This is a genomic window from Cryobacterium sp. PH31-L1, from assembly GCF_030063145.1.
GTDB lineage: Bacteria > Actinomycetota > Actinomycetes > Actinomycetales > Microbacteriaceae > Cryobacterium.
The window spans coordinates 1-48736 of the sequence record NZ_JASISM010000011.1; the positions used below are offsets into that span (position 1 = coordinate 1).

The 48736-nt window shown below is 62.7% G+C and carries 46 protein-coding genes and 6 pseudogenes; 16 read left to right on the plus strand and 36 right to left on the minus strand.

From position 1 onward, the window contains the following. Window positions 1-558 precede the first annotated feature (558 nt). Window positions 559-2991: an HAD-IC family P-type ATPase gene (locus tag QMF22_RS16050; protein ID WP_283455484.1), complete on the minus strand. Its 2433-nt coding sequence runs from the start codon at window positions 2989-2991 to the stop codon at window positions 559-561. 20 nt (window positions 2992-3011) lie between these two features. Continuing rightward, window positions 3012-3875: a sensor histidine kinase gene (locus tag QMF22_RS16055; protein ID WP_283455486.1), complete on the minus strand. Its 864-nt coding sequence runs from the start codon at window positions 3873-3875 to the stop codon at window positions 3012-3014. 244 nt (window positions 3876-4119) lie between these two features. Between QMF22_RS16055 and QMF22_RS16060 the strand changes: the two genes are divergently transcribed. Then, window positions 4120-4398, plus strand: a complete 279-nt coding sequence (locus QMF22_RS16060) for a hypothetical protein (protein ID WP_283455488.1) — start codon at window positions 4120-4122, stop codon at window positions 4396-4398. 30 nt (window positions 4399-4428) lie between these two features. Here QMF22_RS16060 and QMF22_RS16065 read toward each other — a convergent pair whose 3' ends face one another. After that, entirely contained in the window at window positions 4429-6087 is a 1659-nt protein-coding gene (locus QMF22_RS16065) for a DHA2 family efflux MFS transporter permease subunit (RefSeq protein ID WP_283455490.1), read from the minus strand. Beyond that, window positions 6084-6893 (minus strand): TspO/MBR family protein, encoded by an 810-nt coding sequence (locus QMF22_RS16070; RefSeq protein WP_283455492.1) that lies wholly within the window; start codon window positions 6891-6893, stop codon window positions 6084-6086. The genes QMF22_RS16065 and QMF22_RS16070 overlap by 4 nt, the downstream gene beginning before the upstream one ends. Window positions 6894-6950: 57 nt before the next feature. Here QMF22_RS16070 and QMF22_RS16075 point away from each other — a divergent pair, with 57 nt between their 5' ends. Then, window positions 6951-7424, plus strand: coding sequence for a MarR family winged helix-turn-helix transcriptional regulator (locus QMF22_RS16075; protein ID WP_283455494.1), 474 nt, complete (start codon window positions 6951-6953; stop codon window positions 7422-7424). Window positions 7425-7889: 465 nt separating this feature from the next. On the opposite strand, the gene QMF22_RS16080 is transcribed toward QMF22_RS16075, so the two are convergent. The 10 genes from QMF22_RS16080 to QMF22_RS16125 form a co-directional block, all read right to left on the minus strand. Next, window positions 7890-8393, minus strand: a complete 504-nt coding sequence (locus QMF22_RS16080) for an SRPBCC family protein (RefSeq protein WP_283455497.1) — start codon at window positions 8391-8393, stop codon at window positions 7890-7892. Window positions 8394-8415: 22 nt separating this feature from the next. Next, on the minus strand, window positions 8416-9153 hold the full coding sequence (locus QMF22_RS16085) for a mycothiol-dependent nitroreductase Rv2466c family protein (protein ID WP_283455498.1): 738 nt from the start codon (window positions 9151-9153) through the stop codon (window positions 8416-8418). 104 nt (window positions 9154-9257) lie between these two features. After that, on the minus strand, window positions 9258-9434 hold the full coding sequence (locus QMF22_RS16090) for a hypothetical protein (protein ID WP_283455500.1): 177 nt from the start codon (window positions 9432-9434) through the stop codon (window positions 9258-9260). Between the two features lie 10 nt (window positions 9435-9444). Next, complete coding sequence (locus QMF22_RS16095; protein ID WP_283455502.1) at window positions 9445-9837, minus strand: Rv1678 family membrane protein; 393 nt, start codon at window positions 9835-9837, stop codon at window positions 9445-9447. Then, window positions 9834-10382, minus strand: coding sequence for a DoxX family protein (locus tag QMF22_RS16100; RefSeq protein WP_283455504.1), 549 nt, complete (start codon window positions 10380-10382; stop codon window positions 9834-9836). Before QMF22_RS16100 ends, QMF22_RS16095 begins: the two co-directional genes overlap by 4 nt. 17 nt (window positions 10383-10399) lie before the next feature. Next, window positions 10400-11362, minus strand: coding sequence for an Rv1681 family radical SAM protein (locus QMF22_RS16105; protein WP_283455507.1), 963 nt, complete (start codon window positions 11360-11362; stop codon window positions 10400-10402). Between the two features lie 29 nt (window positions 11363-11391). After that, a complete protein-coding gene (locus tag QMF22_RS16110; protein ID WP_283455509.1) occupies window positions 11392-12216 on the minus strand; it encodes an Rv1680 family SBP-like protein in 825 nt (274 codons plus the stop codon). Window positions 12217-12223: 7 nt separating this feature from the next. After that, complete coding sequence (gene fadE16 / locus QMF22_RS16115) at window positions 12224-13489, minus strand: Rv1679 family acyl-CoA dehydrogenase (protein ID WP_349357109.1); 1266 nt, start codon at window positions 13487-13489, stop codon at window positions 12224-12226. Window positions 13490-13852: 363 nt separating this feature from the next. Continuing rightward, a complete protein-coding gene (locus QMF22_RS16120) occupies window positions 13853-14257 on the minus strand; it encodes a VOC family protein (RefSeq protein WP_349357107.1) in 405 nt (134 codons plus the stop codon). Window positions 14258-14332: 75 nt separating this feature from the next. Then, window positions 14333-14914: a helix-turn-helix domain-containing protein gene (locus QMF22_RS16125; RefSeq protein WP_283455513.1), complete on the minus strand. Its 582-nt coding sequence runs from the start codon at window positions 14912-14914 to the stop codon at window positions 14333-14335. Between the two features lie 48 nt (window positions 14915-14962). On the opposite strand from QMF22_RS16125, the gene QMF22_RS16130 reads away from it, so the two are divergent. Continuing rightward, window positions 14963-15913 carry a class I SAM-dependent methyltransferase gene (locus QMF22_RS16130; protein WP_283455516.1) on the plus strand — a complete coding sequence of 317 codons (951 nt, stop codon included), beginning with the start codon at window positions 14963-14965 and terminating at the stop codon, window positions 15911-15913. Next, window positions 15910-16968: an NAD(P)/FAD-dependent oxidoreductase gene (locus QMF22_RS16135; RefSeq protein WP_283455517.1), complete on the plus strand. Its 1059-nt coding sequence runs from the start codon at window positions 15910-15912 to the stop codon at window positions 16966-16968. The genes QMF22_RS16130 and QMF22_RS16135 overlap by 4 nt, the downstream gene beginning before the upstream one ends. 7 nt (window positions 16969-16975) lie before the next feature. Here QMF22_RS16135 and QMF22_RS16140 read toward each other — a convergent pair whose 3' ends face one another. The 4 genes from QMF22_RS16140 to QMF22_RS16155 form a co-directional block, all read right to left on the minus strand. Then, the gene (locus QMF22_RS16140) at window positions 16976-17878 is read right to left on the minus strand and encodes an SCO6745 family protein (RefSeq protein ID WP_502846974.1); all 903 of its coding nucleotides are present in this window, start codon (window positions 17876-17878) and stop codon (window positions 16976-16978) included. A gap of 596 nt (window positions 17879-18474) precedes the next feature. After that, on the minus strand, window positions 18475-19698 hold the full coding sequence (locus QMF22_RS16145) for an MFS transporter (protein ID WP_283455521.1): 1224 nt from the start codon (window positions 19696-19698) through the stop codon (window positions 18475-18477). Further along, on the minus strand, window positions 19698-20480 hold the full coding sequence (locus QMF22_RS16150) for a phosphatase PAP2 family protein (RefSeq protein WP_283455523.1): 783 nt from the start codon (window positions 20478-20480) through the stop codon (window positions 19698-19700). The genes QMF22_RS16145 and QMF22_RS16150 overlap by 1 nt, the downstream gene beginning before the upstream one ends. Further along, complete coding sequence (locus QMF22_RS16155; protein WP_349357108.1) at window positions 20477-21064, minus strand: Chromate resistance protein ChrB; 588 nt, start codon at window positions 21062-21064, stop codon at window positions 20477-20479. Before QMF22_RS16155 ends, QMF22_RS16150 begins: the two co-directional genes overlap by 4 nt. Before the next feature lie 39 nt (window positions 21065-21103). Here QMF22_RS16155 and QMF22_RS16160 point away from each other — a divergent pair, with 39 nt between their 5' ends. Next, complete coding sequence (locus QMF22_RS16160) at window positions 21104-21616, plus strand: DUF2127 domain-containing protein (protein WP_283455525.1); 513 nt, start codon at window positions 21104-21106, stop codon at window positions 21614-21616. A 151-nt stretch (window positions 21617-21767) separates the two neighbouring features. Here QMF22_RS16160 and QMF22_RS16165 read toward each other — a convergent pair whose 3' ends face one another. Further along, the gene (locus tag QMF22_RS16165) at window positions 21768-22916 is read right to left on the minus strand and encodes a glycosyltransferase (RefSeq protein ID WP_283455526.1); all 1149 of its coding nucleotides are present in this window, start codon (window positions 22914-22916) and stop codon (window positions 21768-21770) included. Window positions 22917-23034: 118 nt separating this feature from the next. After that, the gene (locus QMF22_RS16170) at window positions 23035-24552 is read right to left on the minus strand and encodes a glycosyltransferase family 39 protein (RefSeq protein ID WP_283455528.1); all 1518 of its coding nucleotides are present in this window, start codon (window positions 24550-24552) and stop codon (window positions 23035-23037) included. A gap of 197 nt (window positions 24553-24749) precedes the next feature. Between QMF22_RS16170 and QMF22_RS16175 the strand changes: the two genes are divergently transcribed. The 3 genes from QMF22_RS16175 to QMF22_RS16185 all read left to right on the plus strand — a co-directional run bounded on the left by QMF22_RS16175 (window position 24750) and on the right by QMF22_RS16185 (window position 27620). Beyond that, window positions 24750-25427, plus strand: a complete 678-nt coding sequence (locus tag QMF22_RS16175) for a response regulator transcription factor (RefSeq protein WP_283455530.1) — start codon at window positions 24750-24752, stop codon at window positions 25425-25427. A 101-nt stretch (window positions 25428-25528) separates the two neighbouring features. After that, complete coding sequence (locus QMF22_RS16180; protein ID WP_283455531.1) at window positions 25529-26815, plus strand: sensor histidine kinase; 1287 nt, start codon at window positions 25529-25531, stop codon at window positions 26813-26815. A 211-nt stretch (window positions 26816-27026) separates the two neighbouring features. Then, window positions 27027-27620, plus strand: coding sequence for a GNAT family N-acetyltransferase (locus QMF22_RS16185; RefSeq protein WP_283455532.1), 594 nt, complete (start codon window positions 27027-27029; stop codon window positions 27618-27620). A gap of 553 nt (window positions 27621-28173) precedes the next feature. Here the strand turns inward: QMF22_RS16185 and QMF22_RS16190 are convergent. Beyond that, window positions 28174-28665, minus strand: a pseudogene (locus tag QMF22_RS16190) (ZIP family metal transporter); the annotation flags it as partial. Window positions 28666-29065: 400 nt separating this feature from the next. Between QMF22_RS16190 and QMF22_RS16195 the strand changes: the two are divergent. Beyond that, window positions 29066-29740: a TY-Chap2 family putative peptide chaperone gene (locus QMF22_RS16195; RefSeq protein WP_283455534.1), complete on the plus strand. Its 675-nt coding sequence runs from the start codon at window positions 29066-29068 to the stop codon at window positions 29738-29740. Window positions 29741-29888: 148 nt separating this feature from the next. Then, window positions 29889-30146, plus strand: a complete 258-nt coding sequence (locus QMF22_RS16200) for a hypothetical protein (RefSeq protein ID WP_283455537.1) — start codon at window positions 29889-29891, stop codon at window positions 30144-30146. Window positions 30147-30354: 208 nt separating this feature from the next. Here QMF22_RS16200 and QMF22_RS16205 read toward each other — a convergent pair whose 3' ends face one another. The 6 genes and pseudogenes from QMF22_RS16205 to QMF22_RS16230 form a co-directional block, all read right to left on the minus strand. Beyond that, on the minus strand, window positions 30355-30744 hold the full coding sequence (locus tag QMF22_RS16205) for a hypothetical protein (protein WP_283455538.1): 390 nt from the start codon (window positions 30742-30744) through the stop codon (window positions 30355-30357). Between the two features lie 379 nt (window positions 30745-31123). Then, window positions 31124-31276, minus strand: coding sequence for a hypothetical protein (locus QMF22_RS16210; protein WP_283455540.1), 153 nt, complete (start codon window positions 31274-31276; stop codon window positions 31124-31126). A gap of 342 nt (window positions 31277-31618) precedes the next feature. Beyond that, window positions 31619-31708 (minus strand): annotated as a pseudogene (locus QMF22_RS17555) (hypothetical protein); the annotation flags it as partial. Between the two features lie 61 nt (window positions 31709-31769). Beyond that, on the minus strand, window positions 31770-32147 hold the full coding sequence (locus tag QMF22_RS16220; protein ID WP_283455545.1) for a sulfate permease: 378 nt from the start codon (window positions 32145-32147) through the stop codon (window positions 31770-31772). A gap of 251 nt (window positions 32148-32398) precedes the next feature. Beyond that, the gene (locus QMF22_RS16225; protein WP_283455547.1) at window positions 32399-32545 is read right to left on the minus strand and encodes a hypothetical protein; all 147 of its coding nucleotides are present in this window, start codon (window positions 32543-32545) and stop codon (window positions 32399-32401) included. A gap of 193 nt (window positions 32546-32738) precedes the next feature. After that, window positions 32739-33140 carry a VOC family protein gene (locus QMF22_RS16230; RefSeq protein WP_283455549.1) on the minus strand — a complete coding sequence of 134 codons (402 nt, stop codon included), beginning with the start codon at window positions 33138-33140 and terminating at the stop codon, window positions 32739-32741. A gap of 293 nt (window positions 33141-33433) precedes the next feature. Between QMF22_RS16230 and QMF22_RS16235 the strand changes: the two are divergent. Together QMF22_RS16235 and QMF22_RS16240 are read left to right on the plus strand one after the other, a co-directional pair. Then, a pseudogene (locus QMF22_RS16235) lies at window positions 33434-34563 on the plus strand (IS30 family transposase). A 33-nt stretch (window positions 34564-34596) separates the two neighbouring features. After that, a pseudogene (locus tag QMF22_RS16240) lies at window positions 34597-34980 on the plus strand (TraM recognition domain-containing protein); the annotation flags it as partial. 108 nt (window positions 34981-35088) lie between these two features. On the opposite strand, the gene QMF22_RS16245 reads toward QMF22_RS16240, so the two are convergent. The 8 genes from QMF22_RS16245 to QMF22_RS16280 form a co-directional block, all read right to left on the minus strand. Next, window positions 35089-35823 (minus strand): VOC family protein, encoded by a 735-nt coding sequence (locus QMF22_RS16245; protein ID WP_283455551.1) that lies wholly within the window; start codon window positions 35821-35823, stop codon window positions 35089-35091. A gap of 427 nt (window positions 35824-36250) precedes the next feature. After that, the gene (locus QMF22_RS16250) at window positions 36251-37141 is read right to left on the minus strand and encodes an NAD(P)-dependent oxidoreductase (RefSeq protein ID WP_283455553.1); all 891 of its coding nucleotides are present in this window, start codon (window positions 37139-37141) and stop codon (window positions 36251-36253) included. Further along, window positions 37138-37788, minus strand: a complete 651-nt coding sequence (locus QMF22_RS16255) for a DAK2 domain-containing protein (protein ID WP_283455555.1) — start codon at window positions 37786-37788, stop codon at window positions 37138-37140. The genes QMF22_RS16250 and QMF22_RS16255 overlap by 4 nt, the downstream gene beginning before the upstream one ends. 7 nt (window positions 37789-37795) lie before the next feature. After that, window positions 37796-38797, minus strand: a complete 1002-nt coding sequence (locus QMF22_RS16260) for a dihydroxyacetone kinase subunit DhaK (protein WP_283455556.1) — start codon at window positions 38795-38797, stop codon at window positions 37796-37798. Between the two features lie 20 nt (window positions 38798-38817). Continuing rightward, window positions 38818-39954, minus strand: a complete 1137-nt coding sequence (locus QMF22_RS16265; protein WP_283455558.1) for an ABC transporter permease — start codon at window positions 39952-39954, stop codon at window positions 38818-38820. Beyond that, complete coding sequence (locus QMF22_RS16270) at window positions 39954-40997, minus strand: ABC transporter permease (RefSeq protein ID WP_283455560.1); 1044 nt, start codon at window positions 40995-40997, stop codon at window positions 39954-39956. The genes QMF22_RS16265 and QMF22_RS16270 overlap by 1 nt, the downstream gene beginning before the upstream one ends. Then, a complete protein-coding gene (locus tag QMF22_RS16275) occupies window positions 40997-42511 on the minus strand; it encodes a sugar ABC transporter ATP-binding protein (RefSeq protein WP_283455562.1) in 1515 nt (504 codons plus the stop codon). Before QMF22_RS16275 ends, QMF22_RS16270 begins: the two co-directional genes overlap by 1 nt. Window positions 42512-42581: 70 nt before the next feature. After that, window positions 42582-43619 (minus strand): autoinducer 2 ABC transporter substrate-binding protein, encoded by a 1038-nt coding sequence (locus QMF22_RS16280; RefSeq protein WP_283455564.1) that lies wholly within the window; start codon window positions 43617-43619, stop codon window positions 42582-42584. A 68-nt stretch (window positions 43620-43687) separates the two neighbouring features. On the opposite strand from QMF22_RS16280, the gene QMF22_RS16285 reads away from it, so the two are divergent. The 3 genes and pseudogenes from QMF22_RS16285 to QMF22_RS16295 all read left to right on the plus strand — a co-directional run bounded on the left by QMF22_RS16285 (window position 43688) and on the right by QMF22_RS16295 (window position 46316). Further along, a complete protein-coding gene (locus QMF22_RS16285) occupies window positions 43688-44668 on the plus strand; it encodes a DeoR/GlpR family DNA-binding transcription regulator (protein ID WP_283455567.1) in 981 nt (326 codons plus the stop codon). Between the two features lie 655 nt (window positions 44669-45323). Further along, on the plus strand, window positions 45324-45746 hold the full coding sequence (locus QMF22_RS16290) for a single-stranded DNA-binding protein (RefSeq protein WP_283455569.1): 423 nt from the start codon (window positions 45324-45326) through the stop codon (window positions 45744-45746). Between the two features lie 7 nt (window positions 45747-45753). Then, window positions 45754-46316, plus strand: a pseudogene (locus QMF22_RS16295) (hypothetical protein). A gap of 103 nt (window positions 46317-46419) precedes the next feature. On the opposite strand, the gene QMF22_RS16300 reads toward QMF22_RS16295, so the two are convergent. Continuing rightward, window positions 46420-47361: an endonuclease/exonuclease/phosphatase family protein gene (locus QMF22_RS16300; RefSeq protein WP_283455571.1), complete on the minus strand. Its 942-nt coding sequence runs from the start codon at window positions 47359-47361 to the stop codon at window positions 46420-46422. 558 nt (window positions 47362-47919) lie between these two features. Between QMF22_RS16300 and QMF22_RS16305 the strand changes: the two are divergent. Beyond that, a pseudogene (locus QMF22_RS16305) lies at window positions 47920-48442 on the plus strand (hypothetical protein). Window positions 48443-48736: the final 294 nt, after the last annotated feature.

Genomic DNA, 48736 nt, shown 5'->3' on the forward strand with positions numbered 1-48736 from the left:
AGTGCTGGCCCGTTGAAAACAGCTGGCGTATCTTCGCCCAATCATCCATATTGATCACCCTCCATAGTGGCTGGTGGCCCTGTTTTCAATCGGCGATACTGGCCCTATTTTCGGTCGGCGTTAACACAAGATTGATCAACACGTCGGATAGTGGGAAACGAACGATAATGACTGGTTCACGCCGGTATTGCATCGACCCAAACTTGAAATCGCACTAAGGAGTTGTTCGTGCTTTCCGGTACGTTTTCCGGCAGCGAACACGATGCTATCGACCGATCCGTCCTCTTCCAGTCTACGAAAGTCTCGCCCGCGCCCTGGAACTGATCCCCTGAGGGGTGGGACTCACCGCCGGGAATTCTTCCCGTGCCTCATGGTTGTCTCTCAGACGCAACGTCTCCAGCGGGATAGCTCTCGTCGCGGTCACTCGCCGTGATCCTGTAGCTCGGTTTAGCCCGCGGTCGAAATGGCTAAGAGTCCGACAACACTCAGGGCGTATACGATGACGCAATGTTGTGGCCGTGAAGCGCGAATCGACTGCGGCCAAGTCGACGCCGGTACCTAGTTTGACGCCCGATTGCGTCGTTTTTGGATGCGATAAGTGATTTCAATTCCCACGCAACCGGGGATCGCTGTTCCAATGGCCACGGCGAGTAGGTCACCGGTCGGCAGCTGCAAGTCGAAGAAGTCGCGAAGGAACGGCACGATGAGGCAGCCGAGCAATCCGATGTACATGCTCGCCAAGATAAGCGCCCGCGATCGATTAAGTGGTCGGATCAGTACCGCCAACACCCAGAGACCAACCACAGACACCGCGAGGACGGATGCTGTCTGCGCGGAATCCTGCGTATTTCCAACGGTGACTCGTGAGTACGTGTTCACCGTCAAGATCACCAAGCTGATCGCGATACCTGCTGGAATAGAAAACGCCAACGATCGTCGCAGGAATCCTGGGAGGTACCGGCACTGATTAGGCAGTAGCGCGAGGAAAAACGCCGGAATACCGATCGTCAAACCGTCGGCGGCCGACAATTGGCGGGGCAGGAAGGGAAATTCCCACAGGAGCAGGCCAAAGGCGAGCGCGAGTAGCACGGCATACACAGTTTTCGTGAGGAAGAGTTTCGAGACGAGTTCAATGTTCGCGATCACGCGGCGTCCTTCGGCGACCACGATGGGTAGGTGGGAAAACTGTCCATCGAGGAGTACCAGCCTGGACACCGCCTTGGTGGCGTCGGCTCCGGATCCCATGGCGATTCCGATATCCGCTCGCTTGAGCGCGAGGACATCGTTCACTCCGTCACCCGTCATCGCGACGACATGTCCACGATTCTGTAAGGCGATGACCATGTCGCGTTTCTGGGTCGGCGTGACCCGCCCGAAAACATGGTGGTCCTCCAGCACGTCCCCCATCAGCGAAAGGTCACCAGGCAAATCTCGGGCGTCGTAGCCATCGCCCTCGAATTGCAGACCGACTGTGCGTGCCACGGCAGCGACCGTACGCGGATTGTCGCCAGAGATAATTCGAAGCGCCACCCCTTGCTCTCGAAAGTAGTCGAGAGTCTCCTTCGCGTCCGATCGAATCCTCTCCCGAAAAGTGATGATCGCGACCGTGCGCAGTGCACGAGGGAGCCCTTGCGGTGCTAACTCCGATTCGCGCAGCAAGTGATGCGAATGGGCGAGCACCAGCGTGCGCAGGCCCGCGCCGGCTAGTTCTGCCGTCGCATTCAAGACCGCGCTGTCGTCGGGGACAGACGTGTTCAGCACTGTCTCCGGGGCCCCCAACACCCATGATCCTGGGGCAATCCCGGAGTCGAACGCGACCGATCCCCATTTTCGCGTGGACGAGAACGGAATGACGGTGACAGGGCTGAGCCCTTCAGCACCGGCGAACTCAACGACTAGGCCGCGAGCCGTGGCGTTGGCATTCGCATCGGTGCCGAACCATCCGAGGACCTCACGCCATCCGAGAGCTGACGGTGTATCGACCTCCCGCACAGAATCCAGAACGAGGGTTCCGTCGGTGAGCGTACCCGTCTTATCCAGGCAGACCATATCGACCCTGGCGAGACCTTCCACGGCCGGCAGCTCCTGCACGAGGACCTGATTTCGGGCCAGTTTCACGGCTGCCAGCGCGAAGGCGATGCTCGTGATCAGAACCAGGCCCTGCGGAATCATGCTGATGGTGCTGGCCGCGGCGCTGACCGCTCCCTGCCGCCAGCTTCCCGACTCGATCGCTTGAGCCCACCCTCCCAGAGCCTTCATCTGACCATTGACGACGAGGGCGATCAGCGGGATGAGTGCCCAACTGATCCACCGCACAATGCGATTCAACGCATTGCGTAGTTCTGAGTTGACCAGTGAAAACCGCTTCGCCTCTTGAGTCAGCGCGTTGGCGAAGGATTCGGTGCCGACTCGCACCACTCGGGCACGGCCCTGACCGGCGATCACGGCCGAACCAGACAAAACCTCGCCCTGTTCCGTCATGGACGCGGGGTCGGCTTCCCCGGTCAGAAGAGATTGATCAAGTTCGAGGAAATCCGCTTGCAAGACTTTGGCATCGGCGGCGACTTGATCTCCAGCTCGCAGCACAAGAATATCGTCCAGTACGACGTCTGCCACGGCAACCTCGATAACGCTTCCCGCTCGCAAGACGCGTGCCTTCGGCGCGTGCACGACGGCGAGTTTATCTAGGGAGCGTTTTGCACGATATTCCTGAACCACGCCGATGAGCACGTTGGCAATGACGGCTAGCCCAAAGAGTGAGTCCTGCCATTGGCCCAGCGCGAGAAGGAGCACGAACGATCCCCCGACGATCGCGTTGAACAGGGTGAAGAGGTTGCCTCGAAGGATGTGCCAGAGGCTCCGGCTCGAATCCGACGCGATTCGGTTGTGCAGGCCGGCTTCCATCCGACGTCTCACGTCGTTCGCACTCAGGCCGTTCTGGGCAAGCATTTCCTCGTCGATGACAGGGAGCGCCAGCGCCGTCCGTACCATTCGCCGTGGCAGTGGAGCTGTCATCCGGTGTGCACATCTCCAGCCGTGGACCGAGGAATGGTCACCGTGACGGTGAAACGTCCATGGTGCAGATTTTCTAGCCGAACGGTGCCCTGCGCCAGGGAACTGATTGTTGACACGATCGAGAGGCCCAGGCCGCTCTCGCCAGAGCTGCCTCGTTGTGCGTCGGTGCGGGTGACCCGATCAAGAGCCATGCCGATGAACTCGTCCGGCGTTCCGAGGCCGGTGTCCTCAACTGAGAGCTGGAGGCCGTTCTGGTCGTATTTCAGCCGTGCTCGTACGTCGCCCGATACCGGACTGGCCCGAAGCGCGTTGCTGATCAGGTTGTCGATGACCTGGGCTAAGTGCGTGGTGGAGATCTGAAACGAGAGCGGATCGTCCTTGTCGTCGACAACGAAGTCGACCGTGATCGTTTTGTCCACCGCGAGGCGCTGGGCCCGGTCCGAGGCTGCGCCGAATTCTGCCACGAGCGATGACCCTGGAGTGGTTGGAGGTGCGTGGCCAACCTCAAGTGTCGAAAGTGTGAGGGGGTTCGTCGCCAGACGCGAGTGGCGATAAACGGAGCGTTCAGCCTCGTGCAGGTCCCGGCTGAGTGCACTCGCGTTGCCTTCGCTCAAGTGGGCGAGTTCGAGCTGAATTTTGGGCCGGGCGGTCGGTGTGCGCTGCTCATGGCTGGCATCGGAGACTGTCTGCTTTTCTCGCATGGCGGTCTCTAGGACGCTGGCGATGAAGTGGTTGAGAGTTTGGGCGAGCGCGGCCACACCGTTATTCACGAGCACCGTCTCATACCCGTCGGCGCGCAAACCGCGCTCGAGTGCGAACCCCGTCTGGGCATCGTCTTCGACGATGAGGATCGATTTCACGGGTGATGCTTCCTAACTGGGGCGCGGAGCAGAAAGCGGATCATGCCGTCTCGCATCACAAACTATCGACACATCCCTACGGTGCCCCGCTGCACAAAGTACGCCTTTTCTGTGCGGAGTTTCAACCAATGTCCTGCGATCTATCGGTTTGGCGTGATCTCGGCCGCCCAGGATGACCCTATGACCGTCACTATCACCCGCGTATCCGATGCAATCGAGCCACCCGGAATGGCCAAAGATCCCGATGACGACAAAGCTGACCACCATGGACGTTTCAGTACTCGGGCCCACGTTCAATGCGGCTCCCAACGTTCGCGAACTCGTCCTCGAGATCGGCGACGCCGGCGCTCCACTGCTCGTGGGCGCACTGGGAAGCGCCGTCATTTCGGCCATTGGGCTGGGCGCGCTCGCAATTCTCATCTTCGGCGTAGCCGATCTCGGCGCCACTGCGCGTCGCACCCGTCCATCGGACGATTCAGAGTTAGACAACACGGCAATACGAGGCAGGTGCCAATTCTGCTGAAAACCCTTACCAGGCTTTAGGAGGGACGCCCTAGACCGGCTCTTCCGAGGTCCGGGCCGCGATGACGTTCTCGTCGGCCGCTTCCTCTTCGCGCTGCTCGTTGTGCGGCGCCGTTCCGGAGAGCCGCAGCGTCGCTAGGAAGCCGAGCACGAGGAACCCGGCTGCGGCGAAGGCCGAGTACCGGGTGCCGTCGCTGAAGGCCTCCCGCGCGGCATCCGCTACAGCCGGGCTGTTCGCCTCGAGAGCCGGGATCGCGGACCCGGCACTGTTGACGACCGCGTCGACGATTTGGGTTTGGGTCTGGGCCGGCAGGCCCGGCACGGAGGATAACTTCGCGTCGAGCGATGCGCCGACCGCGGTGAACAGCACGGTGCCGAGTATTGCGATTCCGAGTGCGGACCCGATCTGCCGGGCGGTGCTGGAGGTGCCGGAGCCTTGGCCGCTCTGCGCCACAGGGATGTCTTTCAGCACCACGCCGGTCAACTGAGCGGTGGCCAGACCGACGCCGATCCCGTAGACGAACAGGAACGGCACGACCTCCAGCCAGGTGGCTTCCGCGGTGATCATGATGCCGAGCCCGGTGACTCCGATGATCTCCGCGATGATGCCCACGCGCACGATCGTCTCCGGCGAGGTCTTGTTACCGAACGCGCCCGACAGCCCGCTGGCCACGAAGGAGCCCAGCGCGAGGGCGAGCAGCACGAAGCCGGTCTGCAGGGCGTCGTAGCCGAGCACGTTCTGCAGCCAGAGCGGCAGCGAGAGGATGATGCCGAATTCGCCGAGCGACACGATCATGGCCGCGATGTTGCCGTTGCGAAACGACGGGATCGCGAACAGGGAGAAAGCGAGCAGGGTGGTCTTGCCGGCCCGTTGGCGGTGGAGACCCCAGTAGACGAAGGCGACCCCGGAGAGGATGGTGATCAGGAACACGAACGGGATGACCGACAGCTCGTACGGCCAGGTCCAGTCGCCGATCGTCGGGGCGTTGTTGGTGAGCCACCAGCCGTAGCTGCGGCCCTCGATCAGTCCGAAGACGAGCGAGGCGCTGGCGATGACCGACAGGATGGCGCCGACCACGTCGACGCGGCGGGGCTCCCCCGCGTCCCGGGATTCGGCCACGAGGACCAGCACGCCGAGGATGATGACGATCCCGAGGGGTACGTTGATGCCGAACGCCCAGCGCCACGAGTAGTACGTGGTGAGCCAGCCGCCGAGTAGCGGGCCGACTGCGACCATGCCGCCGATCGTCGAGCCCCAGATCGCGAATGCGATGCCGCGGTCCCGGCCGCGGAAGGTGGCGTTGATGATCGACAGTGAGGTGGGCAGCACCATGGCCCCGCCGACGCCCTGGATCAGTCGGGCCAGGATGAGCAGGTCGCCGGACTGGGAGAACGCGGCGAAGACGGATGCCGTGGCGAAGACGATCACGCCGAGCAGCAGGATGCGGCGGCGCCCGAAGCGGTCCGCGAGGGTTCCGAATACCAGCAGCAGTGCGGCGAAGACGAGCGTGTAGCTTTCCTGCACCCACTGCACCTGGGTAGAGGTGATGCCCAGGTCGTCCACGATCGAGGGGATGGCGACGTTGATGATCGTGGAGTCGACGATGATCAGGGCGACCGCGACGCTGATGAAGACCAGGCCGGCCCAGCGACGGCGGGCCGAGGGGGCGGTGGGGGCGGTGTCGGTCATGCGGGTACCAATCCTCGCGTTGACGTGGAGGAGGATCTGCGGATGCGGATCGTGACGGTGACCGTGAGAATGACGACCATCGCGACGAGGGCCGCGATCGCGGTCGGGGTAGAGAGGAGGGTGCCTGTGAGCCGGGCGACGGCGACCCAGGCAAGACCCCAGCAGAGAGATGCGGACGGGGCGAGCCGACCACGCCCGGAGAGGGCGATCAGCACGCCAACCAGACCGGCCACCGCGATCACCCCGACTGCCCAGACGTCCGCACTGATGCCGAAACCGCCGAAGCCGGCGGCGACGAGCACGGCCGTCACGTTCGCCGCGGTGGCGATGCTGACCCAGCCCAGGTACAGGCCGATCGTGCCGTCGACCACAATCGTTTCGACCATGTTCTTCGGTCGAGAGGCGACGGTGAGCTGGAACGCCCGGATAAGCACGGCCAGAAGCAGCACGATCACGGGGACGCTGAGTGCGAGTAGGTCGAACTGGATGCTGAGGATCCAGGCCGCGTTCAAAACCAGCGACGCGGCGACCAGGTAGCCGAGGGTGCGCTGCCGGGCATCTGCTGTCTGCGCTGGCAGGAACTGCCAGATGGCGTAGGCGATTAACCCGAGGTAGATCGGCGTCCAGATGCCGAATGCCGGGCCGTCGGGAGCGATTGGGGTCGCGTCGGCGGCCAGAGCCCCACCCGATGCGTTCTGGATCGGGGTTCCTCCGGCGGCGCCCGAACCGATGAACGATCCCACGATGGCTAGAATCGCGCTGACCAGCACCACGGTTTGGCGCAGACGATCCCGGCCCTGTTTCATCTCAGTCTCCTATTAGTCAGCTAGCTGATTAGTTGACGCTAGCACTAGATTAGGGGCATGACCATACCTGATCCGGAACCCACGGCGGAGCAGGAGCAGAGACCGAACCCAGTGCAGGAGTCCATGGCTTTCTGGCCGACCGGACGCCTGCTCTCGACCGCCGCGCGGCTGGTCGAACACGCCTGGGTGGAGGCGTTGGACCAGCTGGGACTTACCCACGCCGGCATGATCGCACTGCACCTGCTCGGATCGGGGCCGCTCAGCCAGACCGAACTCGCACGCGCCGCCCGCGTGCAGACGCAGACCATGTCCCGCACCCTCAAACGACTCGAGCGCGAGGGCTACGTGGTGCGCACCCGGGACGAGCACGACGCCCGGCGACACTCCGTGGTCAGAACGGATGCCGGCACCGCCGTCTGGGAAAAGTCCCGCACGTTAGAGGCCGACCTCTTTCCCGAGCTCGCGAACGCGGACGCGATGCGTGACGCGCTTCTCACGATCATCTCCGCCTCCTCAGCCCGTCGCTGGTGACCCGGCCGTACGACACCTGGCAACCGGGGCACCCCACCGGTGTGTCTCCTAACAGCTACAACCAGATCGTGATGGCCCGGAGGACAACTCCGCCGCGGTGGATGACGGTGCGCTTGTCATGCCCGGTCGCGATAACGCACATCGCTGCTCACTGCCTGGGCTGATCTTGCCCACTACCCGTGCATTTGCCGGCCGGCCGCGCGACTGTCGCACTCGTCTGGTGCCTGATGGTCGCGTACACGGTGTTTACCGTGGTCTGATGTTCCCTCTGGCGTCATGCAACGCAAGGATTCGATTTCGCAAGCCGAACGGCGATCGGGACATCTTTGAATCATTGTCGTCTACTCGGTTGCCGGCGGTGCCGAGACGGAACTTGTCAAGGTCGATGAGGTCAGTGGGAGTTTAGGCGACTCGGAGAAGTGCTGGAAACACTGCTGCAGAGACAGCCCTCCCCGGGCGGCCCGGTCATGATTGGGTCTGTGCCCCGGCGTCGCTGGAGACCTCGGCGATCCGTTTGATCGCCGCGAGGGTTTTCGGGATGCCATCGAGGGCTTGCTGGGTGCGGTCGATGATTTGAGCGTGGGCGTCTTCGCCGAACTTGTCCTCGAACATGGCGATCCCGCCCGGCAGGAACTCCCAAGACTCGGTCAGTATCGTCCCGGTCTCCGCGGCGGTGAAGCTGAAGCCCCAGCGGACGAAACTGCCGCCCACAACCCAGGCGAACTCGCGACCGTGCTCTGCCGTCACGACCTCAGACCGGGTCTCCCAGGTCCGATGCGGGAGCTCGTTGTGCCCGGTGAACCAGGCACCGACTCGACCGGCTTCGGAATCGTCGTCCCACCAGCATGACGTACAGACCGGGCTCCACTCGCCGGTGCGGGTGATGTCGGAGAGCAAGTCGTAGAGAAACGCGGCCGACGCCTCGACGATGACGGACTCCTGGTAGCTGAGGATGCGTGTCCCACTCATGCGTTGACCCTATCGGAGGGGGTCACTTCTTCTGCCGTCGGCTGCCGCCGTGCCAGTCTTCTTGCTTTCCGACCGTGCCCGCGTCGACTCCAAACGCGGCTAGCTGTGGCTGCTCGCGCAAGCTGCGCTTGAGCTCGGCAAAACCTGAGAAACGGGCCAGACCGACGACGTGGTCCCACAACTCGACTGCCAAGTCCTCGTGTGGCAACCGGCTGATCACCGGTCCGAAGAAGGCCACACCAGTGGGTGGCGCGAAGTGAATGATGGGCGTGCCCACGTCTTTTCCTGTGAGGGAGAGCGCTTCGTCCGTCTCCTGCTGGATCTCGATGTCCCATGATTCGTCGTCGAGAGCGTCCGCCAGCTCGAGCGGGAGGCCCGCCTCGGCGAGGATCGGCTCCGCGAACCCACGCGTCCCGCGGAGCTCACGCATCTCGACCTCGCTCCGATGGTTGTCCGAACGGGGGGCGGTGTCGAAGATGTGAGTCCCGAAGGCGGCGTACAGCGGCGCCATCGCTTCGCGGCCGTACTCCGCTCTCGCTCGGGCGGCCACCCGCAGGAGCCGGAGCCCGGCGGTGTGGCCAGCTTCGTACTCGGGAGGGAACTGCGCGTCGTAGTCGACCTGAGCATTGACCAGCCGCAACGAGATGAACCGCCAGTCCACCGTGTAGTCGCGCTGCGCCTGCACCTGCCGCACCCACTTGCTGGTCATCCAGGCGAACGGGCAGACCGGGTCGAAGTAAAAGTTGATGTCGGCGTCCATACCTCCACCCTAGGTCAGTGCCGCAAACACGACCGAGATCCACCCCGCGATGTGTGCTTGACTCCGGAGATGGCAGACCGGTTCAGGACTGTGACGAACGCCGGTCACGGCCCACAATAAATCTGAACGGCGCCCGCGACGTCCCGGTCGAATTGGGTCAGGAGCGCGATGACGTCGTCACTGGACACCCTGATCTCGACCGAGAGTGTCGAGCGCGTTGCCCCGGGCAGGAACTCAGCGAAGAAGTCGTGCCGATGCAACGCCCCGCTGCGGTTGCTCATCAAGACGTTGTTAGCTCGTCTCTGGCATCGGCCGCGAGGTAGTCCACAGCGAGATGAGAGCGACGCCCAGTCCGACCATGAGGGCGGCAGCGTTGACAGAGCCGGAAATGATACCGATCGTTGCATCGTAGGTGACGAGGCGCACCAGCCCGGCGACGATCAGGATTGCTCCGGTTGCAAGCAGGAGCACAGGCATCCTCAGTAGACAGCCGAGCGCGGCGATGGCACCGAGTACGACCAGCACGAGTGCCTGTATCAGGTTCACCGAGACGAACTGCAGCGGCGTGTAGTGGAGCAGCGAGAACAACGAACTGAGGGCCGTGAGACCGGCGACTATCAGACCGCGGGTACGCCAGCCCGTAGAGGTGGCAGGTGTGACACCGGTGCCTCCGGTGGCGTTCATGACAGCACCATCGCAATCCGAGCCGGTCGACCGTGCGTGAGCGACCACCGGGGTCTCAGCAGTCCATCGACGCCGGCGATCCGTCCGGCGGCCGTTGCCAGAATCACGAATTGTGCGGCGAACATGAGGTAATAACTCCAATGCCACTCTCCGGGGGTGTTGAGCACGGAGAGGGTGATGGCGATGGTCTGCAGGATACCGATGGCCGCAAAGAAGCGGGTCAGGAAGCCCACGAGCAGGAAAGCGCCCAGGCAGAATTCCGCGATCAGCACACCCCAGCCGAAGAGCGCGAAGTTGGGAAAAATGACGTTTTCGACCAGCCAACTGAACGCTCCGAGCACCGGATGCTTCACCGCATCCGCCGTGTACTGGTAGAGGCCGTTGTCGGCAGCCTGCCCGAAGTCCGGCGGGCGTTTCCAATTCACATTCTGTAGCCACATCAACCCAACTGCAATCCGGACGGCGGCCAGCACCGCTCGAGTGGGACGCCCGGTCTCGATCTGGTTGATGACTGGCAGTGCGGTCGTGCGGGTGGTCTTGGTCATGGCCCTCTCTTTTCGTGTCAGGCGCAGGCGAACATCGACGTGGCGGAGGTTACCGAGGACCATTGTTCGGTGAAGAGTTCACTCACCCGGTCGAGTGCGGGAGCGAGGGGCAGTATCTGGCGACTCACCAGTGCCTGATCGTCAAGGGCTGCAACCGGGTGCCAGTAGATTCCTTCCGCCGTGACCGTCACCTCGGGGATCATCGATTCTCGCGTGATTGCGACCCCCTCTTCGGCGACGCCTTGAAGCGCGATGGGACGGATGACCTGGTCGGCTCGCGGGATTCCGAGCCCGTCGAACAGCGTATGCAGGTCGTCGAGGGCCGGATCATCATGCGCCGAGATTGTCGCGGCCACCCTCACGGTGAATCCCTCATCGAGCGCTACTCGAATGCCGGCAAGGGCCCGTTTCCAACTTCCGGCGCCACGGTGCGAGTCGTGTACCTCGGCGGTCGGCGAGTCCACACTGATTTGCAGTGCGAAGCCCTGCCGCGGCATCGCCTGCAGTTTCCGCAGCCCCTGGCCGCGGAACAGCATCCCGTTGGTCAGCAATGTGGTCGGCAGCCGGTCGACGCAGGCGCGCACGATAACGTCGATGTCGGGGAGCAGGAACGGTTCGCCGCCGGTGAGGTACAGCTCCTGCACGCCCCAGTCGGCGGCCTCAGTGACGAGCGCCTGGATGTTGTCTATGCCGAGCAGTCGCGGATCGGTTTTCGGCGACGACGCGACGCAGCAATAGTCGCAGGCCAGGTTGCAGTGGAAGTTCGTGTACAGCCACAGCCGCGCTCCCGGCATCCGGTTGGGGGGAATCATGCTGCCGGGGTTTCGCGGGCGGCCGCGGCCGACGGTCACGTGGCCGGTGTCCTGTTCGACCATCAGGGTGCTCACGAGGGTGTTGCCCGTTTTATCGCACCATCGGCGCACAAGTTCCAGTTCACTCGCCGAAGACACCGCAAACTCGGCCGTGTCACCCTCGGTCATTTGCTCGAGAGTGCGCATCAGCGCCATGATTACCATCGGGAGTCGACCCCCTGTTCTTTGATCGCTTGAAATAGCCCCTCGTAGCCCTCGAGGTGCGGCCCGACCCATCGGGTGAGTCCCTCCAGCTCGAGGATTCGTCGGTGCGCCGGCACGTTCCAGTCCATGGCGAGCAGTTTCGCCACCCACGGTGCGTAGACCGCCTCAGGCAGAGTGTCGAGGGCGGTGAACATGCAGTGCGAGTAGGTCTCGGTCTGCCAGACCGGCTCGAGCATCCCCGGCATCAGGTCGCCACGGCCGATGTTCTCCCACACCGTGATGCCGATTGCGGCGACGTCAGCATCGCCAGCAAGCACCGCATCGATCGCGTCCAGCTCGCTGCGACCGGTGTCACCGTGTTTGCCGATGTCACTGTTGAAGCGCTGGAGATGGAGTTGATCGACATCCACCCCGGCCGCGCGCAGATAATGCAGAGGCAGGATCGCGGCGTGAGCCGAGTCCGCCGACCCGAGGGCCAATCGCCGGGTCGCGATGTCCTCGGGACCGGACCAGCCGCTTCCCGCCGCCCCGACAAATACCGTCGAAAAGTTGGCGTCCGTGTCGCGCATGGCCAGCGCCCGCACGTGCCCATCGGTCTGCAGCACTGACCGCGCATACGCAAGATTCGTATTCCAAGCGATGTCGATCATCCCGGCCTGAAGAGCGTCGACGAGACGTCCGTAGTTCGAGAACAACACGAAGTCCATCGCGGTGTCCGGTTCGTCGAAGTATTCGCGGATGCCTTCCCAAATGGGAACGACATTAGGGGTATACGCGACCGCTCCGATGAGCAAGGGGGCTCCGATGAGTTTCGACATTCGAAACTCAGAACAGCGGAAGGCCGGTTAGGGCCTTACCGTAGAAGTCGTAGAGCACGTCTGCGGTCGGCGCCATGACCGACCCCGCGCGCGCATCCCGGAACGCCCGCTCGATGGGCAAATGTTTCGAGAACGCCGCACCGCCACACACCCGCATGGCCGATTCGGTGATTATGAGCGCGGCATCGTTTGTCGAGGCCTTCACCCCGAGCACGAACAGCGCAGTGTCTTCGGCCGGGGTCGCCACTTTCGCGGCCGCCTGAGCGAGATAGGACGTCTGCGCCGCCAAGGCGATGCTCATCTTCGCAATCTGCGCCCGGATGGTCGGCAATGCGGAAAGCGCCTGATCCAGATGCTCCAGACGGGCACCGGTCACGTGCGCGACGGCGGCATCCACGGCTGCGGTGGAGAGCCCCAGGGATACGGCCGAATTGCCCAGGTTGAACCACGGCAGCACCGTGGCCATCATTGTGCCGAACCCACTGCCCGGTTCACCGATGCGATGGCTCGCCGGAATGGTCACCGCAACTGCCATCGGGCTCGATGCATTACCCCGAAGCCCCAGTCCGCTCCAGGGACCGGCGATATCCAAGCCTACGGTACCGGCAGGGATCGCATATAGGTCGACCGTCTCCGGGTCGACCGCACTCTTCGAAGACATCACGTAAACATCGGCGTAGCCAGCCGAGGTCACCCAGCTTTTATAGGCAGAGAAGCGAACGTCGTCCCCGTCCGCCACCGACTCCGACACAGGAGCCCAAAAGTGCGACCGCGACCCTTTCTCACTGAACGCGAGTGTGCCGAGCACTTCGCCGGAAGCCATCCGCGAAAGAAGGTGCGGCATCGCGGCGGGCGGGGCGGATGCCACCGTAACGGCAGCCGCGACGTGCATCAGGTAAATCATTGCGGTCGATCCGCACGCTGCCGCAATGGAGCCCAGCACCTCCGTGAACTCGACGGGACCGGCCCCCATACCGCCAGCTTCCTCGCTGATCACCAGACCGAGCAACCCGCTCGACCGGAGAGCCGCGACTGAATGGACGGGGTACGTGCCCTCGGCATCCACTTGTTGGGCGTGAGCGGAAGCTACCGCGGTTACCTGCGCTACCGCTTCTTCGAGGGTCGAGTGCGTCCTGGTCATCCGGTCTCCTGGCATCGTTGCTGAAGCTTTTCGACACCGTAGTCGCGGCGCCGACCCGCCCATTATCCCCCTCACGGAGGTCGGAGCGGTAAAGAACTTCTTCGGGGTGTCCAACGCCGGCCGGTGGCGCATCACTGACCACCGCCGCCTCGGCGAACGCAGAAGGGAATAGGGCGACTATCGGCTTCTACTCGAGCGGATCTGCGCAAGCACTATCTTGATACCGAGTACAGCCTGAATTGCTGCGGCTGGGCGAAGCTAACGGGATCCTGGTATGTCCCTCACCACTCCACTTCTGCGTATTGAGGCTGGGTCCGACGACCTCCAGCTCGCGTCCGAGCGGAGCAGCGAGCGAATCTCAATGACCCGACGCTGCTCTGGGCAGACCCGACCAACCAAACCCGATTCCGCACCTGTTCAAGGTAGGACCGGAATCGAGCAGTTCTTTTGAATGCGCGGTCAATATGCGGCTTTCCTGACGTAAACGCGCGCGCTTCAAATCTCTCGCAGACGGGCGAAATCGTCAGTCATTTCCTGCAGGGTCCAGTCCATGGCCGCGTTCCAGAACCGTGCCCTCACTTGCGGGTCAGCGCAGCTGACCACCACTGCCGCGGTCGGCCCCGTATTCGCAGACATCGCTCGGGGCTCGAGTACGCAGAACATGTTGCCCTCCGGGTCAGCCAGAACCGTCCACGGCACCTCGCTCTGCCCAATATCAGCGGATGTTGCGCCCAGCGTTTTCAATCGCGCGACCAGTTCCGCTTGATGAGCCAAGGACGAGGTGGCAAGGTCGTGGTGTGCGCGGTACTTCACCGTCTTGGGATCTGGAACTGTGACGACGTCGACGCAGACGGCGGCCGGATCGGGCAGGACTAAGCCTGAGGGCTCAACGTTGGTCACACCCGGACCCAAGGCCGGCGTCGGCCGGGACGGCGTCTTCCGCGGCGGTGGGATCGCTGAGCCCGGCGGCTGCCTTTACGCTGGCCCTGAATGGCGATGGCCGGGCATGTGCGCCCGTTCCCCATCGTGATCGAAGATGGTGAGCAACTCCACGGCGCCTTCGTACGCCTCGACGGCGTGGGGGGTCATCGTGGAGAACTCCGCGGCCTCGCCCTCGTGTACGAGGATCGTCCGCTCCCCCAGTCGCAGTTTCACGGTGCCGTTGAGCACCGTGAACCACTCATAGCCCGGGTGCACTTGCTGTTCGCACACCGCGCGGTCGGACGTATAGCGCATCTTGGCGATCGTGACGCCGCGGCGGTCCCGTTCGCGTGAGAGGAGCCAGACTGTCGAGCCGATGCTGGTTTCAGGCTCGGGCCGAATAACGACGTCGTCGTCACCTTCTGGCTCAACGAGCTGGTCAAGCGTCGTACCCAAGGCTTGAGCGATCGGTACGAGCTGGTCCAAGGCCATCCGTCGGTGACCGGTCTCAATGCGGCTCAATGTCGATGGTGACAAGTAACAGCGGGTAGCAAGGGTGTCGAGCGTCCAGCCACGCGCGAGACGCAGGCTCCGAATGCGTTGCCGAACCAGGTCACCAATCATTTCTTGCGTCATACGCAAGAGCCTATGCCATAAGCGCGTTGTGCCAATAGTCTTGGGACTATGACGCACACTCACAGCTCCCACGATCTCTCCAACCACGAACGGCTCGGTCACGGCATTTTGCCAGAACACGATTCCGTCCTGCCAGAGTTACTCGCCCTGGACGCGGCGCTCGGCGCTCCGATGTTGGCAACCGCGCTCGACGCGGCAGGTGCGCTGCTCGAGGCCGAACCACTCCGTGTCATCGACCTGGGTGCAGGAACGGGAACGGGAACGATCGCATTGGCAACCCGCTTCCCGAACGCACGGATTCACAGCCTCGATGCCTCCTTCCAGATGCTGGAACGACTCATCGCCACGGCGGAAGCAGCAGGTGTCGCTGACCAGGTGGGGACGCATCTTGTTGACCTCGACGGAGACTGGTCCGACATCGTGCCCCCCGGCGTCGATCTCGCCTGGGCGGCCCTATCCCTGCACCACATGACGGATCCAGAGGAGGTCCTGCGGCAGGTGTTCGAGGTTCTCCGCCCCGGCGGAGTCCTCGTCGTCACCGAATTTACCGATGTCACGACCTACGACCCGGCCGACCTCGGCACTGGGCGCAACGGCCTCGGCGCCCGCGTTGTCAACGAACTCGCCGCCCACGGTTACCCCGCCACGGCTGAGTGGACGACCGTACTGGAGACTGCTGGTTTCGCCGCAGTGGAGCGGACCGCCAGCGCACTCACAGCGTCCGCGCTGACGCCAGACGGTGCCCGCTACCTAGAAGTACTCCTCGCCAGGCACCGAGCCCTGATCAGCGAAAATCTGAGCCGCGAAGACCTGGCGGCCCTCGACGACGCAATTGCAACTCTGTGCGTAGGGACATCGCGCCTTCAAATGACATCGGGTCGCGCCTTCTGGACGGCCATCCGGCCCACTAATGACGACCCCAACGTCAGTGCCGCGCGAGACGGCGCCAACCCGATCGCACGTGCGAAAGACACCCCGGCCGATGAGGCTCGGCGATGACAGCCTCACTGCAGACCGACGTCGTCATCGTCGGAGGTGGCCCCGCCGGCTTGGCCGCCGCGGTCGCGCTCGGGCGCTCCCGACGTGAGGTCATCGTCGTGGACGCCGGCGCACCCCGCAACGCCCTCGCGGAAGGCGCTCACAACCTACTCGGTCAGGAAGGTGTCTCGCCGATGGAATTGCTCGCTCGCGGGCGTTCGGAGGCAGAGTCATATGGAGTTCGGATCCTGTCGGAAGTGGCCACAGGTGCCTCCGGCGTGCTCGACGACTTCACCATCGAGGTGGACGACGTTCGAATACACGCGCGGCGCGTCGTCCTTGCTACCGGGCTCGTGGACGATTTACCAGCTGTTCCCGGCGTTGCCGAAGCGTGGGGCCACACCGTGCTGCACTGCCCGTATTGCCACGGCTGGGAGGTACGCGACCAGCGCATCGCCGTTCTCGGCCGCAACGAAAACGCCCTGCACCAGGTCATGCTGTTTCGACAGCTCAGCGAGCACGTCACCTTCTTCCTCCATGACGCGCCAGAACCGACCGAGGAGCAATGGGAACAGCTCGCCGCTCTGGGAGTATGCGTCGTGACTCCCCGGGTTGAGCGACTCGTCGTCGAGGGCACGCAGGTGCGCGCCGTCGAGATCGAGAGCGGTCGACAGTTCGCCGCGGATGCCGTCGTCGTCGCGCCACGACTCATCGCGCGCACCGTGCTCTACGAATCACTCGGAGGCGAGCGCACCACGACACCATACGGCGAGCAGATCACAGCGGATGCGCGAGGCATAACCGCCGTACCGGGTGTCTGGACGGCCGGAAACGCTGGCGACCTCTCAGCCATGATCGCCGTCTCAGCAGCCTCTGGACTCATGGTGGGCGCGGCCGTGCACGGCGACCTCACCGCCGCCGACCTCGCCCAGGCAGTGCGGGCGCGACGCGTACCGTCCTCTGCCGCACGGGAAGCAGAGAACCACGCCGCCGTATTCAGCGATCGGCGGCACGGAATCGGAACACGTTCCAACGGTGGAGAACCGCCGATTCCTCCGCACTCAATGCTCCAGTGACCTTTTTTCAGCTCGCGCGCGGCGACGTCGGGACGGAGGACGCCCACGGGTCCAGATCCGGATCCCACGACTGGGGCATTCCAATCGGGTTTGGATACGGGAAAACCGTTTGGCACGCTCTCGCAATTGGCGCGAGCGTACGCGCGATGCCCGCGATCTCGTCGTCGTTCAATCCGCGCCACGGACCGAGGGCCAGCTGGTTGGTCATGTTCTCGGCACGATCCACTGACGTCCTGCCCTTTTCGCTGATCTCGCCCTGCCGGGTCAGCAACCCCCGAGTTATGAGCTTTTCGACTTCAACGGCCCACTCCTCTTCAGTCCAGCCACGTGCCTTCCGCACACTGGTCGCGTCGAGGTCCACCGCGCTCCGCAACACGATTGAGCTGATGCCCGCGATCCCGTTCTCGACCAGTGCGATCACATGGCCGTCTCCGCGATGTTCGCGAAGCGTGGCCGCGGCCTGCCAGAGACGGCGATACGGATCCGCCTCCACCGGCAGATCACTGTTCGCCGCCGCCAGTGGCCGACCAATGGTGTCGACATCTGCCGCTACTTCGGCGAGTACATCAGCCGCGTCGGTGACTGATCGCTCGTCGGGCACGAGATTTCGCAACGTCACTGCGGCACCCCGCGACCGCGCGTCTAGAACCCGGTCCACGGTCACCGTCGACCACACGGCTGGCAGCACTCGGTTGATCAAGAAGGGGGCGAACCCACTGAAGATCGCCACGACCGGGGCAGCAGTCACAGCGCCCAGCGGGGCGGCACGACCAGTGAAATATCCGTCCCAGTAACGGGTGAGTCCGATCTCTGCGAACGCCTCCCGCGCCTCCGGGGAGAAATACGTCACAGCGTGGATCGGCTCAAACAACGTCCACAGTGCCCGAACGTGATGCTCAAGCTCAATCATCAGACTCCCTCGTCGTCGCCTCCTCCCGAGTCTAGGGCGCGCGGCGACCCCGAGTTCTAGCGTCGCCCTCCCACGGTCAGATCGAAACGTACCAGCGGCTCGCCATCACAGGATCTACCGTCACCCAATTTTCCGACGCCCGAAACTACGTGCTCGATTTCCCTCAGTACGATGCGACGATCGGACCAAAGTGGGGTGACGATTTGATGTTGCGCCTTGGGTTCCTTCTGGCAAGCTCGAAAATAGAGGACAGTTCAGTCCGGACGTTGTCGCGCTTTGGAGCTCCACCGTTATTTCAAACCCTGTGACCGGCTTCCCCAGATCGCGGCGGGATCTCGCTACGGCCAGCGACTACGACGTACAACGTTAGGCCGTCAGGAGTTTCCAAAAAGTTGCGCTCACGAGCAGTACGGAGACGCGTTCGACCGCATTCCAGCCACGCTCGTCATACAGCCGAACGGGCTGGTTACTGGGGAAGCGCGACCTACTCAGAGCTGCCGGGAGATATGTTGGTGGAGTACTCGGCCAAGGGGGCCATGGGGGCCATGGGGGCCATGCCGACGATTTTGGCTTTAAGCGGTGATCACTCACGAGTCCTAATAACTACGTCTGCCTAGGTTGTGAGGCTTGCTGGAAGCAGCGTTGCGCAGCGCGAGGCCGCCAACGGCCGCGACGCCCCCGGTGAGGATGGCGAGGACACCCAGCCCGGCCCCCAGGGTCACCGTGCTAGCGACTGCTCCGACGAGAAGTGGACCCCCGGCGTCGCCGACTTCCCGGCCGAGCTCGGCGTTGCCCATCGTGCGCCCCATCCGCTCGGCTGGTGTGGTGGCGGCTAGGTGCGCGAACGCGAGAGGGGTGGCCACACCGATTCCCGCGCCGATGATCAGCGCGGCGAGGTAGAGGGTGGCTGGCATGGGTATGACGGCGAGTGCACCGATTCCAGTAGCGATCAGGAGGAGGCCGGCCGTGGTACCTGTCCGTGTGCTGATGCGGCCGTTGTCGCGGAGTCGGCCCACGAATGGCTGCGTGAGTGTGGAGGCGAGTGCGAGTACCGTCACGGCGGCCATGCTGGCAAATAGCCCGAGGTGGAGCGTGGTTCCCAGCAGGGGGAGGAATCCGACTGCGACGCCGAGAGCGCCGGTGCTGGCCGCGAGTACGAGTGTGGGGATGAGGAAGGACCGGTCGACGGTCTGCTTCACCAGATCTATGAGCGTGTATCGGGGGCGGGGAAGAACGGGCAGGCGTGGGACAGCGAGGATGACCCAAATCGCGGTCGCGACAGCGAGGATCGTCAATGCGATGAACAGGGCCCGGAAGCCATCAAGGCCGACCAATGCTGCACCGATCAACGGGCCCAGGGCATAGCCGAGACCTTTCCATGAGCCGTACTTGCCAAAATATCGTCCCGCAGCACCAGGGCCGGCCATGCGGGCGACTGCGGCCGAGGATGCCGGCGAGAATGCCGCCGCTGCCGCTCCTTGGCCCAGGCGAGCAACGCCCAGCAGAATCGGGGTGCCAGCGAAGATCCCGCAGAACGACGCGGCCGCGAAAGCGATCAAGCCACCGACGATCACTGGTTTGACACCGATCCGGTCACTGAGGGAGCCGAATACGGGTTTCAGGATCACTTCGGCCAGATCGTAGAGGGCCAGCAATAGCCCGAAGGTGAGGAGGTTCAGCCCGATGTCGCCGGTTTCGGCGCCGAGAGCTGCGGCGATTCCGTGCGCGCCGAACGCGGTCGTGAATCCGGCCAGGTACAGGGGAGCGACAACACCGCGTGCCGGCGACAGGCTGGCAGTCGCGGAGTCGCCGCCGGGCATCAGCGCGCGTCCGGCACGGGGCGGCCTGTTGAACGGCGGTCGTGCGGCTGATGATCCGTTGACGGGATCGGACCGATACGATCCAGGAACGGTATCCGGTTCAGTACCCGCATCCCGTATCGGTTCCATAATCCGGTATAGAAGGCGATAACGGCGGTCGCGACGAGGAATGATCCAAGCACTTCGCTGGCGTAGTGTACGCCCAGATACAGGCGAGAAGCGGCGACGACGAGCGCGAAGCCGAGTCCGACGATCGCGGCCGAGACAGCCCAGCGTGTGCCGCGGGCGAGGAAGTAGATCGCGATGGCGAACGCGACTGCGAACGTGGTGTGGCCGCTCGGGAAGCTACCCGAACCGTCAGAGGGAACGAGCGGGTTCTGCAGAAGGTGCAGATCCGGCCGGGGCTGTGCCACGAGTAGCTTGAATACCTCGCTGGAGAGCCACCCGACGGCGGCGACTGACGTGACGGCGAACGAGTTCACCGGGGATCGGCGCACGAACAGGAGGAAGGCGAACAGCAGCAACAGAATGAGGATGATCGCCGGCGGGGACAACACCGTGTTGATCGTCAACGCGATCGCGTTTCCAACCGCGATGTGGTCCCGACTCAGCAGCTGGTCGATGCGGAATTCTGCTCCGGACAGGCGGGGAAACAATTTGACCCCGAAGCCCAGGATTAGAGTGACCAGCACCAACAGCAACGGCACGGTGATCCACCTTCGCAGCTGCGGCAGGTGGGTCAGACGAGCGCGGGCATCGGGGGGAGTTATGGATGTGCTCATCGGGCGGTTTCAGTAGATTCGGGCGGCGTGTCCATCGCACGGGTACTCGCGTGCATGAATTGATACACCTGCTCGGCGTACCCGTCGAGCACGTTCTCGCAGGTTCGAAGGTGGCCTTCGGCGGCCGTGGCCTCTGGCAGTGCGAGGACGTCGCGCTTCTTCAGATCCCGGAACCAGCGTCGCAGCCGGTCGAGGCTCTGCTCTTCCTCTTCCAACTCTCCAAAGGTGAACTTCGCTTTGGCGATCTCGCGTGTGATCTCGGCTTCGAATTTCCCGCAATCGGCCACGAACTCGGTCCACTCGTCGACCCGGGCAGCGGCAAAGGCATCACGGATCAGGTTGGTGGAGGCGTCGTCGCGCGGAGATGCGTCGATTACGGCGAACGTGCCCGCCCCGTTGCGGGTCAACTCACCCGCCCGATCAAGTGCGGGCTGGAAGGTGGGACCGGCCGGGAGCGCCCAGGTCCCCGGCGACACCGGCACCGCGCCGGCCTTCCGAAGTTCCCGCCAGACGGCGACCCGGTGCCGGGATGGCTCGGAGGATAGCTGAACCAACACCAACACCCATCGAATATTTTTCGTCACAAGAGTTACTGTAACATTGGTTACATGAAAGATCGATCAGTGAGCGCATCAGAGACACCGCCAACCCTGCTCGATCGGACATTCTTCGTCAGCCTGATCCTCAAAGGCTTAGACGGCGTGCTCGAACTCATCGGCGGCATCCTGCTGCTGGTCATCTCGCCCGCGCAGATCGGCGCAATCACGCGATTTCTGACCCAACACGAAATCGCTGAAGATCCGCACGATCTGATCGCGAATTACTTGGTGCACCTGGCCGGTGGCCTCAACCTGTCAGCAGCGTTATTCGGCGCCATCTACCTCCTGCTGCACGGTCTGGTGAAGGTGGTCCTGGTCTGGGCCGTTCTTCGCGATCAGCTCTGGGCTTACCCCTGGATGATCGCCTTCCTGCTGATTTTTATCGTCTATCAGAGCTACCAAATCGCGGTTTCGTTCTCATGGGGCTTGACCCTGTTGACCGCTTTTGACATATTCATTGTGTACCTCACCTTGCGTGAATACGGCATCCATCGGGCACGGCGCCGGCGCGTAAGAAACGACACCGCAGCCGGATGAGCAGCTGCAAGACGGAGCAGTTTGTCGTGCAGACCACGACAAACGGTTTGGACTCGCAAAGCCCGCAGGCCGGACCCTCGAAGGGCGGTCGTACCCAATATGTTGCCTGGCCAGGTCTTCACTTCTGGCGAAGACCGGGGCGTTTCGACTATCAATGAGAAACCTTGTTCTCGATCGTCTGGCCGTGGAAGAAGTCGGGAACAGCTTCGAGGTCGAAGCTCACTGGTGAAGCGGGTTTTGGCCGGTAGACCACTCGGGAGTGGTAGACGAAGCGAAGCAGGAACCCGACTGTGAGCAGAGCTGCCTGGGTCACGACGCTGGGGATCGAGGTTGACCCCACGATGAGCCAGAGCAGGAAGGTGCGGAGCGTTGTTTCGGTGCCATTGAACGCAAACGACTGCACCAGGCGAATCCAAAAGCGTCGCCCTTCGTCGCGTAGATCATGGAACACGAACCGTTCCTGCAGCAGGAAGTTCGTCCCCATGGTCACAACGGCAGAGATGGTGGCCGCCAGCAGATACCAGACACCAAAAGCTTGAAGCGCTGCCATTATGGCCAAATTGCCTACCGCACCGGTCGCCCCAATGAGTGCGAATCCTGACAGCCGCCCGAAGCGAAGGGTTGCCAGCTGAGCCAGGAACCGAAGGCCCTGCCGAATATCGGCTTTCGACTCGCCGGCGTGACGGTGACCAAACACGAACGGCTCCTCGACGACCCTGACGGAGTTGCGAGCGAGGATCTCGAGGAGGATTTTGAACCCGCGGGGCCTGAGCGAATCTAGGTCGATGGCGGCGCGTCGGATGGCGAAGAATCCGGTCATCGGATCGGTGCAATTGCGAAGCCGGGTCGGGAACATGGCCCGAACCAAAACGGTCGCGGATATGGACACCAGCTGGCGCCCTGGGCTGCTCAGGCCCGCAGAGGAGCCCCCGCTGAGGTGGCGTGAGGCGACCACGACGTCCGCATCCTGGTCGATGCCCGCCCCCAAAAGCACCGGGATCGCCTCCGGGGGGTGCTGCAAGTCGCCGTCCATGACGATGCACCAGTCGCTGGCGGATACCGCCAGGCCCAGGAGAACCGCCCCGGACAGCCCGCCAACGGCGTGCTCACGGCGGATAAGACGAACGGGGATCTGTGCCGCGGCCGCGACTTGGGCAATGACAGCAGGGGTGTCATCGTTCGAGTCATCGACGAAAAGGATTTCGGCCACCCGGCCGTGTAACGCAGTCTGGATACGTTCGACGAGTTCACGCACGTTCAGCGCCTCGTTAAATGTGGGCACTATGACTGAAACTTTCATGGCCGTCTGCTTCCTGGTCGTAAGGGAGTTCGGTGGCGCTGGCAGCGCTGCTCGTGATCTGCGCCGCTCTGGGCCGCACGGCGCCCTGGGTGGGGGCCTCTTGTCTGAATCGGTCCGGTCATGGGCGCTTAGTGAATGAATAGATGATCGTGCGATGGACGACTTGGCGGGAGAGCACTTCATAACCGGCGGCCTCCAGAGTGTGAACGTCGGTCCCGTGAATGTTGTCGGGGCTGCCCTTGATTTCCAGGAGCCACACGCGTCGGGCCGGCTCAAGTGTCGCTGTGACCTCGGCGAGCGGATGCGTCGTATCCCACAGCTCTGATCGGGCCGGATACGGCGTCTTGAGGGTGACGTCCCGAAGGCCCTGGAAGTCACTAGGGTAAAGGTGCATGGCGAGCCGGGGTCGCTTGCGGTGATGGGTTGTTTCGTCAAATATCACGGCATCGCCCTCCCGAGCCTCAGCGCCCAGCGTGGCGGCCGCCTGCGCCAGGTCGCTGCCGCCGTCTTTCGCGTAGGGCCCACGCTGGACGACGTCGGTTGGAACAGCCAAAAGCAGCAGAATCGGGAGCAGAGCAACCCGGACTGCCTGATGCCTGAAGGTCCCTATTCCGGCTGCCATCGCGAGGGCAACTCCCGGTAGACAGAATGATACGTAGCGGAGGTTGTACGCGGGCGTCACCGCGTTTAGGCACAGTAGACCGAGCGTCGGTAGGACTACCCAGAGCAGGGCCAGGAGGACCGGAGAAGAATGCTCCGCACTTCGAGCCCACGTCAGGGTGGCGCTGATGGCTGCGGCAATTATCAGGAGCCACGCCACGACGGCGAGAGACGGGTTAACAAACCATTGGTTTTCCAGAACGGACGTCGCCGTAGCGTATCCGCGATGAGCCAGGAATGCGATCTGGCTTCGTTGCGCGTAGCCCTCAGCCACGATCGGCAGAGCCAACGTCACCGCCAGAGCGGCGGCCAGCAACCAGAGCTTGCGGTGGCGTCGATATGTCCGCGACGTAAACAGGAAGGCTCCGTGTACGAGCAAAAGCAGACCGAGGTACAGGAACAGGTAGATTCCGATGGCGAGACCGCAGGCGTAGCCGACCCACGCAAGCGTGCGGGATGTGCTTGAGGTGAATTGGTGCCGCAGAAGGATGAGGAACACGATCGTGATCCAAACCGCCATTGCCGTTGTCAAGGCGTAGGATCGGGCATCTGCGCCCAGATAGCTGCTGCGAGGGAGCACGGCAGCGATCACAGCGGCGACGATCGCCATGTTTCGGTTCATCAGCATCCGTCCCAGGACAAACGTGCCGGCGACGAAGACGCCTACGGCGATGGCACTCGGCAGTCGCACCGAGAGCTCGGACGCACCGAACGCCTGGATCCAAAAGTGCAGGAAGAGGTAATAGAGGCCGTGCACGGCGTCGACGTTTTTCAGCATTCCGAACAGGGACGGAACCGTTCGCTCGGCCGACATCACGCTCGCGGCTTCGTCACCCCAGAACGCGGGGATCCACGAGCCGGCAAACGCGGCCAGGAACCCGAAGAGACCCAGGCCGAGTGGAAGGCGCCACCGGGCAAACTTTCTCAGCGAGGCTCGCTGAACCTCAGAGGGTGGCCGGATGAGCGTGACTGTCATAAGACCCATACTCCGGGGTGGAGATCTGGCAAGGCCGGTAGAACAAACGATATTGGTTGAAAGTCTTTACAGGAAAGGTGTGCTTAAGGTCGCTGGGCTCCTTCGACAAATGACGGTGGCGTAGTTTTGGAGTGCTCGCCGCCGGGATACGCCCTTCGTGAGTGAGGCCCGCGCACAAGCTCAGAAAGGACAAATCCGTGAAATCAATCCTCATCGTCGAAGACGATCCCCAGATGGGGCGTGCGCTTGAGCGCGGCATTCAGGCCGAAGGGTACGAAACCGTGCTCGTCGACAATGGCGTAGACGCGCTCATCACGTTGGCGAACGGGCAGTTCACGGCGGCCATCGTCGACGTGATGCTGCCCCATATGACCGGGTTTGAAATCTGCCGGCGGGTGCGGCAGACGGGAAGCGCCATGCCCGTGCTTCTGCTCACCGCCCGTGACGCTGTCGACGACCGAGTGTCCGGGCTGGATGCCGGCGCGGACGACTACCTCACCAAGCCGTTCAGCTTCGCCGAGCTCGCGGCAAGAATCCGAGCCCTGATTCGACGCGATCCCGCCGAACTGTGGGTCAAGGTCACGGCCGGGGACCTGACATTGGATTCCCAGTCGCGGAAGGGACAGGTCGGAAGAAACTCCTTGGCGCTCAGCCCGAACGAGTTCATGCTGCTGCGGGGGCTCATCACGCAACTCGGTGTGCCCATGACGCGGGGGGAGATCCTGGAGTCCGTCTGGGGGACGGCCACGCACATCGACACGAACATCGTCGAGCAGTACATCAGCACCCTGCGCAAGAAACTGGCGGCACGAGAAAGCAACGTTTCCCTCATCACTGTGCGCGGTGTGGGGTATCTCGCGAAGGTCGACGAGTGAACTGGTTTCGACACCTCTCCATTCGGTGGAGGATCACGATCGGCAGCGTTGTCGTCGGCGCCGTCCTCCTCTCCATCGCGACCTATGCGTTCCGATTCCAGATGGAGCAGGTCCAAATCGCCTCCGATAAGAAGCTGCTTTACGACGCGAGTACTCCTTATCTGACGGAGATCGCGGCCCATCCGGCGCAAATAGATCCACCGGCCGGCGAACAACACGTCGCCGTCGTGAATCCGGCCGACATTGTCATTGTCAGCAACCTCCCCGATAAATTGTCCGGTCGATTGTCCAGTCTCACGACGCTGGGCGACGGATCGCATTTCATCACCGAGTCGCACTCGAACTACCTCGTGATCGTGAGAACGGTTCCGACCCCGGCCGGAGACTGGCATGTCGTGGCGACGCGGGACCAACGGTTGACAGCTATCGTGATCGCAAACGTCACAAAGGTTCTCAGCATCGGTGCCCTGTTCCTCTTGCTCGGGTTCGGGCTGGCTTCCTGGCTCCTGACCACAGCGGCCCTTCGGCCTGTCGCGCGCATGCGTCAGCGCGCCGAGACACTTCGTGCCAGCGGTTCATCGGAGCCACTACCGGTGGGTCCAGCCCGGGACGAATTGGCTGCCCTCGCCATCACATTGAACGACTTCATCGACAGCGTTCGGGCGACCGCCGCTCGAGAAAAACAAATGGTCTCCGACGCCAGTCATGAACTGCGAACACCGATCGCCCTGCTCAAAGTCCAGCTCGAGCTCGCCCATTTGAGTGAGGGCAATGCCAAGGCACTCAGGGCTGACCTGGAACTGGCTGAAGAGTCCGTGGACCGCCTTTCCAGGCTAGCGACAAACCTCCTCACATTGTCCGCGCTCGACGCAGCCCATGAAACCCCAGCCACATCCGGGCAGACGCTCATCGCAGAATTCGTCGCGGCCTCGGACAGAGCACGTCTGTTCGCCTTGGACAAAGCTGTCAATATCGAATTCGAGGTCGATGACGAAACAGACGGCCGGAACTACTCGATCTCCGCCACGCACTTTGCCCAAGTGATCGACAACCTGATCAGCAACGCACTGCGGGCAGTCCCAGAATTAGGAGAAGTACGAGCGCGGCTGCAGCAAGACCCGACGGGGTTATACCTATCAGTAGAGGACTCCGGCCCCGGGATGCCCGAAGAGTTCATCGGCATCGCCTTCGACCGATTCACCCGCCCTGACGCGCAGAGAGGTGGTGACGGTGGCAGCGGCCTGGGACTCGCTATCGTCTCGGCGATCGTTTCACAGTCGAAGGGCGCCGTGCACCTCGCGAACCGGCCACAAGGCGGCTTCACGGTCACCGTGACGATCCCTCCAACCCACACGAAAGGGCCACAGCGTCATAGGCCTTCACCGTAAAAGTGCGCGGCTGACGCCAATCGCTCAGACGAACTACCCAGAATCGCGGGGTGTCCTCGCCGTCAAACCCATCATCGCTTGAGACGTGCCCGCGCGGGAACCTTGAGGGGGACGGCTACGTTCCGGTAGCGGATCCTCTTCCTCGCTCAGTTCTGGTGCGGCGCATGCCGACCGAAACGCACTGGTTTTCCAGGTGCCATAGTGTCGGACCATGGATCTCTTAGAATTGCCCACGCTCTCGGGATCGCTCGTAACCCGTGAGCCCCTGTCATTCGATCACGTAGCCGAGCTCTGTGACGCTGCGAACGACGGCGAGCTCTGGCGTGCGTGGTACACCTCCATCCCGCACCCCGAGGCGATGACCGCGGAGGTTGAACGCCGACTTGGCCTCCATGAGCAAGGAAAAATGCTGCCGTGGGCCACTCGGCTCGGCTCAACGGGACGGATCGTGGGAATGACAACCTTTATGAACCCGAGCACCGATGCCCCGCGACTAGAAATTGGCTCCACTTGGCTGGCGAAGAGGGCTCAAGGTACGGGCGCGAACCGAGAGGCCAAGCTCCTCCAACTGGGGTACGCCTTCGACGCTTTGGGCTGCATTGCCGTCGAGTTTCGCACCCACTGGCACAACCGCCAATCACGCCAGGCGATAGCCGCTTTGGGCGCAAAAGAAGATGGAGTGCTGCGCAGCCACTCAGTTGGACCGGACGGCGCTCTGCGCGACACCGTTGTATTCTCCATCACTGCGAGTGAATGGCCAGCCGTGCGCCTTGGCCTTCGGCATTCATTAGCAACGAGGGAATAAGCGCTGAATAAACGTTGACAGCATCAAATCTCGCTGGACCGGCGCTGAAGAATGAATCCTGATCAAACGACAATTTCACAAACCGTGCCGAGACTCGAATCCACGACCTCAGTCAAATCACGCGATTTTGACCGTTTCACAGACACACAGAAAGCCTGATCACGAGCTTCTTGCGTGAGATGTCGTCACCATTATCTCAACATCTCGGTCTGTCTCGGTGGGTCTAGGGGCAATAAAGGGTGAAAAAACATGTGTGCGTCAATTCCTAACGTGCCGAAGTCATCGGCGAGTGCACTCGTCATCCCGGCAGAGCCGCCGATCGGAACCACTGGTCAATGCGCCGCGCCGAAGCACCGATTCGTCACAGCGGTATGGGGCCCCCCATCCCACTCCGTGGCAGCGGCAAAAGTGTCATTGGACCGGTGTTTGCCGAACGTACAGCCTCGACCATGGCAGTGAAATTTGTGATCGCTACCGTGACTTTTTCTCGCGACTCAAAACCTAGGTTGGTAGCGTCGGACAATTGTCTCGTGAAAGCCAGAACGAAGGGAAACAATTCCGAGATGACGGCAATCCCAACCGAGACGCCGAATACGTAACCGGCGCTCCGACCGTCCCTTTTCATGCCGGCAGGGTTGGAGAGGCCTTCCGGAACGTTGGAGATGAAGACCGCTGCCAGCCTGGCCGGGCTGACGGCACCACCGGCTACGAGTCCGAGTCCGAGCACAACTGATTCGGGGATACCGTTGAGAAGGGCTCCCACAGAGGGCTGCTTCGCGCCGGACTGCTTCCGATGTGTGGCTCATCGCCGGGCAAGAAACGCGTTGGCGTCGACATAGACCAAGGGACCCGCCAGAAAGCGCGCCGCTGTCGGCCACAGACCACCCGCCCGGGCCGCTTCATCAACAAGATCACACCGGCATCAAACCGACATGACCGTCAAGGGTATTGTCCCCCACCACGACAGTGCAGAGCCCAGAACCAGTGCTCCGTCGGCAAGCGTTCCCCAGAAGAGCGCCTGGACCCAAACCGGCGTGGACGTCACCCTTTCAAGTCTTGATTGCTGTGTCAATTTCTTGATTCGAGAAGGGGCTTTACGTCCGTCCATCAGAGGTGCGCACTGTTCACATGCATTTGCGGCATCGCGCGCAGGGAATTGGAACGATCCGTACACCCACGAAGGTGGGGCAGACGGACACTGACAACACACGTAATCTCGCAGATGCCAACACGGCCCTCGGTTCTGTACCTATCGTCGGACCGGTCCCTCTGCCGCGCTCCCGATTGGGGACCATGATGAACACCACCCGACCCATCATTCTTGGGGCCGGTGCTGCGCTACGGCGCACCGTGCGGGATGCCGGGGTCTGGGCATGAGCGATTTCGGCAATGACATGGTCCCTGAATCCTACCGACCCCCAGCTGATCGATTCCTAACCGCACAAATGTGGTGGATTTCGAGCGAACTCGTTCGGCGGCATCCGCACCTGCTCATCTCCCGAGTTACCGGTACCTCTGGCGCCCCGCTGCTGCTCGTGCACGATGAGCAGGACGGCATGCGCATTCAGCTCGAACTCGATGGCGGCATAACTTTCGTGACCAGTTCAACCATTGGACAGATCACCTGGATGCAAATACTTTCGGCGTCGACATCCCATGAAATCGTGACGACTATCGAGCGTCAGAGCGGGCTACAACGACCCGGTGTAGAACCGACCACCACGCCGCGGGCCCTCGTCTACCGTGTCATCGAAAATTTTCTACTCTCGGTCGTCAACGACGGCCACGAATGGGACGTCGTCACGGCCCCCATGCCTTTCACCGCGCTCACGAGCAGCGACCAGCCCGCCTCCGAATACCTCCGAGCGTTCCCCTCCACGCAGACAGCCGTTTCTGCTTATGTCGATTCATTGACGGTGAAACCGGCCGCGGGCGGGACTCGACTTTTTCACCAGCCGTTCTGGGCATTGCTGCGCGATCTCGAACCGATCGCAATCTTCGATATCGCTGGAACCATTCACACCCAGCTGGATTCTTACGAGATGATGCCGCTGTTCGTGGACGCTGGACATCGTCTTTCGCCGACCACATTGCGGGTACTCGGCTCCTACCAGCCCTGATCAGCTGCCGATGGGGCGTAACCTGCCACGCCGCACCGCCGTCACCGTGCTCGCGATCACCGGGCGCGGCGTCGGGAGAATTCCGATGAAATGGATCCCCCATCTCCTGCAAGCGAAAAAGCGGGTGCGGCGAGGTCCTCCGTCGTTGATGTCGAGGGCAACTGGCTCCGGTGCCACCGGCCCGACTCAGGCTGCGCTTCAGGCGCCACGCTGCAGCGTTGGCCTCCAGCTCGGACTGGTAGATCTTGGGATCGCTGCGCCGGTTGCGCTGCAGCTCGGCCCGGCGCTCCTTGTTGCGCTCAGCCCACTGCCGAGTGATCTGCTTCGTGCGCTCCGGCTCAGCATCCCGCCTCGCCGCGGCGCGGGCGTTCACCCCATCGCGATGGGCCTCGTAGTAGCGGTGTAGTACTCGCGCACCTTCTCGCGATTCTCCGCCACCCACCGCTGCTGATAGTCGCGCCGACGCTCCGGATGCTCGTCTCGCCAACGCTTCGCCCGTTCCCTCCCCCGCGCCCGCACCTCCGCCTCACGATGCCTGCGAGCGGAGGCCCGACGCATCGAATCACGATTGAGCTCCCGTGCCCGGGCGAGGTGCTTCGATCGCCAGAGCCGATTCAGCTCGCGGATCCGGTCACGGTTCGCCGCCACATACTGGCGCCGCCGCTCCGCTGCATCATCAACAGGCGGATGCTCCGCCAGCGCCTTCCGCGCCGCGGCACCTTCTTCAGAGGGTCGTTCATGATCGCGGCTACTCGGCAGGCGGCGGAGCCAGCTCCCAAAGCAAGCAGTTCCGAGCGATGCGCCGTCGGATTCGTGATCACACGCCCGACCACGACGCGTAGCCGCTCAGCGTTCTCGTCCGCGATCCCGGCGACGGGCTCGAGGCAGTACGCGATGTCGTTCTGCAGGTTAGGGCCGTCATCGTCGACCTCCGGATAGTAGAACAGCGCAGCTAGAGCCGTGCGGCTGAGCAGGTCGTCGAAATGCTCCTGTGGGATCGTCACGTGAAGCCTCCAGTACGCGGTCGTGGGTGAGCCAATCATGCTGCTAACAGGTGGTGCGCGGACCGTGACGGGCTGTCAGTGTCGACCTGTCGAGCACCGGCCAGTCAAGGCTCCCCCGCCGTCAGCGAGTTGCGCTCGCGTCGTGCCACGGCGCTCGCCCGTTCTCGGACTCCTGGCTCCACGACATTTTCCAAGGCGCCCACTCTTGCCATCGCTGACGAGAAATGCGGTTCATGTCAGGTCGGGCGGTGGGGCCAGATGAGAATGCAAGAACCTTCAAGATTGGTGGCCAATAAGTGTCGACTCCTGGGTCAGATTTCGACCGGACCAGGAGACGGGGGAACCGGTGTTGGTTCGCCGCTGAGGATTGCCGTCACGATCATCTCTGCCCGGGGCACGAGAAGGTGTCGGCCCACGCCAGGACGCCGCGTTCGGCGAATTCGTTGGGCACGTCACCAGGTTCCGGCTCGGGGTCGGCCGGGTCAACGCGGAAGACGACGGGTTTGGCGAGTGTGCGATCGGGGTTGTTCACCCATCCAGGGAGCGGGACATGTTCTTCATTGAGCCGCCACGCCACGAGAGCCGCGATCGCGGCATCCCACACGCGATCTCCAGTGTGTTCGGGCTCCGTCAGGCCAAGAATTCCTCGAACAAGTCCGTGTTCGGCGGTGAGGTTATCGTTCAACTGGATGAGCGCCCGGAGCGCCCGGTCGGCATCGTTTACCCGAAGGTGTTCACGGATCGCTTCTGCCGCGCTGGCAGCGTCGTCTCGACGAGTGGGAGCGGCATAGAGGCGGTGCCCGGCGCCGGCGAGCAGCCGATCAACGGTGCTATACGCCGCGTCTCGTCCACGCTCATGATGGGAGACGCTGGCCTGATCGATGCCAGTCAGCTCGGCCAGCCTCGCCTGAGTGAGATGTTTACTCCGGCGAGCGGCCCGCACGAGAGTGGATGATACGGCCACGACACCCTCACCTTCTAATATGACTGCTAAGTCATATTCTATGGCAACCCACTCCCGCTTGTCAGCCTGCGCGCATCCGCTGGCCGAAAGACTCAGCGCCGTCGGCGGGCAGAGTCTGCACCATGCGACCGCGGGCCAGCGCCTCCCGAACGCGCGCCGCCATCAATTTCAGGAGGCTGATCGGCCCGATCACAAGGAATTTGATCGTATTCCACAGACACACGATCACGAGCAGGTTCAGCCAGCTCGCACCACCGGCTTCGATCTGGGCTCGGCAGTAGATCACGGCAAGCGCATACGGAACGGCGAGCAGCATCGCCAGCACCCCCCACTTCAGCCCGCGCCGCGTGTTGATCGCGTCGATCACGATGGCGGTTGGCATGAACCGGCGCAGGAAGAAGTAGCTGCGGGCGGTGGCGGCCAGAATGAGTTCGAACATGGCGCGGCCTTTCAGATGTTCGGCAACAAGAACCTGAAAGGACTGTGAGTCATGCGATCGCAACGAGCGATGGCGCGAAATAGAGGTTGCCTAGCGACACTCTAGAACCAGATGCCTGCGGGCGAAAGAACCCTGCTCTCCCTTTCACGGTGGATGCTCACGGCACGGGCTCAGCAGCACCCGGCCTCGACATTCTGGACATCATGACGGACGAGGGAACTTTTTTGGTAAAGATTGCCGGGAACATTTAGCTAAACCTCGAGGTCGACGAGTTCGATCACGTCAATGCAATGCCGACCGTCTCGTGCGGTGAGAAGCGGATGCTCGTTCGCCAGGCTCACTGCTGTGGTCAGGCTATCTGCTTCAACGATTCCGTAGCCCTGCAGTTCTGAGGCCACGCCTAGGGATCCGTCCTGCACGATCTCCGAACGGGGCACCGTCGTCAATAAGGATGGTTCCCACCCGAGCCTCCCAGGCCAGCCACTCGTCTAACTGCGCCGCAGACTCTTGCTCGGTGACCTGATTCGGCGGCGTGACCGGACCCCGATAGATGAACATGTACTTGCCCACGCAGGTTCTCCTCACGAGGACTCAGCGACCAGACTCGTATCCGATGAGCCAGGGAAGTCCATAACGGTCGATCACCTGGCCATCTGAGGCACCCCACGGCTTCGGAGCAAGGCTGTCGACGACCCGGCCACCAATTGCGAGCTTGTCGAACCACTCATGGAGGGTTTCCGGGTCGGCCGTCCCCAGCAACGAGAGCCGAAACCCTTCAAGACTGACCGAATCCTCGCCTACTGCTGCATCGGATCCCGCCAGGGTGACGACGCCGTCGAGCATTCCGTGGGCGATGGCATGTGGCGGGCCGTCGCTGCGACCGAATTCCTCAAAGGTGTGCAGGGACAGTTCCCCACCGAAAATGTCCGCATAGAAGCCGAGGGCTTCCCGCGCTGTTCCCGGGAAGGTGACATAGATCTGAAGCGCCGCCATGCGCACAGCCTACCCAGATGGCCAAGACCGTTCCACGGAGCGTGGCAGCTTTCGTGCTGGCATCCTAAATCTGTACCGAACCGCCTGCCAAAGCTCTATAAACCATTGCGTCGAGGCGACAGAACGGCAGCGACACTCGATCTTGGTTCATCGCTGTCAGCGCTCTTTGAAAAGTAGGCCAGTTTCGCTGACAGTTTCAAGCGGTCAATGCAAGGGTGTGGCCGTGAGGCCTCCTAATGTGCTTCGTAGGAGGAGTGAAAATGGGACGGAAACCAAAGCCGCCGGAGCAACGGATGGCATTCTTCACGGCACGTGCGTCGGGTACGTCGCTGCGAAAGTCTGCGGTGCTGGCCGGGATATCCAGGTCCACCGCCTGTCTGTGGCTCAAGCAATCGGGCGGAGTCCGGCCACGGGCGACGAAGCCGCGGTCGGCGTTGCGGTTATCGCTCGATGAGAGGGAGAGCATCTCGCGCGGACTCGCCGCGCAGCGGTCGCTGACGGCGATCGCTGCCGAGCTGGGCCGGTCGGTCTCAACCGTTTCACGCGAAGTACTGCGCAATAGCGGCTCAAGCGGCTACCGCGCGGCTCCGGCTGAACGTCTTGCTGTCGCTCGAACACGCCGGCCGCGACTGGGGAAACTCGCCCTCGACGATCGGCTGCGGGAGCACGTGGAATCCAAGCTCAATGTTTGCTGGTCCCCGCAACAGATCTCGAAGAGGATGCTCTCGGAGTTCCCCGATGACGAGCGAATGCGCGTCTCATACGAGACCATCTACACCTCGCTGTACGTGCAGGCACAGCCTGGTCTCAATGCCGAATTGACCGCCAAACTCCGCACCAAACGGCTGCGCCGACATTCGCAACGGTGCGTCTCCTGCGGTGGAATGAAGTCGCGGATACCCGACCTCGTTCCCCTGAATGATCGCCCGGCTGAGGCTGACGATCGACAGACTCCGGGGCACTGGGGGGTGACATGATCGTGGGGCGCTACAGCACCTCTCACATCGTGACTCTGGTCGAACGGCATAGTCGTCTGCTGATCGCCATACCCCTGCCACTTGATGCCAAGAGTGAAACGGTTATCGCGGCGCTTATCAATGCCTTCAAGACGTTGCCGGTGCCAATGTGCCGAGCGTTGACCTGGGACCGCGGTAACGGGATGGTCCGTCACGCAGACTTCACCGCAGCCACGGGGATCCCCGTCTTCTTCTGCGACGCGTACTCGCCGTGGCAGCGCGGCACCAACGAAAACACCAACGGTTTGATTCGCCAATACCTGCCCAAGAGCACCGATCTCAACCTGACCAACACCACGCGACTCGAGGAGATCGTGACCGAGCTCAACAACCGCCCACGCAGAGCATTGAAGTGGCAGACTCCTCATGAGGTCTTCAATGCCGCCGTTATTGCATTGACCGCTTGAAACTGTCAGCGCCAACGGACTACTTTTCAAAGAGCGTCGACAATCTGGGACTCCTCGATGGTCAAGATCGTGCTTGGGGGTGGGTCCAATTCTCGGGACCTGCATGATCTCTCGACTTTGATCGGTGACCGCGACGAGCAGACCGACTCGACGACGATCGGCGATCGCGGTTCACGCTCATCGCAGCGCTCCATCCGTCGGGTCCCGATCATGCCGCCCGACACGATCCGCACCCTACCCTTCGGCACCGGGCTGATTATGCTTCGCGCGGCACCGCCCATCATCGCAAGTCTGCAGATGTGGACCGCCCGCGTCGACGCCAAGGCGCTGCGCGCAAACCGCGAGGAAATCGAAGCGCTGATGCGGGTACCGACTCAGCATGTGCCCGCACCCGAGCCGGTCAACGAGCCGGACTGACGGCGAACTCGACGCTCGAAATTGCGTGCGCCGACGTTTACGTGCCAAAAATCTCATTTCTGAACTGGGGGCATCCGCTATACCTGCGTGACCCCGCCCACTGCGTGCTCACCCCGGAGTGAGAACGCAGAACTCGTTGCCCTCGGGATGAGTAAGAACTACCCACGGCACGTCGCCCTGCCCAATGTCTGCATCCATCGCTCCCAAGGCTCGCAGCCGAGCGACTTCAGCCGCGTGGTCGTCGTGTGGGTACGGTCGCAGGTCGAGGTGGACGCGGGTCCACACGGTGATGTCGGCTACGCGAACGAACTCCAGATATGGACCGACTCCCGCCGCCGACCGCAGCCGTGCAAAATCGTCGGTCACCTCATGGAGGGTCCAGTCCATAGCCGTGTTCCAGAACCGTGCCATCGCCCGCGGATCCGCGCAGCTGACGACTACTGCGGCGATCGGCCCGGTATCCGCGTAGATCGCTCGAGGCTCGAGCACGCAGAAGACGTTGCCCTCTGGGTCGGCCAGAACCGTCCACGACACGTCGCCCTGCCCGATATCAGCGGATGTTGCGCCCAGCGCCGTCAACCGCGCGACCAGTTCTGCTTGATGAGCCAAAGACGAGGTGGCTAGGTCGAGGTGTGCACGGTACTTGACCGTTTCGGGGTCTTTGGCTGTGACGACATCGACGCAGACAGCGGCCGGATCCGGCAGGACGATGCCGGGCGGTTCAACGTTGGTCACGCCGGGACCTTCGCTGGACACTCCCCAGCCGAGCGCATCCGCCCAAAACCGGCCGAGCGCCGAATCATCCCGCGCCTTGAAATTCACCTGCACCAGTCGAAGGGCCATAGCGCCCCAGCCTATTGGCCGGTCTCATTTGAGACCAGACCCTGCCCATGTCAATCTTCATTTGCCAGAGCTGCCGCGCTGGATGTCTCCCGTCGACTGCCGCCGCGAACGCCATGGTGCGGCAGGTGCACCTGAGTAGGTTGTTAGCGCATGAGCGCCGCCACCGACACACACCGCTTCGCAACACATCACGTTCGAGAGCTGTCATCCACTAGGTCTTGGGAGTGCTCCCGCCAAGTGCACGCCTCCCCTATTTATAGGAAGCACCGCGGCCGCACTGGTCCGGGCAAGCGGACGCCGCTCGGCGGCGTTCTTCCTGAATTGTGACCACGGGGAGTTGGCCTCGCAGGGTGCGAGAGCGACCAACCCGCTGGTTGAGCCGCGAGCTTGCAAGCGTGTCGAGACCCGGCGAGACCCCTCCAGGCACTCAGCTACTGGCGAGGGACACTCCCGATTCGTCGGCGAGCGCCTTGATGAGCGCGGAGGCGTTCTCCTCTCCCCAGCCGGCATCCATCGCGGCATTCACGTAGTGCGAGGCCGCCGTCACGGTGGGCACAGCCGCTCCGAGCCCGGAGGCGAAGTCCTGGATGAGCCCGACGTCCTTTTGCATGAGCTTCAGGGCGAACGACGGCGAGTAGTCATCGGCGAGCACGGCCGGGCCGACACCGTCGAAGATGGGCGAACGGAAGTCGGTCACCTCGAGCACCTGAAGAACCTTCTTCAGATCGAGCCCCGCCTTCGCTGCCAAGGAGAGCGACTCCCCCAGGGCCAGCAGCTGCGACGCCACGACGAGGTTGCCCACGAGTTTCATCCGCACGCCGGAACCGCCGGGACCCATGAGGTGCACGGTCTCACTGATGGGCTCGAAAACCTTCTTCGCGAGATCAAAAACCTCGGAATCTCCGCCGACCACGATCCACAGACCGCCGCTGTTCGCTTCCCCGCGCGAACCGAAGACGGGAGCGTCCAGAAAACGAACACCCTTCGCCTCATACGCTTCCCGCTCGGCGGCACTAGCCTCAGGGCTGATCGTGGAAAGGTCGATCACGATGGAGCTGCTGTCAACGACGGATGCGAGTCCCCCGGCTTCGAGCACAACCGAACGCACCGCTTCGTCATTGCTGAAGCAGTACATGACGACCTCTGCTCCGTCGACCGCTGCGGCCACGCTGGGCGCCGACGTCGCGCCAGCCGCGACGGCCTCCGCAACAGGGGCGTCTGAGCGGTTCCACACGGTGACGCTGTGGTCGGCCGCGAGCAGGTTTTTCACCATGCCGAGCCCCATGGTTCCGAGTCCGAGGAATGCGATCTGCGTCATTTTGTCTGCTCTCCTGTTGTAGTTGCGATTGCCGGTGTGTTCGTGGATTGCCAGGACTGAAGGAATCTGAGGAACGCCGTTGCCCCCGGGTCCTGAAGTCCGATGCTGCGTTCCTGCAGCCAAGAGGCTCGCCCGCGTCGGGACTGGAGTTCCTTCGACGCGATGACTCCGTTCTCGGCAGCAGTAATAGCTGAGCCGAGTGCGTCTTCCTCGGGCGCAGCGTTGAGCAGCGCTTCGGCCGCGGGGAACATCGCGTCAAGAATCGTCTTGTCGCCGACCTGGGATTTGCCTCGCTGGCTGATGGATTCCGCGGCAGCGAGCGCAAACTGCCCGATCTGCGCTCCGGCGATCGATTCGGCCTTGCCCCACACTCGCGAGCCAGCGAGCAGGGCGCCGGCCACGAGCGCGGCCATGGTCGACGGGTTCGCGTTCGCGAATGCCTTGGCACAGGCCAGCACGACCTCGGCGGGGGTGGCCCCGTCCGGAAGCACGGCCAGCGCCTCTTCGACGGCTGCGGCACCCAGCGACACCGTGATGCCCAGGTCGCCGTCTCCGAGGGCACGATCGAGTTCGCCCAGTTCGTCCGAGTGGGTGGTGAACTCGCGGAGGCAGTTGCGAACCGCGATGCTTAGTTCAATTCCGTTCATGGTTGACTCACGCTTCCTTGAAAAACGGTGATTCGGCGGGGGCATTGAGCAAAGCGAGGCGCTCGTCGTTCAGCGTCAGCAATGAGATGGATGCTCCAGCCATTTCGAGGCTCGTGGCGTACTCGCCGATGTAGTTCTTGTCGATCGAGATGCCCTGCTCGGCCAGCAGCTGGTGCACCCGCCGGAAGAGAAGGTAGAGCTCCTCGAGCGGCGTCGCGCCCATGCCGTTGACGAGCACGGCGACTCGGGCGCCGGAGGTGATGCCGAGGTCGGCCACCAGACGTTCTGTCAGCATCTCGGCAATGCGGTCTGCCGTCTCAACGGCGCCACGGTGGAATCCGGGTTCACCGTGAATGCCGATGCCCACCTCCATCTCGCCGTCACCAAGCTCGAAGCTCGCCTTGCCGGTGGTGGGCAGGATGGTTGGCGACAGGCCGATGCCCATCGTGGCGGTGTTGTCGATGATGTCTTCCGCAACGGCGGCGACCTGCGCCAGGGAGTCGCCGCGCTCGGCGGCTGCGCCAGCCGCTTTGAAAGCGAACATGATGCCCGCAACGCCGCGGCGGTCAGCGGATCGTTCCTTCGGCTGGCTGGCCACGTCGTCGCGCCCGACAGCCGACATGGTTTCGATGCCTTCGAGTTCGGCCATGTCGGTCGCGAGGTCGAAGTTGAAGACGTCGCCGCCGTAGTTGCCATACAGGTACAGCACCCCGGCCCCGCCGCTCACCGCTTTGGTCGCTTCCAAGACCTGGGCGGAGGAGGGAGACGAGAAGACGTTTCCGATGGCCACGCCATCGCACAGGCCGCGCCCAACATAGCCCTTGAAGAGGGGCAGGTGTCCCGATCCGCCGCCCGTGACGATGCCGACCTTGCCGGCGACGGGAGCATCCGCTCGCACCAGCACACGACGGTCAGGGCCGGGAGTCTTGAGCAGGGTGGGGTGGGCCAGCAGAATCCCCTCGACAAACTCGTCCACGAAGGCGCTGGGCTCATTGATTATTTTTTTCATTGTCTTGGTCCTTTTCCAGCTCAGGTTCGTACTAGGGCAGCGTCGGAAGTCGTCGTGTCGGCGCCGGGCGGCGCCTTCGTCTTCTTCGGCCGTTTAGTTCGTGTTGATGAAATCGAGTCGATGATCATGACCGTGATCAGGATCACGCCCTGGGCGATGGCGTACTCATACGACGAGAGTCGAATCGCGGTGAATCCGCTCGAGACGACCTGGAGCGTGAGTGTCGCGAGCACCACGCCGAAAACCGAGGCGAAGCCACCATTCGGATTTGTTCCCCCGAGAACGGCGATGACGATTACGAGCAGAACATAGGAAGACCCGTAGTCGGCGGATGCCGTGGGGTTGCGCGCCAGGAACAGCACTCCGGCGAGGCCCGCGAGCAGGCCACCCCCGGTATAGGTCTTCATGAGAACCGCGCGTCGTGGAATTGCCGAGTAGCGTGCCGCCACCGTGTTGGCGCCCTCGAGTTGAATCATGCGACCCAGGGCCGTGCGATTCACGAGCACGGCCACCAGAACGGCCGTGAAGACGAAGATGATGAACAGCAAGGGGATGTTGGCGACCGCCGCTTGACCGATTGCGCCGAGCATGGTCGGGGCCCCATAGAGGGTCGATCCGCCCGTCCAAACAATGGCGATTCCATTGTAGATCTGCATGGTCGCCAGAGTCGCCAGGATCGGCGTGATCCCAACGACGCTCACCAGGAATCCGTTGAAGGCCCCGCCTAGCATCCCGGCCACGATTCCAGCCAGTACGATGAGAAATCCGAGATTATCCGCCAGGCCAGGGTCGCTTGCGGCGACCGCCGTGTGCAACGTTGAGATCGTGATGGCCGAGAAATTGGCGATCGCAACCAGTGACAGGTCGATGCCGCCTGTAAGCATCACGAGCATCATGGCGATCGCGATGATGCCGATCTCGGGAGCAGCCACGGCGATGTTCTGGAGGTTGATCGGGCTCAAGAACACCCGCGGATTGAGAATCGTGAACAGAGCGACGGCCAAGAGTAGGGCAACGACCATGCGTCCCGCTCCGCGCTGCACGCCGGTGGGGCGGGCCACACGCCGCGTCCAGCTGCCCACCTGATCGTTGAATTGCCGAACCGGATGCGAGGTCGACGAGGGCGCTTCGTCGCGCCGCGGTGATTTCTGGCTCATCAGACCAACTCCTGTTCTTTCTTCAGGTCGGTGTCGAGATCTTGAATGACGCGCGTTCGTCGCGCATCCCGGTGAGCGGCGATGGCCTGGATTCCCACGCCGACGACGAGCAAGACGCCAACGGCGGTTCGCAGCCAGGCACTCGGCACTCCGACAAGCAGCAGGCTGTTCTTGATGACCTGCACGAGCAGCACGCCGAGCACGGTTCCCAGTACGGAACCACGGCCGCCGAAGATGGCGGCACCACCAAGAATGACCGCAGCAATGATGTCGAGCTCACCGCCGACGAGGTCGCGTGGGTTGGCGCTTCGGCTCAGCACGATGTGGATGACTCCGGCGATTGCGGCCAGGGCGCCGACGAGCATGTATACAGAAACCTGCGTGCGTTGCACCTGGAATCCGGCTCGTCGCGCAGCCTCGATGTCACCGCCGATGGCGTACAGGGAGCGGCCGAACATGGTGCGCTTCAAGACCCACCCCACGGCCAGGCAGAGGAGGATTACCGGAACGACCAGCACGTGCAGGTACGCCCGGCCGGTGTCTGTAGTGACGTCAAAAAGGTTGCTCGTGGCGAGCGCTGCCATCGACCCCGGCAGGTCCGCGAAGTACGTGGCACCCACGTAGGTGTACATCGCTCCGAAGAACACGCCCTGGGTGCCGAGCGTCACGATCAGCGTGGGCAAATTGAATCGGGCGATGACAATTCCGTTGATGAAGCCGAGGGCAACTCCCACGCCGATCGCGATCGCGAAGATACCCGGCAGGCCCGGATCGAACCCGGCAGTGAGGCAGAAACTGACGGTCGAGTAGCCGGCGAAGATGGCGATCGCCGCGAACGACACATCGATCCCACCCGTGATCACGACGATGAGCACGCCGAGAGCGAAGATCACCGGCACGATGGAGCTTCGAAGAATCGAGAACCCGGTGTTGAGGGTGAAGAAGGTGGGATTGGCAATGGACATCGCCACGATGAGCCCGAGCAACACGAGGGCGAGCACGCCCTCGTTGTTGGTGCCTCGCAGTCTGCGCAATACGTCCATCAGGCCGACATCCGTTCTTGAATCGTGTCCACTGAGATCTGGTCTCCCTCGAGTACGTGCGTCAGTCGGCCGTTCTTGATGACCAGCACCCGGTGACACGCGGCAACGAGTTCGGGGGCATCGTCGGAAATGATGATCACCGACATCCCCTTGGCCGCTTCGACGCGGAGCAACTCGAGAATTTCTTCCTTGGAACCGATGTCAACGCCCACCGTGGGGCCATTGAGCATGAGCACGGTCGGCTCCGTCGCCAACCATTTCGCGAGAACGACGCGTTGGGCGTTTCCGCCCGACAGCGTGCGAACCGGGGCATCCGCGTTTCGCGCGTTAATTTTGAGGCCAACGAAGAAGCGCTTGATCGTGGCTGCGGTCTGCGTTCGGCTCAGCATGCCCCAGCGGGTGCGGTGGGATTGCAGAGAGGCGGCGACGATGTTGTCGGCGATTGACTTGTCCAGAAACAGACCCTGGGAGAGACGGTCTTCGGGCACGTATCCGAGTCCGGCCGCGACGGCGTCCTGAATCGAGCGAATGGCCACGACCTCACCGGCGACCCTGATCTGACCCTCGTCCGCAACTTCGACGCCGAAGAGCGACTCGGCAATTTCCGTGCGCCCGGAGCCCAGCAGGCCGGTCACGCCTAGAATTTCGCCCTTGTGGAGCCCGAAAGAGATGTCTCGGTAGGCACCTGCCAGAGAGAGGTTGGTCACCTCGAGTGCGAGGGGCGCGTTCACATCCAACTCACTGACCACGCGGGAGTCGTCGACTTCCCGCCCCGTCATGTAGCTCGAAATGGAACGCTGGTCGAAGTCGGCTGTCGGCCCGCTTACAACCTGTCGGCCCGAGCGCATGATGGTGAGCCGCTGGGAGATGGCGAGCACCTCTTCGAGCTTGTGCGACACGAACATCAGGGCAACTCCCCGTGTTCGCAGGCGCTCGACGAGCGCGAAGAGTCGGCTGACTTCGGTGTGCGTGAGGGCCGTCGTGGGCTCATCCATGATTATGGCCCTGGCATCGTTGACCAGGGCGCGGCAGATCGCTGTCAGTTGTTTGTCGGCAACGGAGAGGGTGCCCACTTCGCGATCGAGATCCAGATCGATGTCCAGTTCCTGCAGGATGGCCTCGGCTCGTGGCCGAATCGATGCCGGCGCGTAGAGACGTCGCCCCACAGCCACCTCGGCCGTAAGCACGATGTTCTCGGCCACCGTCAGGTTGGGAAAGAGCGAGAAGTCCTGGTAGATCACCTGGATGCCGCCCTGAATGGCAGCGTGCGCGTTGATCTGGGCGAAGGAGACGCCGTCGATGATGATCTCCCCCGAGTCCGGGCGTTCCGCACCCGAGATGATCTTGATCAGGGTCGACTTGCCACAGCCGTTCTCACCGGCGAGGCAGTGCACTTCGCCAGGGATGAGATCGATGGAAACGTCGGCCAATGCGGGGACTCCACCGAAATTCTTGTTGATTCCGCGGGCCGACACGAAAGGCGCCGGCGGCGAAGAAGCGGTTGGGGAATTCACAGAAGTACCTTTCTCACGAAACAACCGGGGCGCGCATACAGCGGATGCGCGCCCCGTCGACGTCGGACTGCTAGAAGTCGTACTTGGCAGCAGTCTCAGCGTCAGCGGCCACCGAAGCGGCGCCGACGAAGACGTTGTCGTAGCCGTCGAGCTTCTTCAGCGAGTTGTAGCCGTCGATGCCGAGGTCGGTACCCGCTTCGATGGTGCCGCCGTCGGCCAAGATCTGTGCGATCGCCAGCTGGGCCTCACCGGCGAGTGCCGGGTCCCAGAAGAAGATCTTGTCGATCGAGCCGTCGGCCAGGTACTGGTTCGCAACGGAGGGGATGGAGGTTCCCATCACGCAGACCTGGTCTTCGAGGCCGGCTTCCTGCACGGCACGGGCGATTCCGGGAACGTCGTTTCCGGCTGAGCCCTGGAAGCCGGCGATGTTCGGGTACTTGGCCAGCACTTCCTTGGCGCGCTCGTAAGCGGTGCCCTGGTCATCCGTGCTTTCGATGGGTGTTTCCACGCGCGTCATGTCGGGAAAGTTGGCCATTTGGTTGTCGTAGGCCGCGCCGACCCATTCCATGTGCGTCTGGGCCGTGAGGCCACCGACGAACTGTACGTACTCGCCGGTTCCGCCCATGCACTCACCGAGGTTGTCCATGATCTCGGAGCCGTAAGAGGCGTTGTCGAAGGCCTCGATGTCGATGTCGACGTTCTCAATTCCGGTTGCTTCGTGGGAGACAACGATGATGCCCTGGTCCCGCGCCTGCTTGAGCACCGAGGAGAGCGCTTCGGGCGAGTTGGGGACCACGGTGATGGCGGTCGGCTGCTGGGCGATGAGGTCCTGCACGATCTGTACCTGCTTTTCCGGGCTGACGTCATCTGCGCCCTCCTGGCGGGCGTCGATACCGGTGCGGTCGGCGAAGGACTTCACGCCGACCTCCATGCGCTGGAACCACGGGATGGTCTGCGCCTTGACGACGGTCACCATGACCATGTTCTCGGGAGACTCGGAGGCGTTCGTGTCACCGCCGCCGACGCTGCCCACAGAAGAGCAGCCGGACAGAGCGATGGCCGCTCCTACGAATAGTACGGCGCCCCGAAGGGCATGCTTGTGGTTCATTCGTTAACTCCTTTGTGAACGCTTCGTGACTCGGTCACGATCGAGGCGGCTCGTCTGTGATGCGCGCTATGGAGGAATTTATCCCCAATCCGCACGATCTGTCAAGCGATAATGAGCACAAATTGCGCAGTTTCACGCATTTGACGCACACTGTGGCCATCAAGGCGCTTCGTCAGCCGCCCAAAGCTTTGTGCCTGCGCGTTTTCACAGAGCCAGTGCGCGTTTTCACGCAGAATGCTTTACTTTCACCGGACTGCGCGGATAGCATCCATAGGAAGAGATCCACAGGAGGTACACGCGTGTCCAGACAGACAGAAATAGCTGAGATCCTCAGAACGCACGGCTTCCAGTCGGTCAACAGCCTCGCCAAGCGCTTCGCGGTGACCACGTCCACGATTCGGCGTGACCTGGAACGGCTCGAAGCGATGAGTCTCATTCAGCGCACCCACGGCGGTGCTGTCCCCGTTGCGCCCGTTGAATCTCCCGCCCCTGTCGCGGATGAGTTGCACATCGCGGAGAAGCGAGCAATAGGCCAGGCCATGGCCGATCGCATTCTCGATGGCCAGATCGTGCTGCTGGACGGAGGCACGACGACGCTTGAGGTCGCCCGCCATCTCACGAAACGGCGACTCACAGTGGTGACGAACGACCTCCGGGTTGCCGTGGAGATTGCTCAGCGGCGGTCGGCGCATCTCGTGTTCATCGGCGGGGAGCTTCTGCCCGATGTCTACACGATGTGGGGGCCAGCATCCGTCATGCAACTGTCGAACCTGCGAGTGGACGTGGCTGTATTCGGCGCGGACACGGTGTGTGACGACGGTCTGTACCACACAAGCAGTTACGAAGTTGAGTTGAAAAGGTTGATGCGATCCATCGCAAAGGAGGCCTTCTTCGTGGCCGACAGCTCCAAATTCGGTCGCGAGGCGCTGTTCAAGGTTCTCGAGGTGAATGACTTCACGGCTGGGATCACCGACAACCTTCTCGACCCCCTGCGCGCATCCCAATTCCCGATCCCCCTCATTCAGGTAGGAAAAAACCGCTCCGCTTAGCCGCCTCGACTCTCATGTGCTCGAGACCCAACTTTTGCCAGCAACGTCTTCTCGGCACGGTTCCCCGGGGCGGGAGCGCGACCACTCCGCTGGCCCCGCCGCGAGCTTGCGAGCGTGCCGAAACCTGGTGCAACGGAGTACGAGACCCTGCCCCGGCCGGCATCCGCAAATCGTTTAACCGGGTTTCGACACGGGCGCGAAAAGCGTGCGCCCGGCTCAACCAGCGGGTGGCGGCGGGAGCGCGGGCTCTCCGCTTGCCCCGCCGCGAGCTTGCGAGCGTGCCGAAACCTGGTGAAACGGAGTACGAGACCCTGCCCCGGCCGGCATCCGCAGATTGTCCCACCGGGTTTCGACACGGGCGCGAAAAGCGTGCGCCCGGCTGAACCAGCGGAAGGGGGGATAGAGCCTGGCCGTCAGGGCAGGGGCGGGTGGGCTCGCCGACGTAGTCGGCCAGGAGGGGAGGGGGATGGGGCCCTTGATGCGGCGCCCTCCGCGGCGCTTTTCCCAGTCGTGCCCATGCCCATCTTCAGGAACCAGAGCCGCCGCGCTGGCTGTCTCCCGTCGAATGCCGGCACGAACGCCATGGTGCGGCAGGTGCACCTCCTAGCGAGCGCGGACCACGACGGTCTGCCCAGATCACAGGAGGCAAGGTCCCATGGCATTTCACACCCAGCAATCACTCTCGGGCTTCATCTCTTCCGATCCGCAACGAACACTCACCGAGAACGGCGACACCCGCTTCTACGTGCGTGTCGGCCAGCCGCACTTTCTCCGCGAAAACAGCGGCAATTTCACCGCACTGGAGCCGACCTTCCACGACCTCGTCGCGTACCGAGCCACCGCCGAACGAGCTCTTACCCGCTTCGCCAAAGGCGACAGTTTTGTCGCCGAAGGATACGTGCGCACCTTCCAGGTCGAACGCGACGGCGAAGCCATCCACCGCGACGAGTTCGTCGCCAAGAAGATCGGCCACGACCTCGCACGCACCACCTATCAAGTCGACCGCACCCATCGCACAGCTTCGGACATCGAGGTCGAGCACGAGGCGGAAGCTGCTCACACCGGCTCGAGGCGGTGAACCAGCAATGTCGGAGTCACTCGTCGAATGGACATCCGGCGATCACGACGATGCCTTCCGAGAGGCCTCCTTGGACGACCTCGACTCACACATGGCGGAGCCGCCGCATCCGATCAACTGGAACCTGCTCAGCGCCGACGACGCCGAGGCCGAATGGATCGAACTCAACCGCTGGGTGAACTGGCTACGCCGCACCTACGGGCTGCCCGCATCCGTCGTGCCACCCTTCTGGCACCAACACCCCGAACTTGTCTGGGAACTCTCCGCCCTGCACCTGCACTGGCTCGGCGCCTACGACCCCGACCAGCACGGCTCAGCGCCGCTCGGCTGGCACCGAGACTTCGCGGATGCCCGCCAGCGGCTGCGCGACTGGGTCGCGATCTCAGGGACGCGGCTGGAGCGGGACCGGGCGACACGGCAGACGGCTTGGCCAGGAGAACCACCCCCGACACGGTCGAAGACGTGGTCATCGGCGATCGCGACGAGGACTTCGTGCAGTTCGTCATCGACGACGTCGCCAGACGGCGCGAGGCGGAGGGCGCGCTTTATGCACGCGCTGACTCCGCTTGATCCATCGACTCGTCGCTGACAGTCTCCACTCGATCGACGAGTTAGTACCCAGATGGGTTCACCTGCCCGCACCGCCCGCAGAGGTAGCAATGACAGGAATAGCTCACTGAGTGAGTTGGAACTCCGCCCACAACGGATAGTGGTCCGAGATTCGCCAAGACACCTCCGCACGTGTCAGGCCGCCGAGCACGTGCGGCACAAAATCGAACGAACCGGCACGCAGCGCGTACGTTAGGGAGGTCAGCAAGGATTTTCCGTCAGGTTCGGAGAACCATGCGATCTGGTCGTAAAAGTGCTTCGACGAGTCATTGTCGAACACCGTCCGTGGAATGTCGTTCAATTCAGCCGGAGGCCACAACCCGGTCGACACAAATGCTTCAAACAGTGGGTCCCCGATGCGGTCAAGGTTGAAGTCACCCAGCACCAGGAGGTTCTGGTTCCAATTGTCGCTCCGGTCCGCCCAGGCACGCATCCACTCTGCGAACGCCGTGATCTCCGGCAGCCGCGCACTCGGATCAGCGCCCCAGATGACGTGCAGCGTGGTCAACGTGAACTCCGCGGATCCACGCACGAAGCTGGCGGCGTACGGGGTGCGGGCGAACTGTTCGGCGGGCCCCTTAACCGTCGCCGGCATAACGATTTCCCCCACCAGCCCCGACGGCTGCACCCGAGTGGAGTCATAGAGAAATGTCAACCGTTCCCCGTTGCCTGGCCCGCCCTCAGTGACGTCGGAGACGATCACCCGCCACTCGTCGCCGAGCTGCTCGAGCAGAAAGTGCAGGGCGGTCGTGTTGCGACGCACTTCTTGAATAGCGATCACGTCAAAGCGTGCCACGACTTGAGCAATGCACGCGATGGAGTACCAGTCCCGCTTAGGAGAGTCCCCCGGTTGGGAGCGCCATTTGGCCGTTAGATCCCCGAACGCCCGAAGATTCCACGTCGCGATCAGGAGATCAGACGGGTCCTTCGGCGGTACCACCTCAGCCAACGCCGCTCTGAAAGCGACCGTGTTTTCAGCCACGTCGGGCGGCATTTTGGTCGTCATGATCTATAAAAGCACAACCGCACATGCAGTGGAATAACCTAACGCAAACGTCTTTCCACACGCGCCGGGACGCGACCCGCCCCAGACAGTAACTAGCCTGACACATGGGTTCTGCCTACATACCGTCGAGCACCCTTGCCGGCGCCTCGGGTCGAAATTGGCCAGTTCGGCAGTTTGTTTCCGGTCATCAGCTACTGTGCGAGTGGTCGCCCGCTAATCAAGCCCAGCACGATGCCCCACAAACCATGATCACCCAAAACACAGATGCTGCTCAAACGGGTCCGGCCGATCACGGGAACCCCGTCTGATGTCACTGATTGCGCGCCCACCCACACGTTCCTCATGCTGGACCAGTCGACCTTGGTCACAACCTCGCGCGCACGAACCAAGAGGTGGCCGGGCTCAGCGCTGGGCTCCGCGCACGGAAAGGAGTGCGGCTGCACCACAGTACGCAATTGTGCACGAGGCAGAAGTTGCTCACACCGGTATCCGTTCTCGGGATGTGTCGGTTGCAATGGCAGCGTCCTTGGGCGGGTAGGCCTCCGGCGATAACGATTAATCGCTCGGACAGAATCAGTGGACGACCTAGACGAGCCACTCATTACGGAGCCACCGCATCCCATTGATGGGAACCTAGTCAGTGCCGCCGACACAGAGGCCGAATAGCTCGAATTCAACCGGTGGGCGAACTGGCTGCGACGCACCTACGGGCTGCTGGCATCCGTTGTGCCGCCGTTCTGGCATGGACACCCCGAACTCGTCTGGGAACTCTCCGCACTGCACCTGCACTGGCTCGGCGCCTACGCCCCCGACCAGAACGGCTCAGCCCCGCCCGGCTGGCACCGAGATTTTGCGGATGCCCGCCCAGCGGCTTCGCGACTGGGTCGCGATCTCGGGCACACGTCTGAAACGCGACCGGCCGACTCGGCAGATTTCATGGCCAGGTGAACCGCCCACCAATGCCGTGGAAGACGTGGTCATCGGCGATCGTGACGAGGACTTCGTGCAGTTCGTCGTCGACGATGTCGCGCGTCGCCGCGATGCCGAGGCATCGCTCTACTCTCGCGGTGAATCTAATTGATATCGCCAAACCTTGGCGCTTACGAAGGGCGCAAAAGGCCCCGCGTCGCTGTCGCAGTTGACGCACCTGAGCGCGACTGTTCAAAGGGCAGGGTAAAACGCGACACTCTAGGGCTCGTGACGCGCAGAACCCAGTACTCGTGTGGATGTTCCCGCTCAGCGTCCGTCTCCCTACGTGTCAGGGTTGGGTGAGGCCAGTAGCTAAGAGCAAGTCCGCCGTGTGACGTAGGGCGAGAATCAGGAATCATCACCATGTCCAGCCCGTCTTTGATCGCCGTGCGCGACGATAGTCATA

Excerpts from the sequence above, each read along its gene's own strand:
- QMF22_RS16185 (WP_283455532.1), top strand. The coding sequence starts at position 27,027 with ATGGATCTCTTAGAATTGCCCACGCTCTCGGGATCGCTCGTAACCCGT.
- QMF22_RS16085 (WP_283455498.1), bottom strand. The coding sequence starts at position 9,153 with ATGGACGCCGACATCAACTTTTACTTCGACCCGGTCTGCCCGTTCGCC.
- QMF22_RS16145 (WP_283455521.1), bottom strand. The coding sequence starts at position 19,698 with ATGCCCGGCGGCGACTCCGCGACTGCCAGCCTGTCGCCGGCACGCGGT.
- QMF22_RS16105 (WP_283455507.1), bottom strand. The coding sequence starts at position 11,362 with ATGACCGAGGGTGACACGGCCGAGTTTGCGGTGTCTTCGGCGAGTGAA.
- QMF22_RS16280 (WP_283455564.1), bottom strand. The coding sequence starts at position 43,619 with ATGAACCACAAGCATGCCCTTCGGGGCGCCGTACTATTCGTAGGAGCG.
- QMF22_RS16090 (WP_283455500.1), bottom strand. The coding sequence starts at position 9,434 with ATGAGCAACCGCAGCGGGGCGTTGCATCGGCACGACTTCTTCGCTGAG.
- QMF22_RS16075 (WP_283455494.1), top strand. The coding sequence starts at position 6,951 with ATGACCATACCTGATCCGGAACCCACGGCGGAGCAGGAGCAGAGACCG.
- QMF22_RS16065 (WP_283455490.1), bottom strand. The coding sequence starts at position 6,087 with ATGACCGACACCGCCCCCACCGCCCCCTCGGCCCGCCGTCGCTGGGCC.
- QMF22_RS16080 (WP_283455497.1), bottom strand. The coding sequence starts at position 8,393 with ATGAGTGGGACACGCATCCTCAGCTACCAGGAGTCCGTCATCGTCGAG.
- QMF22_RS16265 (WP_283455558.1), bottom strand. The coding sequence starts at position 39,954 with ATGAGCCAGAAATCACCGCGGCGCGACGAAGCGCCCTCGTCGACCTCG.
- QMF22_RS16150 (WP_283455523.1), bottom strand. The coding sequence starts at position 20,480 with ATGAGCACATCCATAACTCCCCCCGATGCCCGCGCTCGTCTGACCCAC.
- QMF22_RS16255 (WP_283455555.1), bottom strand. The coding sequence starts at position 37,788 with ATGAACGGAATTGAACTAAGCATCGCGGTTCGCAACTGCCTCCGCGAG.
- QMF22_RS16180 (WP_283455531.1), top strand. The coding sequence starts at position 25,529 with ATGGAGCAGGTCCAAATCGCCTCCGATAAGAAGCTGCTTTACGACGCG.
- QMF22_RS16110 (WP_283455509.1), bottom strand. The coding sequence starts at position 12,216 with ATGTCGAAACTCATCGGAGCCCCCTTGCTCATCGGAGCGGTCGCGTAT.
- QMF22_RS16290 (WP_283455569.1), top strand. The coding sequence starts at position 45,324 with ATGGCATTTCACACCCAGCAATCACTCTCGGGCTTCATCTCTTCCGAT.
- QMF22_RS16220 (WP_283455545.1), bottom strand. The coding sequence starts at position 32,147 with ATGTTCGAACTCATTCTGGCCGCCACCGCCCGCAGCTACTTCTTCCTG.
- QMF22_RS16245 (WP_283455551.1), bottom strand. The coding sequence starts at position 35,823 with ATGGCCCTTCGACTGGTGCAGGTGAATTTCAAGGCGCGGGATGATTCG.
- QMF22_RS16195 (WP_283455534.1), top strand. The coding sequence starts at position 29,066 with ATGTGGTGGATTTCGAGCGAACTCGTTCGGCGGCATCCGCACCTGCTC.
- QMF22_RS16200 (WP_283455537.1), top strand. The coding sequence starts at position 29,889 with ATGTCGAGGGCAACTGGCTCCGGTGCCACCGGCCCGACTCAGGCTGCG.
- QMF22_RS16260 (WP_283455556.1), bottom strand. The coding sequence starts at position 38,797 with ATGAAAAAAATAATCAATGAGCCCAGCGCCTTCGTGGACGAGTTTGTC.
- QMF22_RS16300 (WP_283455571.1), bottom strand. The coding sequence starts at position 47,361 with ATGACGACCAAAATGCCGCCCGACGTGGCTGAAAACACGGTCGCTTTC.
- QMF22_RS16095 (WP_283455502.1), bottom strand. The coding sequence starts at position 9,837 with ATGAACGCCACCGGAGGCACCGGTGTCACACCTGCCACCTCTACGGGC.
- QMF22_RS16130 (WP_283455516.1), top strand. The coding sequence starts at position 14,963 with ATGACGCACACTCACAGCTCCCACGATCTCTCCAACCACGAACGGCTC.
- QMF22_RS16050 (WP_283455484.1), bottom strand. The coding sequence starts at position 2,991 with ATGGTACGGACGGCGCTGGCGCTCCCTGTCATCGACGAGGAAATGCTT.
- QMF22_RS16165 (WP_283455526.1), bottom strand. The coding sequence starts at position 22,916 with ATGAAAGTTTCAGTCATAGTGCCCACATTTAACGAGGCGCTGAACGTG.
- QMF22_RS16270 (WP_283455560.1), bottom strand. The coding sequence starts at position 40,997 with ATGGACGTATTGCGCAGACTGCGAGGCACCAACAACGAGGGCGTGCTC.
- QMF22_RS16135 (WP_283455517.1), top strand. The coding sequence starts at position 15,910 with ATGACAGCCTCACTGCAGACCGACGTCGTCATCGTCGGAGGTGGCCCC.
- QMF22_RS16125 (WP_283455513.1), bottom strand. The coding sequence starts at position 14,914 with ATGACGCAAGAAATGATTGGTGACCTGGTTCGGCAACGCATTCGGAGC.
- QMF22_RS16285 (WP_283455567.1), top strand. The coding sequence starts at position 43,688 with ATGGAGGAATTTATCCCCAATCCGCACGATCTGTCAAGCGATAATGAG.
- QMF22_RS16140 (WP_502846974.1), bottom strand. The coding sequence starts at position 17,878 with ATGATTGAGCTTGAGCATCACGTTCGGGCACTGTGGACGTTGTTTGAG.
- fadE16 (WP_349357109.1), bottom strand. The coding sequence starts at position 13,489 with ATGCGCCACCGGCCGGCGTTGGACACCCCGAAGAAGTTCTTTACCGCT.
- QMF22_RS16100 (WP_283455504.1), bottom strand. The coding sequence starts at position 10,382 with ATGACCAAGACCACCCGCACGACCGCACTGCCAGTCATCAACCAGATC.
- QMF22_RS16070 (WP_283455492.1), bottom strand. The coding sequence starts at position 6,893 with ATGAAACAGGGCCGGGATCGTCTGCGCCAAACCGTGGTGCTGGTCAGC.
- QMF22_RS16230 (WP_283455549.1), bottom strand. The coding sequence starts at position 33,140 with ATGGCGGCGCTTCAGATCTATGTCACCTTCCCGGGAACAGCGCGGGAA.
- QMF22_RS16170 (WP_283455528.1), bottom strand. The coding sequence starts at position 24,552 with ATGACAGTCACGCTCATCCGGCCACCCTCTGAGGTTCAGCGAGCCTCG.
- QMF22_RS16250 (WP_283455553.1), bottom strand. The coding sequence starts at position 37,141 with ATGACGCAGATCGCATTCCTCGGACTCGGAACCATGGGGCTCGGCATG.
- QMF22_RS16060 (WP_283455488.1), top strand. The coding sequence starts at position 4,120 with ATGACGACAAAGCTGACCACCATGGACGTTTCAGTACTCGGGCCCACG.